The 48,199-nt window shown below is 68.2% G+C and carries 34 protein-coding genes and 1 pseudogene; 16 read left to right on the top strand and 19 right to left on the bottom strand.

The features are described 5' to 3' along the window. A partial coding sequence (locus tag Q3A80_RS29840) for a hypothetical protein (protein ID WP_446332381.1) occupies positions 1-368 on the top strand: 368 nt, incomplete at its 5' end. 167 nt (positions 369-535) lie between these two features. Here Q3A80_RS29840 and Q3A80_RS29835 read toward each other — a convergent pair. Then, positions 536-13,252 carry an autotransporter-associated beta strand repeat-containing protein gene (locus Q3A80_RS29835; RefSeq protein WP_446332380.1) on the bottom strand — a complete coding sequence of 4,239 codons (12,717 nt, stop codon included), beginning with the start codon at positions 13,250-13,252 and terminating at the stop codon, positions 536-538. A 727-nt stretch (positions 13,253-13,979) separates the two neighbouring features. On the opposite strand from Q3A80_RS29835, the gene Q3A80_RS29830 reads away from it, so the two are divergent. Further along, a complete protein-coding gene (locus Q3A80_RS29830; protein ID WP_446332379.1) occupies positions 13,980-14,438 on the top strand; it encodes a (2Fe-2S)-binding protein in 459 nt (152 codons plus the stop codon). Positions 14,439-14,458: 20 nt separating this feature from the next. Then, positions 14,459-16,954: a molybdopterin cofactor-binding domain-containing protein gene (locus Q3A80_RS29825; RefSeq protein WP_446332378.1), complete on the top strand. Its 2,496-nt coding sequence runs from the start codon at positions 14,459-14,461 to the stop codon at positions 16,952-16,954. 139 nt (positions 16,955-17,093) lie between these two features. On the opposite strand, the pseudogene Q3A80_RS29820 reads toward Q3A80_RS29825, so the two are convergent. Further along, positions 17,094-17,246: pseudogene (locus tag Q3A80_RS29820) on the bottom strand (porin); the annotation flags it as partial. A gap of 104 nt (positions 17,247-17,350) precedes the next feature. On the opposite strand from Q3A80_RS29820, the gene frmR reads away from it, so the two are divergent. Next, entirely contained in the window at positions 17,351-17,626 is a 276-nt protein-coding gene (gene frmR, locus Q3A80_RS29815; RefSeq protein ID WP_175922739.1) for a formaldehyde-responsive transcriptional repressor FrmR, read from the top strand. A gap of 56 nt (positions 17,627-17,682) precedes the next feature. Further along, positions 17,683-18,792 carry an S-(hydroxymethyl)glutathione dehydrogenase/class III alcohol dehydrogenase gene (locus Q3A80_RS29810; protein ID WP_446332377.1) on the top strand — a complete coding sequence of 370 codons (1,110 nt, stop codon included), beginning with the start codon at positions 17,683-17,685 and terminating at the stop codon, positions 18,790-18,792. Between the two features lie 207 nt (positions 18,793-18,999). Here Q3A80_RS29810 and Q3A80_RS29805 read toward each other — a convergent pair whose 3' ends face one another. Together Q3A80_RS29805 and Q3A80_RS29800 are read right to left on the bottom strand one after the other, a co-directional pair. Continuing rightward, positions 19,000-20,193, bottom strand: a complete 1,194-nt coding sequence (locus tag Q3A80_RS29805) for an NnrS family protein (protein WP_446332376.1) — start codon at positions 20,191-20,193, stop codon at positions 19,000-19,002. 151 nt (positions 20,194-20,344) lie between these two features. Next, the gene (locus Q3A80_RS29800; RefSeq protein WP_446332375.1) at positions 20,345-21,370 is read right to left on the bottom strand and encodes an AraC family transcriptional regulator; all 1,026 of its coding nucleotides are present in this window, start codon (positions 21,368-21,370) and stop codon (positions 20,345-20,347) included. Positions 21,371-21,724: 354 nt separating this feature from the next. Here Q3A80_RS29800 and Q3A80_RS29795 point away from each other — a divergent pair, with 354 nt between their 5' ends. From Q3A80_RS29795 to Q3A80_RS29770, 6 genes are all read left to right on the top strand, one after another. After that, positions 21,725-22,954 carry a dienelactone hydrolase family protein gene (locus Q3A80_RS29795; RefSeq protein ID WP_446332374.1) on the top strand — a complete coding sequence of 410 codons (1,230 nt, stop codon included), beginning with the start codon at positions 21,725-21,727 and terminating at the stop codon, positions 22,952-22,954. A gap of 67 nt (positions 22,955-23,021) precedes the next feature. Further along, the gene (locus Q3A80_RS29790; RefSeq protein WP_446332373.1) at positions 23,022-23,810 is read left to right on the top strand and encodes an SDR family oxidoreductase; all 789 of its coding nucleotides are present in this window, start codon (positions 23,022-23,024) and stop codon (positions 23,808-23,810) included. A 64-nt stretch (positions 23,811-23,874) separates the two neighbouring features. Next, the gene (locus Q3A80_RS29785) at positions 23,875-25,113 is read left to right on the top strand and encodes a styrene monooxygenase/indole monooxygenase family protein (protein ID WP_446332372.1); all 1,239 of its coding nucleotides are present in this window, start codon (positions 23,875-23,877) and stop codon (positions 25,111-25,113) included. Between the two features lie 5 nt (positions 25,114-25,118). Continuing rightward, complete coding sequence (locus Q3A80_RS29780; protein ID WP_446332371.1) at positions 25,119-25,637, top strand: flavin reductase family protein; 519 nt, start codon at positions 25,119-25,121, stop codon at positions 25,635-25,637. 42 nt (positions 25,638-25,679) lie between these two features. After that, positions 25,680-26,639, top strand: a complete 960-nt coding sequence (locus tag Q3A80_RS29775; protein WP_446332370.1) for a SphA family protein — start codon at positions 25,680-25,682, stop codon at positions 26,637-26,639. Between the two features lie 133 nt (positions 26,640-26,772). Then, positions 26,773-28,035 (top strand): serine hydrolase domain-containing protein, encoded by a 1,263-nt coding sequence (locus tag Q3A80_RS29770; protein WP_446332369.1) that lies wholly within the window; start codon positions 26,773-26,775, stop codon positions 28,033-28,035. Between the two features lie 389 nt (positions 28,036-28,424). On the opposite strand, the gene Q3A80_RS29765 is transcribed toward Q3A80_RS29770, so the two are convergent. From Q3A80_RS29765 to Q3A80_RS29695, 15 genes are all read right to left on the bottom strand, one after another. After that, a complete protein-coding gene (locus Q3A80_RS29765; protein WP_446332368.1) occupies positions 28,425-29,396 on the bottom strand; it encodes a type II secretion system F family protein in 972 nt (323 codons plus the stop codon). 40 nt (positions 29,397-29,436) lie between these two features. Continuing rightward, positions 29,437-30,414 carry a type II secretion system F family protein gene (locus Q3A80_RS29760; protein WP_446332367.1) on the bottom strand — a complete coding sequence of 326 codons (978 nt, stop codon included), beginning with the start codon at positions 30,412-30,414 and terminating at the stop codon, positions 29,437-29,439. 33 nt (positions 30,415-30,447) lie between these two features. Then, complete coding sequence (locus Q3A80_RS29755; protein WP_446332366.1) at positions 30,448-31,815, bottom strand: CpaF family protein; 1,368 nt, start codon at positions 31,813-31,815, stop codon at positions 30,448-30,450. An 18-nt stretch (positions 31,816-31,833) separates the two neighbouring features. Then, positions 31,834-33,042 carry an AAA family ATPase gene (locus tag Q3A80_RS29750; protein WP_446332365.1) on the bottom strand — a complete coding sequence of 403 codons (1,209 nt, stop codon included), beginning with the start codon at positions 33,040-33,042 and terminating at the stop codon, positions 31,834-31,836. 21 nt (positions 33,043-33,063) lie between these two features. Beyond that, positions 33,064-33,507 carry a TadE/TadG family type IV pilus assembly protein gene (locus Q3A80_RS29745; RefSeq protein WP_446332364.1) on the bottom strand — a complete coding sequence of 148 codons (444 nt, stop codon included), beginning with the start codon at positions 33,505-33,507 and terminating at the stop codon, positions 33,064-33,066. Beyond that, on the bottom strand, positions 33,504-34,037 hold the full coding sequence (locus Q3A80_RS29740) for a TadE/TadG family type IV pilus assembly protein (protein ID WP_446332363.1): 534 nt from the start codon (positions 34,035-34,037) through the stop codon (positions 33,504-33,506). The genes Q3A80_RS29745 and Q3A80_RS29740 overlap by 4 nt, the downstream gene beginning before the upstream one ends. Positions 34,038-34,050: 13 nt before the next feature. Beyond that, a complete protein-coding gene (locus tag Q3A80_RS29735; RefSeq protein WP_446332362.1) occupies positions 34,051-35,322 on the bottom strand; it encodes a pilus assembly protein TadG-related protein in 1,272 nt (423 codons plus the stop codon). Positions 35,323-35,347: 25 nt separating this feature from the next. After that, positions 35,348-35,644: a hypothetical protein gene (locus tag Q3A80_RS29730; protein ID WP_446332361.1), complete on the bottom strand. Its 297-nt coding sequence runs from the start codon at positions 35,642-35,644 to the stop codon at positions 35,348-35,350. A gap of 20 nt (positions 35,645-35,664) precedes the next feature. Then, positions 35,665-37,647 carry a type II and III secretion system protein family protein gene (locus Q3A80_RS29725; RefSeq protein ID WP_446332360.1) on the bottom strand — a complete coding sequence of 661 codons (1,983 nt, stop codon included), beginning with the start codon at positions 37,645-37,647 and terminating at the stop codon, positions 35,665-35,667. A 113-nt stretch (positions 37,648-37,760) separates the two neighbouring features. Beyond that, positions 37,761-38,600 (bottom strand): Flp pilus assembly protein CpaB, encoded by an 840-nt coding sequence (gene cpaB / locus Q3A80_RS29720; RefSeq protein WP_446332359.1) that lies wholly within the window; start codon positions 38,598-38,600, stop codon positions 37,761-37,763. A gap of 35 nt (positions 38,601-38,635) precedes the next feature. Then, on the bottom strand, positions 38,636-40,033 hold the full coding sequence (locus Q3A80_RS29715) for an ATP-binding protein (RefSeq protein WP_446332358.1): 1,398 nt from the start codon (positions 40,031-40,033) through the stop codon (positions 38,636-38,638). Between the two features lie 27 nt (positions 40,034-40,060). After that, positions 40,061-40,600: an A24 family peptidase gene (locus Q3A80_RS29710; RefSeq protein WP_446332357.1), complete on the bottom strand. Its 540-nt coding sequence runs from the start codon at positions 40,598-40,600 to the stop codon at positions 40,061-40,063. Between the two features lie 28 nt (positions 40,601-40,628). After that, a complete protein-coding gene (locus Q3A80_RS29705) occupies positions 40,629-40,922 on the bottom strand; it encodes a Flp family type IVb pilin (RefSeq protein ID WP_446332356.1) in 294 nt (97 codons plus the stop codon). 5 nt (positions 40,923-40,927) lie between these two features. Then, a complete protein-coding gene (locus Q3A80_RS29700) occupies positions 40,928-41,110 on the bottom strand; it encodes a Flp family type IVb pilin (protein WP_446332355.1) in 183 nt (60 codons plus the stop codon). 138 nt (positions 41,111-41,248) lie between these two features. Continuing rightward, complete coding sequence (locus tag Q3A80_RS29695) at positions 41,249-41,440, bottom strand: Flp family type IVb pilin (RefSeq protein WP_446332354.1); 192 nt, start codon at positions 41,438-41,440, stop codon at positions 41,249-41,251. Between the two features lie 1,054 nt (positions 41,441-42,494). On the opposite strand from Q3A80_RS29695, the gene Q3A80_RS29690 reads away from it, so the two are divergent. The 5 genes from Q3A80_RS29690 to Q3A80_RS29670 all read left to right on the top strand — a co-directional run bounded on the left by Q3A80_RS29690 (position 42,495) and on the right by Q3A80_RS29670 (position 47,821). Beyond that, the gene (locus tag Q3A80_RS29690) at positions 42,495-43,733 is read left to right on the top strand and encodes a glycosyltransferase family 87 protein (RefSeq protein WP_446332353.1); all 1,239 of its coding nucleotides are present in this window, start codon (positions 42,495-42,497) and stop codon (positions 43,731-43,733) included. Continuing rightward, positions 43,730-45,109, top strand: coding sequence for a glycosyltransferase 87 family protein (locus tag Q3A80_RS29685; RefSeq protein ID WP_446332352.1), 1,380 nt, complete (start codon positions 43,730-43,732; stop codon positions 45,107-45,109). Before Q3A80_RS29690 ends, Q3A80_RS29685 begins: the two co-directional genes overlap by 4 nt. A gap of 25 nt (positions 45,110-45,134) precedes the next feature. Continuing rightward, entirely contained in the window at positions 45,135-46,178 is a 1,044-nt protein-coding gene (locus Q3A80_RS29680) for a glycosyltransferase family 2 protein (RefSeq protein ID WP_446332351.1), read from the top strand. A 15-nt stretch (positions 46,179-46,193) separates the two neighbouring features. Then, a complete protein-coding gene (locus Q3A80_RS29675) occupies positions 46,194-46,577 on the top strand; it encodes a GtrA family protein (RefSeq protein ID WP_446332350.1) in 384 nt (127 codons plus the stop codon). A 119-nt stretch (positions 46,578-46,696) separates the two neighbouring features. Continuing rightward, a complete protein-coding gene (locus tag Q3A80_RS29670) occupies positions 46,697-47,821 on the top strand; it encodes a glycosyltransferase family 87 protein (protein ID WP_446332349.1) in 1,125 nt (374 codons plus the stop codon). The last annotated feature ends 378 nt before the right edge of the window (positions 47,822-48,199 follow it).

The following is a 48,199-nucleotide window of genomic DNA, read 5'->3' as shown; positions in this document are numbered from 1 at the left end:
TCGAGATCCCGCCTGCATTCGGGCTGCCGACCGTCACCACCCCGTTCCCCCATCCCGTCACGGTGCCGACGAGTTCCCCGGGTGCCGGAGATCCACCTCCGACGATGAGGCCGTCGGATTTGCTGACACTTCCCTGCGGGGAAGCCAGTACCCCCGCCTGGGACGCAGTGGCGGCCAAGCTGAACAAAGCCGCGACCGACAAGGCGATGCCTGTCAATTTCACGTTCGTTTTCGTTTTCATGAATAACCTCATTTCGGTTGGACAACCGCGGAACAGCTCGAGCGATGACGCGTGGACCCTGTCGCCTGAAGGCGGCGCGAATCGTTCGCGGATTGCCCGATATGGCAAAGCGTTGAAACAGGTTTAAACAAGCCGAAGCAACGGGATACCAAACACCGCGTGACGCACTTCATGAAAATCGATTTGCATCACGAAACTTCTGCAACACGAATCAAAAAACCAACCATCGCCGAACCATCGACAAACGATCGGCCGCTCGCGACGACTACATCGCGAGCGGCCGCCGCCCTCCCTTCAGAACTTCCACAACAGGTTGCCGTACAGCGCGTGATCGCTGATGTGGCCGCCGACCTGGCCGCTATACGACAGCCCGACCGACAGGTTCTTCGTGACGGCCGCATCGACGCCGACCTCGAGCACCGCGGCATCCCGCGCGACCGGCACGCCGACCACGCTGAACGGCGATCCGCCGCTCGCGAACGACAGCGTCGAACCCGGCTGCGTATTGCCGAACGCATGCCGCCAGCCGACCGTGCCGTACGCGGTGACCTTGCCCTTCGTCGTGACCGCTACATCGGTAGAAGCCCGCACGCCGAGCGTCGAGAAGCCGAGCCCGCTCGTGCTCGATTCGCCCTGCAGCGCGGCCGCGCCGCCGTTCTCCCTGAAACCGCCGGTATGCACGCTCGCGTAGGCGAGGCCGACGAACGGCTCGAGCGCAACGTTGCGGATCGCCGTCGAGTAGCCGATCTCGGTGAACACCTGCGTCGCGTTCGCGTCGTAGCTGGCGGTGTCGTGATCGGAGAAGCCGCCGAACGACAGATTGCGCTCGCTGTGCACGCGGTACCACGACTGCGCCAGACCGCCGCGCACGTTCCACGCGTCGTATCGGCCGCTCGCGTACAGTGCGATCGTCTCGCCGTTCACCTTCGCCGATTCGTTCTGGTCGGTATTGAGCAGGCTGCGCGACGCGCCGCCCGCGATACCGACGCGCCAGTGGCTGCTGACTTCCGCATCCGTACCGACGACGAAGCCATACAGGTTGCGATCGATCGAAGCGACGCCGTCGCCGTCGAACCGGCTATGCGAGCCGTACAGCCGGCCCCACACCGCGGGCTTGAACGACTTGGCCGGCGTGCAGCCGTTCTCCGACGCAAGCCGCCGGTCGAGCGACGCCGCATGATCGTCCGCCGACACGGGCGCCTCGCAGCCGCACAACGCACCGCCGGGCTGCGAGCCGAGACGCGCGCGATCGAGCACCGCGTCACGCACGTAGCGGCTGTCGGACAGCAGCACGCTGCGCGTGCTCGGATACAGGTCGCCGGCCAGTTGCGTGAACGCGCGATTCGCGGTCGGCGCATCGGCGGTCAGCACCGTATCGAACAGCGGATTGCCCGCGCCGAGCGTACCGACCGCGCCCGCCACCGATTGCCCGTCAAGCGTCGTGGCGACCGATGCGAACGGCGTGCCGTTCGGCGCGAGCGACAACAGCACCTGCGACGGGTCGTACTGGAGCGTCGGCGTGAGGAACGCATACGTCGAGTTCACCGCGCTGAATTGCCCCTGCACGCCCGCGCCGGCATTCACGATCGTGTAGAGCTTGCCAGGCTGGTATTGGCCGCTCGCCGCGACGACCTGCACCGTCCCGCCGTTGAGCGCAGCCGAGCCGGTCACGTCGAGGCCGCCGCTTTGTTGCGGCGTGGCGCCGACCTGCAGCGTCGAACCGGGCTGGAAGGTCGCGTTGCCGGCGACCTTCAGCGGCTGTCCGAGCTGCAGCAGCGATGCGGTGCCGCCGCCCGACACGACGAGGCCGCCGATCGTGCCGGTTCCGGTGACGGTCGCGCCGCTGCCCACCGTTACCGGCGAACTGGCCAGCGAACCGGTGACGGCGAGCGTGCCGCCGGTCACGTTCGTCGGCCCGGACAGCGTGTTCGTGCCGCTCAGCACCTGTGCGCCCGTGCCGGCCAGCGTCAGCGGACCGGTGCCCGACAGCGTGCCAGCGAACGTGCTGGTGCCCACGCTATTGACCGTCAGCGGCGTCGCGCCGAGGTTCACGTTCGACCCGGTCGTGCCGGACAGCGCGCCGATCGACTGCGGCGCGGCGGAGCCTGCTAGGTTCAGCGTCGCGCCGCTGCCCGCGAGGACCATCGGGCTCGTCGGCGCGAGGCTGCCTGCGCCGGACAGCGCGAGCGTGCTGCCGCTGCCGATCGTCGTGCCGCCGGTGTACGTGTTCGCGCCGGTGAGCGTCTGCGTGCCGCCGCCCTGCACCGCGAAGCCGCCGGTGCCCGCGATCGTGCCGCCGAACGAACCGCCCGTCGGGCCGGCCACGGTCAGCGTGTTGCCGCCGAGGTTCACGGTCGAGCCCGCCGCGCCGGACAGCGCGCTGGCCGTCTGCGGCGTCGTCGTGCCGCTGACGTCGAGCGTCGCGCCGTTGCCGGCCAGCGTCAGTGCGCTGCCGGCCGACAGGCCGCCGCTGCCGCCGACCGCCAGCGTGCTGCCGCTGCCGATCGTCGTGCCGCCCGTGTACGTGTTCGCGCCGCTGAGGGTCGTCGTCGACGGGCCGCTCACCGCCAGGTTGCCGCCACCCGAGATCGGGCCGCTCAGGCCGAGGTTGTTCGCGCCGCCGACCGTCAGCGTCGAGCCCGAGCCAAGCGTCACCGCGTTGCCGAGCGTCGTGCCGCCGACGCTGGTCCCGAGCGTGCCGCCGCTGCCGCCGACGCTCAGCGTGCCGCTGCCGAGTGCCGTCGGCGTGCCGGCCACCAGCGTGCCGCCGCCCGTGACGCTGGTGCCGCCGGTGTAGGTGTTGGCACCGGAAAGCGTCGTCGTCGCCGGGCCGCTGAACGCGAGCGTGCCGCTGCCCGCGATCGGGCCGCTCAGGCCGAGATCGTTCGACCCGCCGACCGTCAGCGTCGAGCCGCTGCCGAGATTCACCGCGTTGGTCAGCGTCGTGCCAGGCGTGCTCGCGGCGAGCGTGCCGCCTGCGCCGCTCGTGTTCAGCGCGCCGGTGCCGAGCGCCGTGTTGCCGCCGGCAACCAGCGTGCCGCCGCCGGTCAGGTTCGTGCCGCCCGTATAGGTGTTCGCACCGGTCAGCGTCTCGGTGCCCGTGCCCGACAGCGTCAGACTGCCGCCCGTGCCCGCGATCGTGCCGCCGTACGTGCCGCTGCCCGAACCGCCCAGCGTCAGGTTGTTGCCGCCGAGGTTCACCGTCGAACCCGATACGCCCGACAGCGAGCTCGTCGTTTGCGGCGTGGTCGCGCCGCTCACGTCGAAGGTCGCACCCGCACCGGCGAGATTCACCGGGCTGCTGCCGGACAGGCTGCCGCCTGCGCCGATCGCCAGCGTGCCGCTGTTGATCGTCGTCGCGCCGGTGTACGTATTGCTGCCCGACAGCGTCTGCGTACCCGTGCCCGACAACGTCAACCCGCCGGTGCCGCCGATCGTGCCCGCGTAGCTGCCGTTGCCGGTGCCGGCCAGCGTCAGCGTGTTGCCGCCGAGGTTCACCGTCGAACCCGATACGCCGGACAGCGCGCCCGTCGTCTGCGATGTCGTCGCCGCGCTCACGTCCAGCGTCGCGCCCGTGCCGGCCAGATCAAGCGCGCTGCCCGACGACAGGCTGCCGCCCGCGCCGACCGCCAGCGTGCTGCCGGTGCCGATCGTCGTGTTGCCGGTGTACGAACCGGCGCCGGTAAGCGTCGTCGTCGATGGGCCGCTCACTGCGAGGTTGCCGCCGCCCGAGATCGCTCCGCCCAGGCCCAGGTTATTCGCGCCGCCGACCGTCAGCGTCGAGCCCGAACCCAGGTTGATCGCGTTGGTCAGCGTCGTGCCGGCCGTGCTCGTGCCGAGCGTGCCGCCTGCGCCGCTCGTGTTCAGCGCGCCGGTGCCGAGTGCCGAGCCGTTGCCGGCGAGCAGCGTGCCGCCGCCGGTCAGGTTCGTGCCGCCCGTGTACGTGTTCGTGCCGTTCAGCGTTTCGGTACCCGTGCCGCCCAGCGTCAGGCTGCCGCCCGTGCCGGCGATCGTGCCGCCGTACGTGCCGCTGCCCGAACCGCCGAGCGTCAGCGCATTGCCGCCGAGGTTCACCGTCGAACCCGACACGCCCGACAACGCGCCCGTCGACTGCGGCGTCGTGGCGGCGCTCAGATCGAGCGTCGCCCCTGCACCGGCCAGATCGACCGCGCTGCCGCCCGACAGGCTGCCGCCCGCACCGACCGCCAGCGTGCTGCCATTGCCGATCGTCGTGTTGCCGGTGTACGAGCTCGCACCCGTGAGCGTCGTCGTCGACGGGCCGCTCACCGCCAGATTGCCGCTGCCCGAGATCGGGCCGCCGAGACCGAGGTTGTTCGCACCGCCGACCGTCAGCGTCGAGCCCGAACCCAGGTTGATCGCGTTGGTCAGCGTCGTGCCGGCCGTGCTCGTGCCGAGCGTGCCGCCTGCGCCGCTCGTGTTCAGCGCGCCGGTTCCGAGCGCCGAACCATTGCCGGCGATCAACGTGCCGCCGCCGGTCAGGTTCGTGCCGCCGGTGTACGTGTTCGTCCCGTTCAGCGTTTCGGTACCCGTACCGGCCAGCGTCAGGCTGCCGCCCGTGCCCGCGATCGTGCCGTCGTACGTGCCGCTACCCGTGCCGCCGAGCGTCAGGTTGTTGCCGCCGAGATTTACCGTCGAACCCGCGACACCCGACAGCGTGCCGGTCGTCTGCGGCGTGGTCGCGCCGCTCAGGTCGAAGGTTGCGCCCGCACCCGTCAGGCTCACCGGCGTCGTCCCCGACAGGCTGCCGCCCGCGCCGATCGCCAGCGTGCCGCTGTTGATCGTCGTCGCCCCCGTGTAGGAGTTCGCGCCCGTCAGCGTTTCGGTACCCGTACCGTTCATCGTCACGCCACCCGTGCCGGCGATGTTGCCCGCATAGGTGCCGCTGCCCGAACCGCCGAGCGTCAGGTTGTTGTTGCCGAGGTTCACCGTCGAGCCGGCCACCCCCGAGATCGTGCCGGTCGATTGCGGCGACGACGCACCGCTCAGGTCGAGCGTCGCGCCGGACGCCGTCAGGCTGACCGGGCTGCTCGACGACAGGCTGCCGTTGCCGCTGATCGCCAGCGTGCCGCTGTTGATCGTCGTCGCGCCGGTGTACGTGTTGGTGCCCGTCAGCGTTTCGGTGCCGGTGCCCGACAGCGTCAGCCCGCCCGTGCCGCCGATCACGCCGCCGTACGTGCCGCTGCCTGCGCCGCCGAGCGTGAGCGTATTGCCGCCGAGGTTGACGTTCGTGCCCGCGCCGCCGGACAGCGCGCCCGTCGTCTGTGCGGACGTGGCTCCGCTCAGGTCGAGCGTAGCGCCGGTGCCGGCGAGGTCGATCGCGCTGCCGCCCGACAGGCTGCCGCCCGCGCCGACCGCCAGCGTGCTGCCGCCGCCGATCGTCGTGCTGCCGGTGTACGAGCTGGTGCCCGTGAGCGTCGTCGTCGACGGGCCGTTCACCGCGAGATTGCCGCTGCCGGAGATCCCGCCGCCGAGACCCAGGTCGTTCGCACCGCCAACCGTCAGCGTCGAACCCGCGCCGAGATTCACCGCGTTGCCGAGCGTCGTGCCGGGCGTGCTCGCGGCCAGCGTGCCGCCTGCGCCGCTCGTGTTCAACGTACCCGTGCCGAGCGCCGAGCCGCTGCCCGCGATCAACGTGCCGCCGCCGCTCAGGGTCGTGCCGCCCGTGTACGTGTTGTTGCCCGTCAGCGTTTCGGTGCCCGTGCCCGACAACGTGAGGCTGCCGCCCGTGCCGGCGATCGTGCCGCCGTACGTGCCGTTGCCCGTGCCGCCCAGCGTCAGGTTGTTGCCGCCGAGATTCACCGTCGAACCGGCCACGCCCGACAGCGTGCCGGTCGTTTGCGGCGTGGTCGCGCCGCTGACGTCGAAGGTTGCGCCCGCACCGGCGAGATTCACCGGGCTGCTGCCGGACAGGCTGCCGCCCGCGCCGATCGCCAGCGTGCCGCTGTTGATCGTCGTCGCGCCGGTGTACGTGTTCGCGCCCGTCAGCGTTTCGGTACCCGTGCCCGACAGCGTCAGGCCGCCCGTGCCGCCGACCGTACCGCCGAAGGTGCCGCTACCCGACCCGCCGAGCGTCAGCGTGTTGCCGCCGAGGTTCACCGCCGAACCGGCCGCGCCCGACAGCGTGCCGGTCGTCTGCGGCGTCGTGGCGGCGCTCAGATCGAGCGTCGCCCCTGCACCGGCCAGATCGACCGCGCTGCCGCCCGACAGGCTGCCGCCCGCACCGACCGCCAGCGTGCTGCCATTGCCGATCGTCGTGTTGCCGGTGTACGAGCTCGCACCCGTGAGCGTCGTCGTCGACGGGCCGCTCACCGCCAGATTGCCGCTGCCCGAGATCGGGCCGCCGAGACCGAGGTTGTTCGCACCGCCGACCGTCAGCGTCGAGCCCGAACCCAGGTTGATCGCGTTGGTCAGCGTCGTGCCGGCCGTGCTCGTGCCGAGCGTGCCGCCTGCGCCGCTCGTGTTCAGCGCGCCGGTGCCGAGCGCCGAACCATTGCCGGCGATCAACGTGCCGCCGCCGGTCAGGTTCGTGCCGCCGGTGTACGTGTTCGTGCCGTTCAGCGTTTCGGTACCCGTACCGGCCAGCGTCAGGCTGCCGCCGGTGCCGGCGATCGTGCCGTCATACGTGCCGCTACCCGTGCCGCCGAGCGTCAGGTTGTTGCCGCCGAGATTTACCATCGAACCCGCGACACCCGACAGCGTGCCCGTCGTTTGCGGCGTGGTCGCGCCGCTGACGTCGAAGGTGGCGCCCGAGCCGGCCAGGTTCACCGGGCTGCTCGCCGACAGGCTGCCGCCCGCGCCGATCGCGAGCGTGCCGCTGTTGATCGTCGTCGCGCCGGTGTATGTGTTGGTGCCGGTCAGCGTTTCGGTGCCCGTGCCCGACATCGTCAGCCCGCCGGTGCCGCCGATCGTGCCCGCGTAGCTGCCGTTGCCGGTGCCCGCCAGCGTCAGCGTGTTGCCGCCGAGGTTCACGTTGGTGCCCGACACGCCGGACAGCATGCCGCTCGTCTGCGGCGTGGTCGCCGCGCTGATGTCGAGCGTCGCGCCGGTGCCGGTCAGGTCGAGCGCACTGCCCGACGACAGGCTGCCGCCCGCGCCGACCGCCAACGTGCTGCCGCCGCCGATCGTCGTGTTGCCGGTGTAGGTGTTCACGCCCGTGAGCGTGGTCGTCGACGGGCCGCTCACCGACAGGCCGCCGCTGCCCGAGATCGCGCCAGCCAGGCCGAGATTGTTCGCACCGCCAACCGTCAGCGTCGAGCCCGCGCCGAGATTCACCGCATTGCCGAGCGTCGTGCCGGCCGTGTTCGTGCCGAGCGAGCCGCCCGCGCCGGTGACGTTCAGTGCGCCCGTGCCGAGTGCGCTGCCGTTGCCGGCAATCAGGCCGCCGCCGCTCAGCGTCGTGCCGCCCGTATACGTATTCGTGCCGGTGAGCGTCGTCGTGCCGGCGCCGGTCTGCGCGAGCGCGCCGCCGCCGGAAATCGTGCCGCCCAGGCCGAGGTCGTTCGCGCCGTTCAGCCCGAGCGTCGCGCCGGCGCCGAGCGTGACCGCGTTGCCGAGCGTCGTGCCGCTCACGCTGGCGTTCAGCGTGCCGTTGCCGGTCACGTTCAGCGCGCCGGTACCGAGTGCGGTGTTGCTGCCGACGCTCAGTCCGCCGCTGTTCAGCGTCGTCCCGCCGCTGTAGGTGTTTGCGCCGCCGAGCGTGGTCGTACCCGAGCCGGACTGCACCACGCCACCCGCCCCGGAAATGATGCCGTTCAGGCCGAAGTCGAACGCACCGCCGAGATTCAGTGACGAACCCGCGCCCAGATCGACCGCGTTCGCGAGCAGCAGGTTGGCCGTGCTCGCGTTGAGCGTGCCGCCGCTGCCGGCCACGTTCAGCGTGCCCGTGCCGAGCGCCGTGTTGCTGCCGACGGACAGCCCGCCGGCGCTCAGCGTCGTGCCGCCCGTGTACGTGTTCGCGCCGGACAGCGTCGTCGTGCCGGTGCCGGTTTGCGCGAGCGCGCCGCCGCCCGACACGATTCCCGCCAGGCCGAGGTCGTTCGTGCCGCCGAGCGCCAGCGTCGAACCCGTGCCGAGGTTCACCGCGTTGGTCAGCGTCGTGCCGGTGACGCTCGCGGCCAGCGTGCCGCCCGCGCCGCTCGTGTTCAACGCGCCGGTGCCGAGCGCCGAGCCGTTGCCCGCGATCAGCGTGCCGCCGCCGGTCAGGCTCGTGCCGCCCGTGTACGTGTTCGCGCCGTTCAACGTTTCGGTGCCGGCGCCGCCCAGCGTCAGGCTGCCGCCCAGGCCGGCGATCGTGCCGTCATACGTGCCGCTGCCCGTGCCGCCGAGCGTCAGGTTGTTGCCGCCGAGATTTACCGTCGAACCCGCGACACCGGACAGCGTGCCGGTCGTCTGCGGCGTGGTCGCGCCGCTGAGATCGAACGTGGCGCCCGCGCCGGCCAGGTTCACCGGGCTGCTCGCCGACAGGCTGCCGCCCGCGCCGATCGCCAGCGTGCCGCTGTTGATCGTCGTGCCGCCGGTGTACGTGTTCGCGCCGGTCAGCGTCTCCGTTCCGGTGCCCGCCAGCGTCAGGCTGCCGGCGCCGCCGATCGTGCCGCCGAACGTGCCGCTGCCCGAACCGCCGAGCGCGAGCGTGTTGCCGCCGAGGTTCACCGCCGAACCCGCGACGCCGGACAGCATGCCCGTCGTCTGCGGCGACGTGGCGGCGCTCAGGTCGAGCGTCGCGCCCGCGCCGGCCAGATCGAACAGGCTGCCGCCCGACAGGCTGCCGCCCGCGCCGACCGCCAGCGTGCTGCCGGTGCCGATCGTCGTGTTGCCGGTGTACGAGCTCGCGCCGGTCAGCGTCGTCGTCGACGGGCCGCTCACCGACAGATTGCCGCCACCCGAGATCGCGCCGCCCAGGCCGAGATTGTTCGCACCGCCAACCGTCAACGTCGCGCCCGTGCCGAGATTGACCGCATTGCCGAGCACCGTGCCGCCGACGCTCGTGCCGAGCGAGCCGCCCGCGCCGGTAACGTTCAGCGCGCCGGTGCCGAGTGCGCTGCCGTTGCCCGCGATGAGCCCGCCGGCGCTCAGCGTCGTGCCGCCCGTGAACGTATTCGCGCCGAGCAGCGTCGTCGTGCCGGTGCCGGTTTGCGCAAGACTGCCGTCGCCCGACAGCACGCCGCCGAGGCTCAGGTCGGCCGAACCGTTCAGCCCCAGCGTCGCGCCGGCGCCGAGGTTCACCATGTTGCCGAGCACGGTGCCGCCGACGTTCGTGGCAAGCGTGCCGCCCGTGCCCGTCACGTTCAGCGCGCCGGTGCCGAGTGCGCTGCCGTTGCCGGCGATCAGCCCGCCGCCGCTCAGTGTGGTGCCGCCCGTGTACGTGTTCGTGCCGGTGAGCGTCGTCGTGCCGGTGCCGGTTTGCGCGAGGCTGCCGCTCCCGGCGATCGTGCCGCTCAGGCCGAGATCGGTCGAGCCGTTCAGCCCCAGCGTGGCGCCGGTCCCGAGATTGACCGCGTTGCCGAGCGTCACGCCCGGCACGCTCGCGCCGAGCGACGCCGAGCCGTTGACGTCGAGCGCGCCGGTGCCGAGCGCCGCGTTGCTGCCGACGAGCAGGCTGCCGCCCGTCAGCGCCGTGCCGCCTGCGTACGTGTTGCTACCGGTCAGCGCCTCCGTGCCGGTTCCCGCGAGCGTCAGTCCGCCCGCGCCGCCGATGTTGCCGGCAAAGACGCCGCTGCCGCTGCCGGCCAGCGTCAGGTTGTTCGCGCCGAGATCGATCGTCGAACCCGCGACGCCCGACAGCGTGCCGATCGACTGCGGCGTGGTCGCGCCGGCGATGCTGAACTGCGCGCTCGTGCCCGTCAGGTTGACCGGGCTCGACGCGGCGAGACTGCCGCCCGCGCCGATCGCGAGCGTGCCGCTGCCGATCGTGGTGCCGCCGGTAAATGTTTCGGCCGCGGTCAGCGTCGTCGTGCCGGGGCCGGTCACCGACAAACCGCCGGCACCGGAGATGATTCCGCTCAACCCGAGATCGTTCGTACCGCCAACCGTCAGGGCCGCGCCCGTGCCGAGCTGAATCGCATTGCCGAGCACCGTGCCGCCGACGGTCGTGCCGAGCGAGCCGCCTGCGCCCGTCACGTTCAGCGCGCCTGTGCCGAGTGCGCTGCCGTTGCCGGCGAGGAGCCCGCCGCCGCTCAACGTCGTGCCGCCGGTATACGTGTTCGCGCCGAGCAGCGTCGTGATGCCCGACCCCGTCTGGGCGAGCCCGCCGGCGCCGGCGATCACGCCGCTCAGGCCGAGATCGTTTGCGCCGGTGAGCGACAGCGTCGCGCCCGCGCCCAGGTTCACCGCGTTGCTCAATGCCGTGCCGCCGACCGTCGCGCCGAGTGCGCCGCCTGCGCCCGCGACGTTCAGCGCACCGGTGCCGAGTGCCGTATTGCTGCCGGCGAGCAGCGTGCCCGCACCCAGCGTCGTGCCGCCGCCGAAGGTGTTCGCGCCGGACAGCGTCGTCGTGCCCGTGCCGCTCAGCACGAGGCCGCCGGTGCCGCCGATCGTGCCGCTCAGGCCGAGATCGTTCGCGCCGTTCAGCGTCAGCGATGCGCCGTTCAGGTCGATCGCGTTCGCGAGAGACGCGCCGGCGGCCAGATCCGCGCTCAGCGAACCGCCGAGGCCGCTCACGTTCAATGCGCCGCCGACCCCGAGCGCGCTGCCGCCTTCGACGATCAGGCTGCCGCCGCCCGTCAGGCTCGCACCGCCGGTAAACGTGTTCGCGCCGGACAGCGTCGTGGCGCCGGTGCCGCCGAGCGCCAGCGCGCCCGCGCCGGCAATCGTGCCGCTCAGCCCGAGATCGGCCGAGCCGTTCAGCCCGAGGGTCGCGCCCGCACCGAGGTTCACCGCGTTGCCGAGTACCGTGCCGCTCGCGTTCGTCGCGAGCGAACCGCCGGTGCCGGTCACGTTCAGCGTCCCCGTGCCCAATGCCGCATCATTGCCGGCGATCAATCCGCCGCCGCTCAGTGCGGTGCCGCCCGTGAACGTGTTCGCGCCGAGCAGCGTCGTCGTGCCGGTGCCGGTCTGCGCGAGGCTGCCGCCGCCGCCGATCACGCCGCCGAGGCTCAGGTCCGCCGCACCGTTCAGGCCGAGCGTGGCCCCTGCGCCCAGATTCACCGCATTGCCCAGCACGGTGCCGCCGACGTTCGTCGCGAGCGTGCCGCCCGCGCCGGATACGTTCAACGCCCCCGTGCCGAGCGCCGCGCCATTGCCGGCGATCAACCCGCCGCCGCTCAGTGCGGTGCCGCCCGTGAACGTGTTCACGCCGAGCAGCGACGTCGTGCCCGTGCCGGTTTGCGCCAGACTGCCATTGCCGCCGATCGCGCCGCCCAGGCTGAGATCGGCTGCCCCGTTCAAACCGAGCGTGGCCCCGGCGTCGAGGTTCACCGCGTTGCCGAGCAGCGTGCCGCCGACGTTCGTGGCCAGCGTGCCCCCCGCGCCGGACACGTGCAGAGCGCCCGTCCCGAGTGCCGCGCCCGTGCCGGCGACGAGCCCGCCGCCGCTCAGCGTCGTGCCGCCCGTGAACGTGTTCAGGCCGAGCAGCGTCGTCGTCCCCGTGCCGGTTTGCGCGAGACCGCCGCCGCCGCCGATCACGCCGCCCAGCCCGAGGTTGGCCGAACCGTTCAGGCCCAGCGTGACGCCGGTGTCGATATTGACCGCGTTGCCGAGCAACGTGCCGCCGACGCTCGTGCCGAGCGTGCCGCCCGCGCCCGTCACGTTCAGCGCGCCGCTGCCGAGCGCCGTGCCGGTCCCCGCGACGATTCCGCCGCCGCCCGTCAGATTCGTTCCGCCCGCGAACGAATTGGCACCGTTCAGCGCGAGCGTGCCGGTGCCGTTCACGTTCAGCGGGCCGCTGCCGCCGATCGCGCCCGACAACGCGAGCCCGTTCGCGCCGTCCACCGTCAGGCTGCCGTTCAGCGTCACGTTGTTGAGCAGGTTCACGTTGGCCGCGCCGGCCTCGAGCGTGCCGCCGCCCGCGACGATCGTGCCGGTGCCCAGCGCACCGGTGCCGTGGACGATCGCGGTGCCGCCGGTCAGCGACGCGTTCCCCGCGGTCGATGCGCCGGTGATGTCCCACGTGCCGCCCTGCACCGCGAGGTTGTTGAAATTGCCGAACGTATCGATCGCGATGGCGCCGTTCGTCGCGCCGCCGGCGGTCGGGTTCAATTGCAGGTTGAGCGTGTTGTTGCCGCCCAGGCCCGCATCGACGCCGAGCCCGACCGACGATCCGGTCAGCGCATTGAACGTGTTCGACGTGCCGACGCCCGCGCCCAGCGACACGTTGCCCGTGATCGTTCCGGCATTGGTGAACGTATTGCCGGTGCCCGCGAGCCCGCTCGGCGCCAGCGCCACGGAGCCGCTGATCGTGCCGCCGGTCGCGTTCGTGAAGTTGACCTGCGCACCGCCCGAGGTGGTGACCACCTGCGCGGTCGGGCCGGCACCGAAGCCGAGAATGCCGGTCGTGCCGATCGCGCCAGCATTCGTGATGTTCGTCGTCCCGCCGATCCCGTTATATACGGTCAATGCGGGGCCGTTGAGCAGCGAACTGGTCGAGCCCATCATCACGCCGGTGCTCGTGTTCGTGACGTTGACGGTGCTCGCGGACGCGACGTTGCCGACGACCGTGCCGTTCGACACGACGCTCAGCCCGCTCAGCGACGGGTCGATCGTGCCGGCGTTCGTCAGCGTGACGCCGCTACCGGTAAGCGACATCGCGGTACCACCGAACAACGGCACCACGGAAACGGTCGCGCCGGGCGCAACCGTTACGTTGAGGCCGTTGGTGCCGTTCGCATAGCTGGTGGTCGCCCCGGTACAGGTGACGGTGGGTGTCCCGGTGCACGCCGCCAGCGCGTCGGCCGGAATGACGCCGGCGCCGACCAGCGCGACCAGCATGCCGGTCGGGACCAGCATTTTCGGACGTGCTTCCGCGCGCTTTTTATTCGATCCCATGCGCATACGCATAATTACACCTTCCCTTAAAGAGAATCGACGACACCGAGCCATTCCTTTGCACAATCAAATGCGAAGGAAAATACCGGAACACGTTATTCGATATTTATAGATAAATACCTTCCCGCCACCAATCCGGAACGGATGGCTGGATTGACAACTGGCGAGAATTAATCAACGAGTATTATTTAATCCGCATCTTTTGTTTTTACGCCCTCTGCCCGGTAATTTTTTCATTAATCCGCACCTGCGGTGTCACGTTAATCAGAACAGCCGTCTTGCGCCCGCGCTCATGGCGCGTGTTTTATGTCCCTCAAACGGCATCCGATCCCGAACTGCCCGTCCGACAGGGCGATCCGCCCATAAACGAACGCTGAGTTCACAGGTGGAACAAACCGGATTTCGATTGTCCCGCATGTCGATTCATCAATAACCGCCATTTGATCCGTGCGTCTCCCGCAAGGATGGCGAGTCAAATATAGGCCCGACTCGCAAACGTTTTCCACGGGCCGGCTAAGTTTTTGTCAAAACTCAACAATCTTTCATTAATATTCGGCGATTCGTATGCGAGATGTAAATTTTATATTTTAACTAATCACGCAGAATCGTTAAAAAACGCAAAACATTCCGGTTTTAATATGCTGGGCTTTTCTTGAATCTGCTTTAATTGATTCACATCCGCCGCATTGCGGTTGCGTCGGTGCCGGCGATAACGAGGTGTCCAAGGGAGAACTTCACGATGGTGACGTTGAACATCAACAACCGGCCGGCGGAGGTCGACGCCGATCCGTCGACGCCGGTGCTCTGGGTGCTGCGCGACAACCTCGGGCTGACCGGCACCAAGTTCGGCTGCGGCACCGGAGATTGCGGCGCGTGCACCGTGCACGTCGACGGCCGGCCGGTGCGCAGCTGCACGCTCGCGCTGTCGTCGGTGGGGAACTCCCGCATCACGACGTCCGAACACCTCGCCGACGATGCGGTCGGCAAGGCCGTGCTCGACGCATGGGTCCGGCACGATGTCGCGCAATGCGGCTACTGCCAGAGCGGCCAGATGATGAGCGCGGCCGGACTGCTGCGCGGCAACAAGGCGCCTACCGATGCCGACATCGACAGTGCGATGGCCGGCAATCTGTGCCGTTGCGCCACCTACCAGCGCATCCGCGCCGCGATTCACGATGCGGCCAGGGCGCTTGCCTGAGGCTGCCGGAGACTCCGATCATGCGTATTCGCACTGCCGGGCGTCCGGCGAGCACCGACGCCCCCCACTCCGACGCTTCGCCCGCCACCGGAGCCGCTGCTCCGATGCCCGGCCGGCGCGGCTTCCTGAAGCTCACGGTCGCGGCGGGCGGCTGTCTCGCGCTCGGCATCCCGCCGCTGCGCGCCCGCGCCGAAGCCGGCACCGTGCTCCGGGCTTCGCCACCGCAAGCATTCCTGATCATTGCGCCGGACAACACCGTTACCGTCGCCGTCAACCGCACCGAGGCCGGCCAGGGCGTCAGCACCGCGCTGCCGATGGCGCTGGCCGACGAACTCGACGCCGACTGGCGCAACGTGCGCACCGTGCTCGCGCCGGCCGGCGAGCCGTACAAGGATCCGGTGACCGGTATCCAGATGACTGCCGGCTCGACGTCGATCAATCACTCGTTCACGCAATACCGTGAACTGGGTGCGTCCGCGCGCGCGATGCTCGTCGCGGCCGCCGCGCGGCGCTGGAACGTCGACCCGGCGACCTGCCGCACCGCGAACGGCGTCGTGACGTCGGGCAACCATCGTGCGACCTACGGCGACCTTGCGCCGGACGCGATGGCGATGCCGGTGCCGCAGCACGTGCCGCTGAAGTCGCCCGACCAGTTCCGCCTCATCGGCAAGCCGACTCCACGCGTGGATGCGCGCGCGATGCTCGACGGCACACTGAAGTACGGGATGGACTGGCGCCTGCCGGACATGATGGTGGCCGTGGTCGCGCGTCCGCCGCGGTTCGGCGGACAGGTCGCGAGCTACAACGCGGCGGCCGCGCGGGCCGTCAAGGGTGTCGTCGAGGTCGTCGAGATCCCGACCGATCGCGGCGGCACCGCCGTCGCCGTGATCGCGAACGGCTACTGGCCGGCCAGGCTCGGCCGCGATGCGCTGCAGGTCACGTGGAAGGACACCGGCTCGACCGTGTCGTCCGCCGAGCAGATGCAGGCGTACAAGCAGCTCGCCGGCACGCCCGGCACCGTCGTGCGCACGGCCGATGCCGGCAACGCGCCGCCGGCGGCCACGCGCATCCAGAAGGACTACGAATTTCCGTATCTTGCACATGCGCCGATGGAGCCGCTCAGCTGCACGGTCGACGTCGGGCCGCCGAGCTGCGCGTGCGGGATCAAGATCTGGGGCGGCTCGTCGATGCAGACGACCGATCGCGCCGCGGTCGCGAAGGCGCTCGGCGTCGCGCCGGAGAAGGTGCAGATCTTCACGATGACGTCGGGCGGCGACTACGGACGGCGCTCGACGCCGACGTCGGACTACGTGGTCGAAGCCGCTCGCGTGTCCGCCGCGTACCTTGCGGCCGGCCACTTGGGCCCGGTCAAGACGATCTGGACGCGCGAAGACGACTTGCGCGGCGGCTACTACCGCCCGATGGTGCTGCATCGCGTCGACATCGGCGTCGACGGCAGCGGCGCCGTGCGGGACTGGCAGCATGTCGTCGTCGGCCAGTCGGTGCTGAAGGGCTCGCCGCTCGAGCGCACGACGATGCTCAAGCACGGCACCGATCCGAGCCTGACCGAAGGCGTGGCGAACAGCCCGTACGGCTTCCCGATGCAGGTGTCGGTCCATCAGACCGACGCGGACGTGCCGGTCCAGTCGTGGCGTTCGGGCGGCCATACGCACACGGCGTTCGTGATGGAGACGCTGGTCGACGAACTCGCGCACTCGGCGCGGCAGGATCCGGTCGCGTACCGGATGGCGCGGCTGGCCGGCCCCGAGCATGCGCCGCATCGCCAGGCGCTCGCGCTGGCCGTCGACAAGTCCGGCTACGGCACGCGCACGCTGCCGGCCGGGCACGCGTGGGGCGTCGCAATGCACGAAACGGCCGGCTCGGTCGTCGCGTACGTGACGGAAGTGTCGATCGAAGCGCAGCAGCCGCGCGTGCATCGCGTGACGGCGGGCGTGTATGCGGGCCGCATCGTGAACCCGACCGGCGCGGAGGCGCAGATCCAGGGCGGTGCGCTGTTCGGCCTCGCGACGACCAAGCCGGGTTTCGCGATCGACGTCGAGCGTGGCGCGGTCCGCAACGCCGGTTTCGCCGACTACCCGCCCGTGCGGATGCAGGAGGCGCCGCCGGTGGACGTGTTCTTCGTGCCGTCGGATGCGCATCCGACCGGGCTGAGCGAAGCCGGCGTGCCGCCGATCGCGCCGGCGGTCGCGAACGGCGCGTTCGTGCTGACCGGCGAACGGATGCGTGCGTTGCCGTTCGCGCCGATGACGGTCGCGTCGATCGCGCCGGTCGCCGCGCCGCCTGCCGCGGCCGCCGCCGACGACGATCCGTACGCCGATCTGCCCGCCGGCGGCTGCCGGATTCCGCACAAGGCGAAGGCGGCCGCGTTCAAGCCGAAGGTCGAACACAGCCAGGCCGGCGTCGGGCAGCCGAGCGCGGTGCCGAAATTCCTGCGGCCGAAACGGCGCGCCGGGATTCCGTGCATCGATGCGTTGAAGAAGGGGACGGTGACGTAACGCGCGAGCGGCGACACGGACCTGCCGGTGCTTGCGCCCCGCGGGCGCGGCAGGTCCGTAGCGACATCCGCCCGTTTTGCGGCCAGGCGGGCCGGCGGCGCCCCGGCCGCCCTTCCCGCCTTCGCATCCTGCCCGGCCAGAACGTGTGCCGGATTCCCGCATGCCCCCTCAGTTGCTTCGACGTCGACGATCGATCGGCCGCGCCCGGAATGAGCGCTTGATCGAGCGACGAACCCGTCGCGTCGCCTGCGATCCGCTGGTACGCACCGATCAAGTAGACGTCGGTACGCTCAGGGCGCCGGCAATCACGACCTTCGATCATCCGGGCACGACCGGGTAGACCGCCCGCGCCGCAATGTTCTATACTGCCCCCCAGTATCCGGAACCGACGATCCCATGCCGCATTCCCCCGAAGAGAAGAAACGTGTCCTGACCCGCGTTCGCCGTGTCCGCGGGCAGCTGAACGCGCTCGAGCAGGCGCTCGAGGAGGGAGCCGACTGCGGTCCGGTGCTTCAGCAGCTGGCTGCGATCCGCGGCGCGATCAACGGCGTGATGGCCGGCGTGCTCGAAAGCCATTTGCGCGAGGAATTTACCCAGCTCGCGGATGCCCCGCGGCCTGCTTCCGAATCGATCGACGATATCGTGAACCTCGTCCGGTCCTACTTGCGCTGACCGACGCGCGATCGTCGACGTACCGCTCCATTCGATGATTTTTTAAAGGAATTCCCATGAAATCACGTGCCGCAGTTGCATTCGAAGCGGGTAAGCCGCTGCAGATCGTCGAAATCGACGTCGAACCGCCCCGCAAGGGCGAAGTGCTCGTCAAGATCACCCACACCGGCGTCTGTCACACCGACGCGTTCACGTTGTCGGGCGACGATCCCGAAGGCCTGTTCCCCGCCGTGCTGGGCCACGAAGGCGCCGGCATCGTGGTCGAAGTCGGCGAAGGCGTGACGAGCGTGAAACCCGGCGACCACGTGATTCCCCTCTACACCGCCGAATGCGGCGAGTGCCTGTTCTGCAAGAGCGGCAAGACCAACCTGTGCGTAGCGGTACGCGCGACCCAGGGCAAGGGCGTGATGCCCGACGGCACCACGCGCTTCAGCTACAACGGCCAGCCGATCTATCACTACATGGGCTGCTCGACGTTCAGCGAATACACGGTCGTCGCCGAAGTGTCGCTCGCGAAGATCAGCCCGGACGCGAACCCGGAACAGGTCTGCCTGCTCGGCTGCGGCGTCACGACGGGTCTCGGCGCGGTGAAGAACACGGCCAAGGTGCAGGAAGGCGACACGGTCGCCGTGTTCGGTCTCGGCGGCATCGGCCTCGCGGTGATCCAGGGCGCGAAGCTCGCGAAGGCCGGCCGCATCATCGCGATCGACACCAACCCGGGCAAGTTCGACCTCGCGCGCGTGTTCGGCGCCACCGATTGCGTGAACCCGAAGGATCACGAAAAGCCGATCCAGCAGGTGATCGTCGAAATGACCGGCTGGGGCGTCGACCACAGCTTCGAGTGCATCGGCAACGTCAACGTGATGCGCGCGGCGCTCGAATGCGCGCACCGCGGCTGGGGCCAGTCCGTCATCATCGGCGTCGCGGGCGCCGGCCAGGAAATCTCGACGCGTCCGTTCCAGCTCGTTACCGGCCGCCGCTGGCTCGGCACCGCGTTCGGCGGCGTCAAGGGCCGCTCCGAACTGCCGGGTATGGTCGAGGACGCCATGGCCGGCAAGATCCAGCTCGCCCCGTTCGTCACGCACACGAAGCCGCTCACCGGCATCAACGAAGCGTTCGACCTGATGCACGAAGGCAAGTCGATCCGCACCGTCGTGCATTACTGACACACGCACAACGGAGGCCGGTAGCGACAGCCGGCCTCCTGCATGATGCGGCCGGCAAGCCGAGCGGCTTGCCGGCCGCACACGTTCTTCGAATCGAATCTCCGCCATCCGACCGGCAACGGTCGCCCTCATGTCGTGCGGCCCACCCAGCCGCTCCCGCACGGCTCCATCTGCTCGCGGCAACCGTCCCGCACCGGCGCGCGGGCGTCAATCCCGACGACCATCCGCACGCGGCGACATCAGGATCGGCGCGTAGTGAACCGTGTACGCGACGAACGCGACGATCCAGCACGCGCCCGACGCATCGAGCCACACCGGATAAGGCACGCCGGGAATCAGCGGCCCGAACACGCGCAGGACTGCCGCGGCGATCACCAGCCAGTAACACAGCTGCTCCCACGGACCGGCGACGAGCATGCGGCCCGTGTGACCGAGCGCGGTGCGGGTGATCATCGCGATGATCGCGCCGCCGATTGCGCCGACGGTCAACGCATGCACGGCAAGCGAGTGTGCGACGACGCCCGCGAACGACAGCGCGAGCAGCACGAAGCCGACCGGAAGCCACAGACACGACACGTGCAGGATCCACACGATCGGCCGGTTGCCGACGCGCCACGAATGCCAGCCGGCGAGACGCCATGCATGCAGCACGGCCGTCGCAAGTGCGGCGACGATCAGCAGCGTATCGGGCGCGCCAAGCGCATCGGCGAACAGCGTCACCGCGACCGCGGGTGCCGCGAGCGCGTCCACGATCCTGAAGCGGCGGATCGTGAACCCCGGTATCGCGTTCGTCGTGAACATCGGCACGATGCGGCCGGTGATCACCGCGACGAAGAACACGACGAGCCCCGTCGCCGCATAGGCCGCACGCAACGCAACATCGGCCCGCCCCGTCATCACGGAGGCATGAAACAGCGCATTCAGCGCGCCGAACAGCAGCAACGCAACCGGCAGGAACACCTTGTGCCGGTTCTTCGCGGCGATCAGCACGCGCAGCAGCACGACCGCGGTCAGCGGCAGGAACAGCGCATCGACGATGGCGGCGAGCATCGCCGGCCCGGACCACACGAGCACGCGCCCCGCGAGCCAAAGCAGCCACAACGCGGCGAGCGCCGGGCCGCGCAGCGTTTCGCGTGCGGTCCATGCACGCGTGGCGGTGAGCAGGAAGCCGACGACGATCGCGGCGACGAAGCCGAAGATCATTTCGTGTACGTGCCACATGAGCCCGGTCATCGCACCGGCATGCCCGGCGACGGGTTCACCGTGCCAGGCCGCGAGCCACATCGCGACGGCAATGGCAGCAAACAGCGCGCCGGTCAGATAGAACGGCCGCAGTCCAAGCTGCAGCAACGGCAGCGTATCGGGCGCTGAAGGCGCCCGCATCGGTTCGCTGATTTTCATGCGCGCTCCGGTAATCGAGGATGACGTCATTCATCCTAGACCCGCGATGCGCGAGATGTGGGCGTGCCCCTACGCGGCGCAGTGGCATCGTCCGCGTTCATGACGCACGTCAAGCTCGCATGTCACGCATGTGCGAGACTGCGGACAGTAGTCAGCCCCGCACGCGTCGCATCCTGAGCGTCGCCGACGGCGATTCCCCGAACGCGCGCTTGTAGTCGATCGCGAATCGCCCGAGGTGCGCGAAGCCCCATTTCAGCGCGATGTCGGTCACCGACGCGAGCGCCGGCGTCGCGTCGTCGAGCAGCTCGTCGCGCACATGTTGCAGCCGCAACTGGCGCACGAACGCCATCGGCGTCACGCCGTGACGATTGCGGAACCCGGCGAACAGCGTGCTCGGGCTGACGCCCGCGAGGTCGGCGAGCCGTTCGATCGTCAGCGGCTCGTCGACGTGCGCACGGATGTATTCCTCGACGCGGCGTACATAGAACGGCGCCAGCGGCATCGGCGCGGGGCGCGTGCGATTGCGTGCGGTGTTCGGGTGGCCGTACAGCAGCAGATTGAGCAGCGTCGATTCGAGCTGCTCGAACGCGAGCGGATGACGCAGCGGATGCCCGTCGGTCGCGATCGCGTCGGCCAGCATCGGCAGCATCTGCGTGAGGCATGCGCCCTGCGGCGATGCCACGCTGAACGCGGGCTCGAACTCCACCGGCATGCGCCGGTCGTCGCCGAAATGCCGCTGCGCATGCCGCTCCATCACGTCACGCTCGATGCGCAGGACCGCTTGCGGACACGCTTCGCCCCACCGCATGCGCAGCGGCAGCGTCGGGGACAGCAGCGACGCGGTGTCGGGCGACGACACGAAGCGTGTCCCTCCGCATTCGATCTCGGCGTCGCCGCGCAGCGGAATCTGCAGCAGATAGAAATGCTCGAGCGGCCCCGGTTCGATCGACACTTCGCCGCCGTAGTCGAGCAGATTCAGCGACAGGTTGCCCCAGCGCGCATGATGCATGCAGCTGTGCAGCGCGTGCGAATCGCCGGTCAGCGCGAGTCGATGCGGCTTGAACACTTCGGCCACGCGCGCACGCACTTCGTCGAGATCGTTCGACTGCAGCAGCAGCGTGTCGCGATTGAAACAGGCGGCGTCGCCCAGCCAGCCGGTTCCGGAAAATTGCCCCATCGAAGTTCTCCCGTCGTGCTCGATCGCACTTGCGCGGTGCACGCGTTCCCGATCCCGGACACTCCGGTCGCACGATCCGGATAGCGTCCGGACGATCCGGACAATCCGCGTCGTTACACTACGCGAGCGCTGCGCACCTCATGCAAGAAGCGGACCGTTCGCGCATCGTAGAAAACTGCGCGGGCCTTCCGTATCCGCACATACCCGCAGTGCACCGCGTTCCGGGCCCGGCGCGGCCGGCCGGTCAGCAGGTTTCCGGAATTCGCGGATACCGGCCGAAGAAAGCGGATAGAAGCGCGCGTTTCGTCCGCCAATACTGGGCCCATGCAAGCCACGAACAAAATGGAGGGACACATGAAAGGACGACACATCGAGATCCCGTCGCCGGATGGCGGCGCGTTTCGCGCTTACCTGAGCACGCCGGCCGTTGGCACGGGGCCCGGCATCGTGCTGTGTCACGAGATCTTCGGCGCGAACGCGACGATGCGCGACGTGGCCGACTATTACGCGGAAGAAGGCTATACGGTGCTCGTGCCCGACCTGTTCTGGCGGCAGGCGCCCGGCATCGAGCTCGGCTACACCGCGGCCGACTTCGAACGCGCGATGGCGCTGTACCGCGAGTACGACGAAAACAAAGGCGTCGACGACATCGCCGCCGCGCTGGCCGTGCTGACGCAACGGCCGGAATGCACGGGCAAGGCAGGCGTGCTCGGCTTCTGCCTCGGCGGCAAGCTCGCGTATCTCGCCGCATGCCGGCTGCCGGACGTGGCCGCCGCCGTCAGCTATTACGGCGTCGGGATCGAGCATGCGCTCGACGAAGCCGCGCATCTGCATGGCCGCCTGGTGCTGCAGATCCCCGCGCAGGACCGCTTCTGCCCGCCCGACGCGCAGCAGCGCATTACCGCGGCGCTGGCGGCGCGCGAGGGCGTCGAAGTGTACGTATACCCGGGCGTCGACCACGCGTTCGCGCGCCTCGGCGGCGATCACTTCGACAAGGCAGCCGCGGTGATGGCGCACCAGCGCGCGATCGCCGCATTCCGCACGGCGCTCGGTCCGCACTACGATCTGTCCACGCTGTGGGAAGAACATCTGCGGCACGAATTCGACACGCGCAACGTCGACGCGACGATGGACACGATGGTCGCGCAGCCGTACGTGAACCATATTCCGACGCTGACGGGCGGTGTCGGCTACGACGAGCTCAAGCGTTTCTACACGCACCACTTCGTGCATGCGAACCCGCCGGACACGACGATCACGCCGATCTCGCGCACGGTCGGCGCGAGCCAGATCGTCGACGAGCTGCTGTTCTGCTTCACGCACACGACCGAGATCGACTGGATGCTGCCCGGCGTTGCGCCGACCGGCAAGCGCGTCGAGATCCCGCTCGTCGCGATCGTCAAGTTCCGCGGCGACAAGCTGTATCACGAACACATCTACTGGGACCAGGCGAGCGTGCTCGTGCAGATCGGGCTGCTCGACGCGGCCGGGCTGCCCGTCGCCGGCGTCGAGACGGCGCGCAAGCTGCTCGACGAAACCGTGCCGTCGAACACGCTGATGCAGCGCTGGCACGACAGCGCGTAATCGCCGGATACGGCGCGCGCGCGTCGAGCGCGCGCCGCCTTCATTCAACCACGTCAGGAGACACCCCATGACTTCCCTTGCTGGCAAAGTCGCGATCGTCACCGGCGGCGCCACGCTGATCGGCGCGGCCGTCGCGCAGGACCTGAACCGCGCCGGCGCAAGCGTCGCGATTGTCGATCTCGATGCGGAGAACGGCGCGCGCGTCGCCGACACGCTCGGCGAACGCGCGATGTTCATCGCGACCGACATCACCGACGATCGCGCGATCGAACGGGCGGTGTCGGCCGTCGACGAACGCTTCGGCGCGATCGACCTGCTGATCAATCTCGCCTGCAGCTACGTCGACAACGGCATCCAGGCCACCCGCAACGACTGGCTCGCGGCGATGGACGTGAACGTCGTGTCGGCCGCGATGCTGGTCAAGGCCGTCCGGCCGCACCTCGCACGGCGCGGCGGCGGCGCGATCGTGAACTTCAGTTCGATCTCCGCGCAATGCGCGCAAACGGGCCGCTGGCTCTACCCGACCTCAAAGGCCGCGATGCGCCAGCTCACGCGCAGCATGGCGATGGATCTCGCCGCCGACCGGATCCGCGTGAACTCGGTGTCGCCGGGATGGACGTGGTCGCGCGTGATGGACGAACTGACGCACGGCGATCGCGCGAAGACCGATCGCGTGGCCGCGCCGTTTCATCTGCTCGGCCGTGTCGGCGATCCGGCGGAGGTCGCGCAGGTCGTCACGTTCCTGTGCAGCGATGCGGCGAGCTTCGTGACGGGCGCCGACTACGCGGTCGACGGCGGCTATTCCGCGATGGGCCCCGAACAGGCAGTGCCCGCGATTCCGCGCCTGGCCGAGTAGCCGCACGTCGTTTCCGCCGGCACATCGCCCGACCCGATTCATTCGTTCTACCAAGGATTTCATCATGAAACGCATCGCCATCGTCGGCGCCGGCCAGTCCGGCCTGCAACTCGCCTTCACGCTGCTCGACCAGGGCTATCACGTCACGCTCGCGACCAATCGCGATGCGGAGCAGATCCGCACCGGCAAGGTCATGTCGAGCCAGTGCATGTTTCATACCGCGCTGCAGATCGAGCGCGATCTCGGCCTGAACGCGTGGGAAGAAGCGTGTCCGTCGGTCGAAGGCATCGGCATCGCGGTGCCGCATCCGGACGGCGGCGGCCAAAAGGCGATCGACTGGTCGTCGCGCCTGACCCGCTACGCGCAATCGGTCGATCAGCGCGTGAAGATGGCCGACTGGCTCGATGCGATCCGCCGTCGCGGCGCGGACGTGCGCATCTGCGATGTCGGCGTGCCCGAGCTCGAGGACCTCGCGCACAGCCACGATCTCGTGCTGCTCGCGGCCGGCAAGGGGGAAATCGTGAACCTGCTCGGCCGCGACGACGCGCGCAGCGCGTTCGAACGCCCGCAGCGCGCGCTCGCCCTCACGTACGTGAAAGGCATGACGCCGAGCCAGCCGTATTCGCGCGTGCGCTTCAACCTGCTGCCGGGCATCGGCGAATACTTCGTGTTTCCCGCGCTGACCACCACCGGCCCGTGCGAAATCATGGTGTTCGAAGGGATCCCCGGCGGCCCGCTCGACTGCTGGGCCGACGTGAAGACGCCCGAACAGCATCTCGACCGCAGCCTGTCCTTTTTGCAGCAGTACGTGCCGTGGGAATTCGAGCGCTGCCGCGACGTCGAGCTCACCGATCCGAACGGCACGCTGTCCGGCCGCTTCACGCCGACCGTGCGCAAGCCGTCGTTCCGCCTGCCGTCGGGCCGCACCGTGTTCGGCATGGCCGATGCGGTGGTCGTCAACGATCCGATCACCGGCCAGGGCTCGAACAATGCGGCGAAATGCGCGAAGGTGTACGGCGACGCGATCCTCGCGCGCGAAGCCGAGCCGTTCGACGAACGCTGGATGCACGACACGTTCGAACGCTACTGGGCCTATGCGCAGCACGTCGTGCGCTGGACCAACTCGCTGCTCACCCCGCCGCCGCCGCATATCCTCGAACTGCTCGGCGCCGCCGGCCAGTTGCCTTCGCTCGCGTCGACGATCGTCAACGGCTTCGACGATCCGCGCGAATTCTCGCCGTGGTGGTTCGATCCATCTGCCTGTGCGGCGCTGATCCGCGAACACGCCGCACGCTCGGAGTAAGCGCCATGGAACCCACCGCTGCCTGCCGCCCCGCGGTCGACCCGCTGCAATTGCGTGCCGCATTCGGACAGTTTCCGACCGGCGTCACCGTGATCACCACGCGCTCGCAGGACGGGCGCAAGGTCGGCCTCACCGCCAATTCGTTTTCGTCGCTGTCGCTCGACCCGCCGCTCGTGCTGTGGAGCCTGCGCAAGGTCGCGCCGAGCCGCCCCGATTTCGTCGCGGCCACGCACTTCGCGATCAATATCCTCGCGCACGACCAGATCGAGCTGTCGCGCCGCTTCGCGACGCCCGCCGCCGACAAGTTCGACGGCGTGCCGCACGTCGATGCCGACGCAGGCGGCGTGCCGTGCCTCGACGGATCCAGCGCACGCTTCGTGTGCCGCAACATCGGCCATTACGAAGGCGGCGACCATCTGCTGTTCATCGGCGAGATCGAGCAATTCGACACGTTCGGGCGCGCGCCGCTCGTGTTTCATGCCGGCCAGTATCGCGCGATCTCGGCTCACCCGGATCTTTGCTGAGCCGCTTGATTAGTCATACGAATAACGATTCAGGAGATGGTGATGATGAAATGCGGCTCTCGCCTGCTTGCGATCGCAGGCCTCGTGTTCGCCGGGCTGGCCGGCCACACGCCGGCCCGCGCAACCGACCTGCCGTCGGTCAACCTCGGGATGACCAGTTTCCTCGACGGGCTGCCGCCGGCCGGCTCCGGCTGGTACGGCACGCAGTATCTCGAGTACTACACGGCCGGCCGCGTCAACGACAATGCCGGCAACAAGGTCGGGTTGCCGAAGCAGGACATCGACCTGTTCGCCGGGCTGAGCCAGCTCGTCTATCAGTCGCCGCTGACGTTCGGCGGCATGCATCCGGGGCTCGACGTGATCCTGCCGTGGGTGGCGGCCGTGCATACGAACGATGGAATCGGCAACGTCGCGCTGAATTCGCGGCCCGGGTTCGGCGACCTGCTCGTCGGCCCGTTCATCCAGTTCGATCCGGTGATGGGCGCGCACGGGCCGCGCTTCGCGCAGCGGCTGGAATTCCAGTTCATCGCGCCGACCGGCGCGTACGATCCGGCGCGCGCGATCAACCCCGGCAGCCACTTCTGGTCGTTCGATCCGTACTGGGCTGCGACGTTCTGGGTCACGCCGAAGTGGACCGTGTCGTGGCGGCTGCACTATCTGTGGAATGCGACCAATCACGAGCCGGCCGCCGCGCTCGGACCCGACGTGACGTCGACGCAGGCCGGTCAGGCCGTCCATGCGAACTTCGCGACCGAGTACGAAGTGCGGCCCGGGCTGCGGCTGGGCCTGAACGGCTACTGGCTGCGGCAGACCACCGACATGAAGGTGAACGGCCAGCACGTATCCGGTACGCGCGAAGCCGTGCTCGCGATCGGCCCGGGCGCGATGTACAGCTTCTCGCCGCAGGATCATCTGATGTTCAACGCGTACTTCGAGGTCCATGCGCGCAACCGGCCGCAGGGCACGCGGATGGTGCTGCGCTACGTGCATCACTTTCAGTGATGCGCGAGCCGGCCGGCGTCACGGACGGTATCGTCTGGTGAATGCGATGTACGCCATCCGCGCGTGGACGCGTGTCCTATAGTTCTTGAGATGCAAGGCGGCCAACGCATCACGAACAGGAACGGAACACGCGATGACGACTTCTGCTCTTCCCCGGCTTTTCCCGCGCGCCGCGAAGCGGCTGATGCATCGCGTGGCGGCGGTTGCGCCGGCGCTGGCCGTCGGCATCGCGGTCTCGGCCTGCGGCGGCGACAGTTCGCTCGATTCCGGCGAACCGGCCTACGCGACGCAGGCGCGCCCGCAGATCGATGCGGTGCTGGCGGACACGATGGCGCCCGGCGCGGTCGTTTATGTGCAGTCGCCGCACGGCAACTGGCTCGCGTCGTTCGGCACGGCCGTGCGCGGCACCCACGCGCCGATCCCGACGAACGCGCATTTCCGCATCGGCAGCGTCACGAAGACGTGGACGGGCACGGTCATTCTGCAACTCGTGCAGGAAGGCCGGCTGAAGCTGACCGACCACGTGAGCCAGTACGTCGCGAACGTGCCCAACGGCGATTCGATCACGATCGAGCAGCTGCTGACGATGCGCAGCGGCCTCTACAACTACTCGACGAGTCTCGCGTTCAACCAGACGCTCGATGCGCAGCCGAACAAGCTGTGGACCATCGACGAACTGTTGGGCATCGCCGAGAGCCAGCCCGTCTATTTCGCGCCGGGCGCGGGCTTTCGCTACTCGAACACGAATACGGTGCTGCTCGGTCGGATCATCGAGCAGCTCACCGGCATGAGCGCCGCCGATGCGATCCGGACGCGCCTGTTCGCGCCGCTCGGCCTGACCGAGACCACGCTGCCGCCGCAGGACAACACGGCGCTGCCGGCGCCGGCGCCGCGCGGTTACCAGTGGGGCACCAATACCGAGACGATCGACAGCGACGAACTGTCGCCGGCACGACAGGCGGCCGCGCAGAACGGCACGCTGCAGCCGACCGACGTGACGACCGTCAATACGTCGTGGGCATGGACCGCCGGCTCGGGCATTTCGACCGTGACCGAGCTGGCCGCATACGTGCAGCGGATGGTCGGCGGCGGCTATCTGAACGCCGACCTGCAGGCACAGCGGCTCGCGAGCTGCACGCCGACCGATCCGTCGGATCCGGCATCGGCGAGCTACTGCATGGGGCTCGCGAAGTTCGGCACGTTCTATGGGCACACCGGCGAAATACCCGGTTTCAATACGTTCGCGGGCTACGACCCGGTGACGAAGACGACGATCGTCACATGGGCGAACACGGCCGCCGGGCCGAACGGACTCGCACCGGCCAACAAGATCGCGCGGATCATCATGGGCGAGCTCGGCAAGGCGGGCGATGTGCCGAGCGAGGGACGGCCATGACGGCCCGGCGCGGCCTCGCCCATTTCGCGGCCTGCACGGCCTGTGCCGCCGGTGCGAAACTGCACTTCGGATCGGTCTTCGGCGGCACGTCCGAGCGCCGGCAAGTGGGTAATCGACACCGGGAAACGATGCCGTTTGCACCGGTAGCGAACCGCCGCGACTGCGTTCGAAGTTAGCCGTAGGGGGCCACCCGCGCGGGCAGTGGACTACGGCTGCGTCCAGGGTCGACCATGGGTCCGGGTTGCATTGACGCCGCTATGATCGACCTGTCTCGCGACGCCGCCCGGGGGGGAGGAGGAGCCTCCCATGAAGACCTTGATCGTGCCGGCCACGGCGCTGCGGCCCGGCCGGCACGCGAATTCGTCGCACGCGACGTCCCGCTCTCGAGTTCACTGCCCGATACTGGTGAACGTCGGCAACAACACGCGATACACATGGATCATCGCCGGCCCGAGCAACACGCACATCAGTGCCGGGAAGATGCAGAAGATCAGCGGAAACAGCAGCTTCAGCGCGATCTTCGCGGCCCGTTCCTCGGCCCGCATCTGCCGCCGCGTGCGCAGCATGTCCGACAGCACGCGCAGCGATTCGGCGATGCTCGTGCCGAAACGATCTGCCTGGATCAGCATCGCGCAAAAGGACTCGATATCCTCGACGCCCGTCCGCAGCGCGAGATTGCGCAGCGCCGTTTCCTTGGTGAAGCCGGAACGCATCTCGAGCAGCAGCAGGTCGAACTCGCCCGCGACCACCTCGCTGCGAAAGCGCAATTCGTCGCTCACCTTCATCAATGCCGCGTCCAGTCCGAGCCCCGCTTCGACACACACCGTAAGCAGGTCGAGTGCGTCAGGAAAGTCCTCGAAGATCGTCCGCTGGCGCGCGGCGACACGCCGCGCCAGCACGAAGTTCGGCAGGTAGTAGCCGATCCCGGCCAGCGCGACGAGGATGGCCGACAACAGCATGCGCTGTTCCGCGACGCGCGTCGTGATCAGCATCAGTAGCGCGGCGCACGGCAGCGCGAGCGCGAGCAGCGTCTTCGCGGTGAAATACAGCGCGGCCGCGTTCGCATCGCGCCATCCGGCATTCATCAACCGCAGGCGCAGCGGCGAATTCTCCCAGCCCTCCTCCGGTAGCGACAGCCTGGAAATCGGCCTGGACAGCTCGACGAGCTTCTCGACCCAGTGCGGGCCCGCGTCCCCGCCGTCCGCGCCGATCCCGATACCGCCGCTCGCCCCGCTTGCCTGCTGCAGCCGGCGCTGCATGCTGCGCGGCGCGAACAGCAGCATCGCGACGAGCACGCCACCGGCCACGAAGATGAACAAGCCGGCCAGCATCACGGTGTGTACTACGCTCAGGTTTTGCATGACAACCTCGAAACGGTTCGTGAAGCCTGTGACACACGCGTCAGACGCGAATCCTGATGATGCGGCGCATCCAGACGAGACCGAAGGCCATCGACACCAGCATCGTGCCGATCATCTTGACTCCCGCAGGGTCCGTCCACAGCACGGACAGAAACTCGCGGTTCACGATGGCCATGAGCGACGCGGTAGCGAACGGCAGCAGGCCGAGGATCCACGCGGACAGCCGCCCTTCCGCCGACAGCACGCGAATCTTGTCGAACAGCTTGAAGCGCTCGCGAATCAGCGCGGCGATGTTGTCCAGCAGTTCCGCGAGATTGCCGCCGGTCTCGCGCTGGATCAGCACCGCGATCACGAAGTAGCGCAAGTCGTCTGCCGGCACGCGGGTCGCGAGGTTCACCAACGCGTCGTGCAGCGACACGCCGTAGTTGATCTCGTCGAAGGTGATCCGGAACTCGCCGCCCATCGGGTCGGGAAACTCCTCGCCGACCATCCCCAGCGCACTCGTGAACGAATGACCGGAACGCAACGCCCGCGCGATCATGTCGCAGATGTCCGGCAATTGCCGATGCAGCTTGGCCATTCGCCGGTTGCGATGGCGCAGCACGTACATCGTCGGCAAGCATCCGCTCAGCAGTGCAGCGATCAGCGCAACGATCATCGGCAACGGGGTGACGCACAGGATCAGCGCGATCGCCACCGGAAACGCGACGCTCAGCGTCACCAGCTTCGAGACGCTCCAGTCGAGCCCGGACTGCTGCAGCAGCAGGTCGATCGCCTGTACGCGCGGCACGCGCAGCAGCAGCCGGTCGAGCGGCTTCGACTCGTCGAGCATCCGCTTCTTGAGGATCGACAGCCGCTCCTGCTGCACGTTGCCGCCGGCCGACATCGCGCGCAGCCGCGACTCGATCCGGCGCGCGGCCGCGCCATGGCGCGCGTTCCACCATTGATAGGCGCCTTCGATCGCGAGCACGACCGCGACGAACGTGAGAATCACAAAACCGTAAAAGATCGAGTCCATGTCGCCTCCCCGGGATCGGACCGCGGCCGTCCGTCAGTTCGTCTCGTAGTGCCGGGACGGGTCGTACAGCGAATCCGGCAAGTCGATGCCGAAGGCCTGCAGCCGCTCGGCGAACTTCGGCCGCACGCCGGTCGCGCAGAAGTGCCCGCGCACCGTGCCGTCGCGGTCCACCCCCGTACGCTTGAACGTGAAGATCTCCTGCATGTTGATGATTTCGCCTTCCATCCCAGTCAGCTCCTGAATGCTGACGATCTTGCGCTTGCCGTCGGTGAGCCGCGTCGCCTGCACGACCACCGAGATCGCCGACGCGATCTGCTGGCGCATCGTCTTCGGCGGCAGCGTCAGGCCGCCGACGCTGATCATGTTTTCGAGCCGCGTCAGCGCATCGCGCGGCGTGTTCGCGTGGATCGTCGCGAGCGACCCTTCGTGGCCGGTGTTCATCGCATTGAGCATGTCGAGCGCTTCCGCGCCGCGCACTTCGCCGAGGATGATCCGATCGGGCCGCATCCGCAGCGCGTTGCGCACGAGCGTGCGCTGCGTGATCTCGCCCTTGCCCTCGATGTTCGGCGGCCGCGTCTCGAGGCGCAGCACGTGCGGCTGCTGCAGCTGCAGCTCGGCCGCGTCTTCGATCGTCACGATTCGCTCGAATCGCGGAATGAAACCCGACAGGATGTTGAGCAGCGTCGTCTTGCCGCTGCCGGTGCCGCCCGACACGAGCACGTTCACCTTCGCCTTGGCCAGCGCGTCGAGCAGTTCGGCCATCGGCGGCGTGAGGCTGTGGAAGCGCACCAGGTCCTCCATCTTCAGCGGGTTGACCGCGAAGCGCCGAATCGACATCAGCGGCCCGTCGATCGCGGACGGCGGAATGATCGCATTCACCCGCGAGCCGTCCGGCAGCCGCGCATCGACCATCGGGCTCGACTCGTCGATGCGGCGCCCGACCCGCGACACGATCTTCTCGATCACCTTCATCAGATGCGCGTCGTCGTAGAACGTCACGTCGGTCAGCTCCAGCTGGCCGCCGCGCTCGACGTACACCTGGCGGTACGTGTTCACGAGGATGTCGGAGATGCCGGGATCGCGCAGCAACGGTTCGAGCGGGCCGAAGCCGAACATTTCGTCGTAGATGTCGATCGCGAGCTGGCGCCGCTCGATGTCGTTCGCGGGCATGCGCTCCTCGTCGAGGATGCGCGAGATCAGCACGGTGATTTCCTGGCGGACCTGATCCTGCTGCAGGCGCGACAGGCGCTCGAGCTCGACGCGCTCGAGCACGGCCAGGTGGATTTCACGGCGCAGCTTCTGGTACGCATCGCGTACCGACGAATGCGTCGCCGCAGCCGGTTCGGTGGCAGCCGCCTGCGGCTGAGTCCGATACAACGACATCTGTTCGCGCAATGACATGATGGTTTCCCCGAGAGATCACATGGACTTGAGCTTCGGCGTGGCCTTGCGGCCAAACAGCCGGGACATCAACGGTTCGCTGCTGGCGGTCCCGTGCCTGGCCCGCACGTCTCCTTCGACGATCTGCTTCGCGCAAGCCTGCAACGCGCGCGCGACCGCAGCGCCGCGTGCGACGCGCGACACGGGATGGCCCTGATCGAGCGCTTCGCGCACCGTGTCGGCATCGTCCGGAATCGTGCAGCTGGCGCGCAGGCCGAGCACTTCCTCCAGCGCCGCGCGGGTCCGTTCGCTGGCACGCGTCATCCGGTTCACCACGAGCCGCACCTGGTCGGGCGAGTAGCCGAGCGACACGAGGATCTCCAGCAGACGGCGGCCCGCACGCACGTGCGGCATCGTGGGTTGCAGCACGAGCTGGATCTGGTCGCTGCGATCGAGCGCGACGATCGACAGCGGATTGACGCTGACGCCGATATCGAAGATCACGAAGTCGTAGCGCGGCGCGGCGACGCCGAGGATCCATTCGAGCGCGTCCTCGCGCATCTCCGCCGCCTTGATCGGATCGCCCGCGCCCGCGAGCATGTGGAACGTCGGCGTCACGTGCGCGACGCTCGCGTCGAGAAACGCACCGTCCAGCCGCTCGATTTGCGCGCACAGCTGCGGCAGCGTCGAAGGCGGCGTCTCGTCGCTGACGAGAAACGCGGCATCCGCGAACTGCTGGTTGAGATCGACCAGCAGCACGCGCCGCTTGTAGGCTTCCGCGATCTCGTATGCGACGTTGCTGGCGGCGAAGCTCGTGCCCGTGCCGCCCTTGCACGACATGAACGAAACGAACCGCGTGTCGTCGGCGTCGCGCCGCGTGCTTTGAGCAGCCGCGCGTTCGAGGCCGCGCGCCAGCGCGGCCGGATCGATCGGCCACTGCAGCACGTCGCGCACGCCGGCTCGCATCGCGTCCAGCAGCACGTGCGGCGACGCATCGGCGGCGACCAGAATGCCGGTCAGGCCCGGATGCAGGCGGCAGATCCGCTCGATTGCCGACAGCTCGACCGCGTCGGTCACCGTGCCGTCGATCAGCAGGATATCGAATGAATCGAGCCCGTCGGTTCGATGTTCGATCTGCGACGGTCGGCCATGCGCGCGCGTCACGCGATAGTGTCCGCTTTCGGTGACCAGCCGCGCGATCTGCGTGAGCCGGGTCGTATCGTCGGCAGCTACGAGGATATTGATCATGACAGTGCCTCGTCGGTTCGATTATTGACAGGCGGTGCCGCCCGTCGAGGAGTTCAGGCTTTCCCGCGGCAGCGTCGTGGTGAACGGCGGCATCGTGAGCGTGGCGTTCGCGATCGGAATCATCGTCTTGACAGTGACGTTGGTGACGCTGAGGGTGACGAACGAGCAGGAGCTCACGTCGCAACCCGACGGGGTGTAGGTCACCGACACGTTCGCGTTCGCCAGGATCGGCAGCAGCGACCGGACGCGCTTCACGACGCCGGCGGCGTTCACGTCGCAGACGATTGCCGTGCGCGCGCCGAGACGCAGCGCTTCGCTCGCGGTGTTCCAGTAGAACAGCACGCGCCCGAGTTCGAGGATGCCGATCAGCAGCATCACCAAGATCGACGCGACCAGCGCGAATTCGACGATCGTCGCGCCGCGCTGCGCGCGGTGACGCGACAGCGGAAACGGACGCGCGTTCATGACACTTGCCTCATCACGGTGACGATGTTGCCGAAGGTGATCGACGACAGCCCCGGGTAGGCCGGAATCGGCTGGTACTTGTAGCCCTTCACCTTCACCTCGACGACGTTGATGCTGCCGGTCGCCGTGCCGCTCGCCGCGTTGTTGGTCGAGTCGTAGGTCGGCAGGTTCGCGAATTGCGGTGGGTCGGACGCGTCCGCGCAATCGGTCGAATGCTGAGCATCGCAAACGATCACCATCGATGTCGTGAGCCCTGGCAGCAGCTCGGTGCCGGCCGCGCCGCAGGTCGTGTTGCCGTACACGACGAGGCACTGCGCCGCCGCGAGCGGATACGCGCTGTCGGTCGGCAGAAAGACCGACAGATAACGCGCCGCGTCGCGCGTCGACTTGGTCAGCGTTTCGTACTGGTAGATCGCGCGGCCGAACTCGGCCACGCCGGTCGCGAGCACGATCATCGGCATCAGCACGAGCGCGAACTCGACCGCGGCGACGCCGCGCATGCGCGAACGGCGGATCGGGAGCCTTTTCATGATCGCGTCTCCTCTATTGAACGAGCATCGGCACCTTGAGGCCGACCGAGCTGCCGCTGCCCGGCAAACCGTGCGTCGCGCAGGGCGTGCTGCCGGACGATGCCGAGCCGAGATATTCGAGATGCGCGACGACCCCGCCCGCGCCCGGGCTGAACGGCAGCGGATCGAGCATCAGCACGCAGTCCCACTGCGTGACGTGCACCTTGCCGCTTGCCCCCGACAGCGTCGAGCAGTCGCCCTCGGGCGCCAGCGCGACGCGGCGGTCGCCGCCGTACGTCTGGTAATTGCTGGCCGTCGCGGTCCCGTTGGTCGCGATGCCGCTGCCGCCCGGCGGTGCGCCATCGCCCTGGTACGGTTTGAACGCCGCGCGATCCTTCACGAACTGCGTGTATGCATCGCCGAGGATGCCGGCCGTTCCCGGCGGCCCGTAATTCGGGCCGACGTACGCGTAGCCGGTGAAGTCCGGCTGGCCGCTCGAACCGTTGGCACCGTTCGTATAGATGCCGAAGCGGGTGTTCCATGCGCGCAGCGCCGCTGACTTCAGGCCGGTCGAGCCGAGGTCGGGCGGGGACGTGATATTGCAGGTGTTGCCCGACAGTTCGCTCGCGATGGTCGTCTCGTTGGTCGAACCGTCGAGCGCCGCCCAGCCGAAGTTGCCGGGCCCGTACGTCGTCGACGAACCGGACGGCGACGAGATCCAGTCGCCGACCTTGTACGCCGCGCCGGACGCGGCGCTGCACACGAACACCGGGATCGCGCAGGTGGTCTGGCCGGCGCCGACCGTCGCGATCGCGCTCGCCGACACTTGCGCAGCGTTCGCGACCTGCACGCCGGGAATCGTATTGAGCACCTCGATGAACCAGTGCGCGATGTTGCTCAACTGCGCCGTGCACTTCACATATTTGATGTTCGCCGGCGTGGCGACTGCCGACTTGGTCAGGAACGGATTGGTCAGCGAATCGCTGAACGTGACGTTCGAATCCGTCTGCATCTGCACCGCATTTTGTTGAAAGAACGCGAAATTCGCGTGGCCGGCGGCGATGCCGTCCGCTTCCGCGACCTGCAGGCTGATGGCCGAAGTCAGGTCGCGCGCGGCGGACAGCGCGCATGCGTCCGCGCTGTTCTGCAGTTCGCTGCGCGTGACGTACAACTTGCCGAGGTCCAGCGCGAGACCGACGAACCCGATCATCACCGCCAGTGAGAGACCGACGATGATCGCGACGGCGCCTTGCTGACGACGGCGACTGCGACGCGTGAGTTTCGGATGACGAGCTGCGCTGGACATGGCGTTCTCCCTGAGCGTGCCTCTTTTATTGCGACGACTTGCCGATGCCGATCACGAACGCGTTGCCTTTCGGCTCCGGCTGCTTGAACGACTTGTCATAGTTGTCGAGTGCGGCCGCGGCGGCACTGCCGTCGACCCCCGGACGCGCGGCCGCGTGTTCGGCGGCATGCGGATCGATGATCTGGGCTTGCGTGACGGCGCGGACGGAATCGCCGAAGCGGGTGTCCCACACCGGGGTCGACGACATGCAGCCGGCGAGCGCGAACGCGAGCGGAACGGCGAGCGCCGCGCGGCGCACGAATACGAGGTAGGCGGATTTCATGAGCTTCCCCTTGGATGGCTTCAACGATCGGTGGACGCGGGTTCCGGAGTCGCCCGCGCGAGCTGCGCGTGGACGGCGGCCGGTTGCCGGTGTTTCTGACGCGACGACGGCCTGGCCGGCGTGTCGGCGCCGGCCGCCGCGAGACGCGCGGCAGCGGCTTCGATGCGCGCGATCCGCGCCGAGCTGGCCGCGTCCGCCTGTGGTTGCGACCGAGACGCCGGCTGCGATTCCGGCTGCCCCACATCCACGGGCGAAACGCTCACCGAGCCTGCCGCGTCGGCTGCGGCTGCTGCCTTCTCGGGCTGCGCCGGCACCGGTGCCGGCGCGTCGACGGGCTGCGGCGCGCGCGGCGCGGGCAGCGCGGCGGCCGGTGCGGCCGTCGCACCCGATTGCGGTGCCGGAGCCGGCGCCTGGGCAGGCGTCTGCGGTGCATCCGCCGCACCGTTCGCCGGTTGCGCCCCCGACCTGCGGACACCCTTGCGGCCTTCCATGTTGCCGGTCGCGAACACGTCGGCTTCGTTCGGCTTCGAGAAGCTGTCGGTCGGCAGCGGCACGTCGGCAGTCTGCAGCGGCCTCACCAGATGCGGCGTGATCAGGAAGATCAACTCGGTGCGGTCCTGCTGGAACGACGTGCTGCGGAACAGCGCACCGAGCACCGGCACCTCGCCGACGCCCGGGATCGCCTTCAGCGCACCGCTGGCGTTGTCCTTGATCAGTCCGCCGATCGCGAACGATTCGCCGTCGCTCATCTGGACCGTCGTCGACGCGCGCCGCGTGGTGATCAGCGGCAGGATCGACGTGCCGCCGACGTTGGTCGCGCTCAACGTGACGCCCGTCGGCGACAGTTCCGACACTTCCGGCGCCACCTTCAGGCTGATCCGTCCGTTCGCGAGCACCGTCGGCGTGAACTTCAGCGCGACACCGAACTCCTCTTCCTGCAGCGTGATCGACGACGTGCCGTTGCCGCTCGTCTGCGGGACCGGAATGAAGATCTTGCCGCCGGCGAGGAAGGTCGCTTCCTGGCCGCTGATCGTCACGAGGTTCGGCTCCGCGAGGATCTTGACCAGGTTGTCGGTGTTCTGCGCATCGGCCGCGATGCTGAACGGCTTGTTGTTCGCCTTGTTGAAGATGGCCCCGCTCGCGACACCGGCGAGCAGGTTGCTCACCAGCGCACCGCTCCACGAGCCGAAGCCGCCCTGGATGTTGAATGCGCTGCCCATCTGGTTGATCAGCGTCTTCGACACTTCGGCGACCTTCACCTCGAGCATCACCTGTTGCGGCGACGTGACGGCGAGCATGTTCAGCACGCCGCCGCCCTTGGCGGCCCCGTCGCCGCCGCCCGCGCTGTCGCCGTAGGCACGCGCGATCTGCATGGCCTGCTGCGCGGCCTGCGAGTTCGACACGGTGCCGGCCAGCACGATCGTGCCGGCGGCGGTCGATACGTGAATGTCGCGCTCGTTCGGCATCAACTGCATCAGCGAGGCCTGCAGGCCGCCGGCGTCCGCGCCGACCGCGACGTCGATCACGCGGCACGCGCCGCTACGGCCCTGCACGATCATGTTGGTCGTACCCACCGACAGCCCGAGGATGTACAGCGTCTGCGGCGACACCATCGTCGCCTGCGCGACGGCCGGGTTGCCGATGGTCCGGTTGCGGACCGGCTCCGGCATCGGCACGAGCAGCGACTTGCCGAGCGGCACGCTGACGCTGGTCGAGTCGCGCACCGCGCCCACGCAGTTCGGTCCGCGCAGCGGGCCCGCCGACGCGGCGGGTGCGGCGGCTGCTGCCGGCGCCATGCTGATCGTCATCTGCATCGGGCCCTTCGCGACGGCGGCCGGTGCGCTCGCACCGCCTTTCATCAGCGCGGCCGATTCGGCGCCTTCCTGGGCGAGCGCGCTGTACACGGTCAGCGTTCCCGCGCAAAGGATCGCGGCCATCATCGTGCCCCGTGCGATGCGCGTGCGCATCGGACCGGCACCTGAGTGTTGCGGATTGATCTTCATTTCGACTGATCCCCCGAGTGACCGGCGAACTGCCGGTTGTCGCCTTCCAAGGCCGCCGTGCGTTGACGGCGGCCGATCTGGTTAATCTGGTTATCTGGATGTGTTCTGCGATTTCAGAAGCATTCGACGCTGCCGCGCACGCCGGTCAGCACGCCGACGCAGTCGCGGTGGGCTTCGGGTGCCGCGTGCGATGCGACACGCACGCGCACGGTCTTCACGGGCGCAGGAGCGGGAGCCGCCGGTGCCGCGGGCGCCTTGCCGAGCAGCGTCAGCTTGGTCGCGCCGTCGGTCGTGAGCGTCTTCTGGTCGATCTGGTTGCGCAGCACGAGCGACAGCGTGCCGACGCTGCGCGCGAGGTCGAGGCGTTCGGCCTGTTCGGGCGTGACTTCGAGCGTCACCGCGTTGACGACCTTCGGTGCGGTGTCGTCGCGGCTGACCTGCTGCGCGACGGCCAGCACGAGGATGTGCTCGAGCACGATCTTCGAGATCGACTGGCCGTCGGTCTTGCCCTGTTGCTCCTGCGTGTTGACGATCACGTCGACGTAGTTGCCGGGCAGCGCGAAGCCCGCGACGCCGACCACGTCGTTCACGCGCACGGTGATCGCGCGGCTGCCGTCGGCGATCACCGCGGACAGCCCGCCCTTCGTGCCGACCGGCGCGAGCTTCGACTCGATCACCGGTTCGCCGCGCGCGAGGCTCGTGCGCACGACGCGGCCTTCGAGTTCCTTGGTATCGGTGAATGCACCGGTGGGTACGCTCCCCGACGGCCAGCTCACCATGTGGATCTGGTTCGGCCCGAGCGGCTCGCCCAGGTTGAGGTCCGTGGTCGCCACCGCGACCGACGTGACCGAGCTGGTGGACGTCTGCACCAGCCAGCGCGACGCGAAGACGACCGCGGCAAGCCCCGCGACCATTGCGACGACCAGCATCATGACCGCTCGACTGTTTTTCATGGCTATGCTCCTCGATGAATCGTGAAAGAAACGGCTCAACCGGTGACGAACGTACGACCCGCACGCTCGCCCGGCGGCGGATGGCTGCCGTCGCGCTCGGGCGCTGCGCCGAAGTAGCTCGCCCACGCGTCGTACAGCGCGTCGTGCGTCACCTCGGGCGGCTCGCCGCGATAACGCGCGCCGGCGGCCACGAGGCGCAGCAAGTCCGCCGGAAAGCATGCGAGAAAGGCCTTGCCGGTCGGGAAGTGCAGCCGATGCAGCAGGAATTCGAATGCGTCGTTCGCCGACACGAGGCCCAGCGATGCGCAGGCCGCGTCGTACACGGCACGGTAATCGTCGATCGACATCGGACCGATGTGGAGCTTCGAGCCGAGGCGGCGCAGGAATGCATCGTCGGCGAACTGCTCGGGCGCGAGGTTGCTCGAGAACACGGGCCACACGTCGAACGGCAGCACGAAGCGGTTGCCGGATTCGAGCGTCAGGAAATCGACGCCGCGATCGAGCGGGCGCAGCCAGCGGTTGAGCAGGTCGCGCGGCTCGACGCGCTGGCGGCCGAGGTCGTCGACGATGTACATGCCCATGTTCGCCTTCATGTGCGGCGGCGCCTGGTAGAAGCCGGCCGCTTCGTCGCGGCGCAGGTCCAGTTCGGCGAGTGTCAGCTCGCCGCCGGACATCACGACCGGCCGCTCGCACAGGCGCCAGCGACGATCGACCGATTGGCCGCTTTGCACCGCCACGTCGACATGCACGAGCGGGTCGTAGATCTGGATCACTTCGCCTGCGGCGCAGATCGCGTACGGCACCGGCACCCGCCCGCGCATCAGCGAACCCAACCGTTCGGCGAGGAAGGTCTTGCCGCTGCCGGCCGGGCCGTAGATCAGTAGCGGACGGCCCGCATTCAGTGCCGCGGCCGCCGAATCGAGCACGGCCGTGTCGATCACGACCCCTTCGAACGCTTCCCACACGTCGCGACAACCAATGTGCAGCTTGCGGACCGAATGCGTGCTCACGCACTCGAGATACGCTTCGAGCGTCACGGGCGCCGGTCCGCTGTAGCCGCTGCGCGCCTTTTCCTCGAGCGCGAGCACACGGCCCGCGTCGGTCAGCCGGAACGTCACGTCGAGATCGGTCGCGCCGCGATGGGTCAACTCGACGAGATGCTCGCGCACCAGGAATGCGAACACGTCGTCGAGCACCGCGAGCGGCAGGCAATGCCGCTCGACCAGGTCACCGTAAGACGGGCGGCCGAGGATCAGCGTCGACTTCAGCACGAGGCCGGCGACGAACGTCATGCTCAGCCCGGTGTCCTCGAGCGAGCGCGGCGCTGCCGGCAACTGGGCGCCGATCTTCGTGTGGACTTCCCGCGACGGCGCCGGATCGGGCAGGTGTGACACCTGCGCATCGCGTCTCGGTTCGGTGTGGTTCGTGTTCATGTTCGTCCTCGTTGCAGGTGCGTCGCGTTAAGCACACGACGCGAACAGCATCCCGAGCGTGCCGGCCGCGATCGCCACGCCGTACGGCAGCGTGCCGACCGATGCGCTTTCCGCGGGGCCGCCGGCTACCCCCGGGCCCGCCTTGTGCGCACCGCGTACGATCAATGCGCGAACGTTCGCCAGCATCTCGCGCATCCGGCCACGCACGAGCACGAATCCGATTGCGCCGATCCCGCCGGCCACGAAAGTGGCGAGCACGATGTAGAACGTCATTTCGGCTCCCACCCATGCCCCGATCGCGAGCATCAGCTTCACGTCGCCGGCCGCCATCCCGCGCAACAGGTAGAACGGCAGCAGCAAGCCGAAGCCGGTCGCCGCGCCGCCGAGCCAGCCGAGTATGCCCGCCACCAAGCCGTGCAGCAGGCACTGCGCGACCAGTGCACCGGCGAGCCCGACCGCGACGAGACGGTTCGGAATACGGCGGCTCGCGATGTCCGTGCTGGCCGCTGCGACGGCGAGCAGCGTCACGCACAGCGGAACCGGATAGGGCGGCGCAACGAGCAGCATGGCGAACCTCGCAGGTCGAATGGGGGCGTCAGGAAACCAGGGCAAGCGCTGTGGTCACGGCCGCCGTCACGGCCGCCGCGATCACCTGAAACGTGTCGTTCACCGAGCTTCTCAGCGTGACGACGCTGCCCAGCACCGCGACCGCGAACATCGCACCGAGCAATGCATACTCGATCGACGTCGCGCCTTGCTCGTCGCCGATTCGGGCGAGTGCGGCACGCATATTGGCCTTCATGACGATCTCCGGTTTCCGGTCGGTCGGGAGAGTGATGGCGGCTCGAGCACTGCACCGGCCGAGCCGCCCGCACACCTCGTCGTTCAACGACGTCAAACGGCCGAGTTCAGATCGTCGGCGATCGTGCTGAACACGGTCGCCAGATCCTTGCCGATGGTCGACAGCGCGGTGATGATGCCGACGGCGATCAGTGCGGCGATCAGGCCGTATTCGATGGCGGTCACGCCGTCTTCATCGCGAACGAAGCGGCTGGCTTGTTGAATGAGCTGGGACATGATGATCTCCTTGAGTTACGTTCAAGACCCTCGCGTGCCGGCCTGATCGAGCGATCGGCGTCGATACGTCGAGGAATGCTGACAATGCCGTATGGTGGCGATGAACGATCCGGATGAACCGCTCCCCCCTTCCGTCCATCAGAAGCCTGTTACTGCCGAATCCAGATCTGCGGCGATCGTGCTGAACACGGTCTGCAGATCGGTGCCGACCGTGGTCAGCGCGACGACGATGCCGATCACGATCAGCGCGGCGATCAGACCGTATTCGATGGCCGTCACGCCTTCCTCATCCTGGATGAACCACGGAATCTTCTCGATCAAGCTACGCATGTGCACACTCCTTTCGGACTGCTATTGATAATCCCTTCGTCTGTCACGACGTCGGGGATGGGCACCACCGGCACTACGCGAGAAATCGAAACGCGACGCTCAGCTGCGATGGCAGGGATGCACACGCCTGCCCGTGCGAACGGTTGTCAAAGAGGCGGAAGACAAGAGAACCGCGCGTGGCGCAGCCGGCCCGACGATCCAGGCATGCCGGCCGAATCGAACGGCGACGCTGCCGTTCGACGCGTGGAATCCAATTGAACGGGAGACGAACTCCCGGAGAAGCTGAAACCTGCTTCTGTCGCGGCTTGCCGACCGCGATGCGCTGTGGTCTTTCATTTTTTATTCCCCAAGTGCTGCCATGCCGATTTTCTTGTCGCCCAGAAGAAACCGGGTCTCGTCGGTCGATCGGCGAAGGTACGTGCGGTTCGGTGGCCCGGAGCTGCGTACCTTCCCCGACGCGCCCGGGCCTTTCGTTCCGCAGGTGATTCGGGGCCGGTTCGATTCGTCATTCGTCGCAACCGCCCGGTCGTCACCTCGTCGACTGCCGTGCCGAGGCTTACGCAAAGAGCAGGCCATATCGCGAGGAATCCATATGCATCAACGGTTTCGGCGATACCCGTGTTCCGCGGCGCCGGGCGCAACGTCGAAAATGTTTCAGATTTGATATGCGTGCGATCCGACGCAGCCGAGCCGGAATGCGCGCTACGGCTCTGCGCGCGCGGCAAAAAAAATTTCGTCGGTATTTTCCCGAACGCGAGACGCCGGTCGCCGGCCGCTTGTCCAGGGGGCTGCAGCAGCGCAGCAAAACGTGGAATGTTTCAACTCGGAAACACGAAACCTTTGCGCCGCGTTTTCTCATACCAGAAAACGCGGTGATTACGCGTATTGCGACTCTTTCCCGATCCCGGTGTTGAGTACGCGGTTTGCATCACGCGATTTTTTCTCCAACAATGGGTTCACCGGACAACGCCGTTTCAGAGCGATTCGATCCGCAGGCACGACGACAGCAAACGGCTGCGGCAGACCACGCAGCCTCCACTACAGACGGGGCATCATGTACACAGCCAATCGTGGAACGCGCGATCGCGCAATACGCTGTGCTCAATGGCTGACAGCCGACCGGATCGTTCCGTACAGCTGCATCATGCTGATGCTCTTCGTTGCATTGGCAATCGTCTGGGGCGTCGTGACCGACGGCTTCACGTCGAGCGCGACGAGCCGCCCCGGCACCGACTTCTCGGTCTTCTGGACTGCTTCCAATCTCGTGTTGCAAGGCCACGCGTCCTGGGCCTACGACACTTCGTCATTCCTGCAGGCTGAATCCCTGCACTTCGGTGCATATCTGCAGCATCAGCCGCTTCCCTGGCTCTATCCGCCGACGATGTTGCTGCTCGTCGCGCCGGTTGCCCTTGTGCCTTTCCTGCCCGCTTACTTCCTCTTTCTCGCGGGCAGTCTTTTATGCTACGCGTACGCCGTCACCCGGTTGTCGGGGCTGCGTACGCATCTTCCCGCGCCGCGCGCCGCAGGCCTCGTGATGGTCGGATACTCGGCGGTATGCCTGTCCGCGCTGTTCGGCCAGAACAGCATCCTGACCGCCGGCGTCGCCGCACTCGCATTGCAGCTGCTCGGCAAGCGTCCGGTTCTCGCCGGCGTGCTGATCGGACTGCTCGCGATCAAGCCGCAGCTGGCCGTGGTATTCCCGTTCGTGCTGATCGCCGCACGTGCATGGCGCACCTTCGCGGCCGCGGCGATCACCGCGACGCTGTTCGCGGCGGCCGGGATCGCACTGGCCGGCCCCGCCGCGCTGCATGGCCTGGCTCATGCGATGTCGACGGTCCGCGACCAGCATTTCATGCAGGCGTCGTACTGGCTCGCGTCGCCGACCCTGTTCGCCGCATTGCGGCTCGCCCATGTGTCGGTGACAGCCGCGCTGGCCGCGCAGGCAGCGGTTGCGCTGCTTGCCATCGCAGCAGCCGTCCACGTGTGGCGCCGGACGCATGACATGCGTCTGCGCGCGGCGGTACTGGCCGTCGCCACGCTGCTGACGACGCCGTACCTGTGGAGTTACGAACTGACGTGGCTCGGCATCGCGCTGTTCTGTCTGATCGCATGCGGCCTCGACGACGGCTGGTTGCCGGGCGAGCAATTCATCCTCGTGCTAGCGTGGCTGCTGCCGATCTTCGAGATGCTGAACCGGCTGATGAAGCTGCCGCAGATCGGGCCGTTCGTGCTGCTCGCGGTACTGTTCGTCGTCGTGCGCCGCGCGGCGCTCGCCGAGCGGAGCGAGCGATGAAAACGCCGCCGTTCGCCCGCCATGCGCAGTCGGCCTTCGATCTCCATCCGGAGCTCCCGGTCGCCGGCCCCCGCCGCTTTCCGCACTGGCTCAACCGCGATCGCGTACGCCTCTATGCAGTCGGCGCGCTACTGGCCGAATTGCTGTTCATCGGCATCTACCTGTTCCGCGTATCGCTTGCGCATCATGGCGGCCCCGAACCGCTGTCGCAGGATTTCTCGCCGATCTGGAGCGCCGCACGGCTCGCAGCACGCGGGCATGCAGTCGACGCATGGAATTTCCCGGCGTTGTTCGCGCTCGAGAAGCTCGCGGTCCCGACGATGACCGTCGCGGACGGCACGCTGCCGTGGCTCTACCCGCCTACCATGCTGCTGTTCGTGCTGCCGCTCGGCTGGCTGCCGTACACGCTCGCCGTCGTGCTGTGGCTCGGCGCGACCTGCCTGGCATTCGCCGCGATGATCCGGGCAATCGTGCAGCGCGACGCCGCTCTGCTCTGCGCGCTCGCGTTCCCCGGTGCGTTCCTGACGGTCATCGTGGGCCAGACGAGCCTCTTTACCGCGACGCTTGCCGGCATCGGACTGCTCGCGCTGAACCGCCGCCCGGTCGCCGCCGGCATCTGTTTCGGTTTGCTGACGATGAAGCCGCAACTCGCCGTGCTGTTCCCGCTTGCTCTGCTGTGCGCCGGGCAATGGCGCGCGTTGGCCGCATGGGCCGCGACGGTCGTCGGCGGCACCGCGCTCGCGACGCTCGTGTTCGGGATCGACACGTGGTTCGCGTTCGCGCACGGGATCCGCGACGCCCTCCTGATCGTCAGCAGCGGCCAGTCGAGGCTCGCACGGATGCCGACCCTGCTGGCGCTCGCGACGATGGCCGGCTGGCCCGCGTACGTCGCCCGCGCACTGCAGCTGCTGTCGGCAACGGTCGCCGCGATCGCCGTCGTCTACGCCTGGCGCGGCGCGTGCTCGTACGCGCTGCGTGCCGCGACCATCGCTTGCGCGTGCCTGCTAGTGAGCCCCTACCTGTACGACTACGACCTCACCTGGTACGGGCTCGTGATCGCGTGGTACGCGCGCTACGCATGGACGCACGGCTGGCGTCGCTTCGATCGCGAATGGCTGCTGCTGATGTGGGTGATGCCGCTGGCCGGCCTGTTGCTGGTGCCGCGCCTGTCGCTCCAGTTCATGCCGCTGGTCACGCTTGCGTCGCTCGCGCTGCTCGTCAGCCGGATTGCACAAGAGCGGCGCGATGTGCCGTCGTTGCCTGACGCACGCGACCGTTCGACCGAGACCGGCTTTACGCATCCGGTCCGACCGCACCACCGTCCGGCGCACGGACTGCGCCGCATCGGCCGCCCGACTTTCGGGCGCGGCCGCTGATCCGGCATTACTCAGGGGAACCATCATGCGCGATTCACTCTACACGCCGCTCGTGTCGCTCGTCGTGCCGTTCTACAACGAAGGCGAGGCCGTCGAACGCTTCTTCGACGTCGTGATTCCGCTGATGGCCGGTCTCGACACGATCCGCTTCGAGATCGTCTGCGTGAACGACGGCAGCCGCGACGACACGCTCGAGCGCCTCGTCCGCGTCAGCATGAGCGACCGCCGCGTGCGCGTGGTCGATCTCACGCGCAATTTCGGCAAGGAGGCTGCGCTGACCGCCGGTCTCGACGAAGCCGCCGGCGATGCCGTGATCCCGCTCGACGCCGATCTGCAGGATCCGCCGAGCCTGATTCCGGTGATGCTCGAACACTGGCGCGACGGCGCGGAAGTCGTCGCCGCGAAACGCAGCAGCCGTGCATGCGATTCGTTCGCGAAGCGCACCGCCGCCGCGATCTATTACCGCGTGCACAATCTGCTGTCCGACGTGAAACTGCCGGAGAACGTCGGCGACTTCCGGCTGATGGACCGCAAGGTCGTCAACGCGCTGCGCAGCCTGCCCGAGCGGCATCGCTTCATGAAAGGGCTGTTCGCGTGGGTCGGCTACCGGACCGTGATCGTCGAATATCAGCGCGACGCACGCAGCGCCGGACACTCGAAGTTCTCCGGATGGAAGCTGTGGAATTTCGCGCTCGAGGGCATCACGAGCTTCAGCACCGTGCCGCTGCGCAGCTGGACCTACATCGGCCTCGGCATTGCGGCGCTCGCGTTCCTGTACGGCTCGTTCATCGTCGGCCGCACGCTGCTGTTCGGCAATCCGGTGCTCGGCTACTCGTCGCTGCTGTCCGTCGTGCTGTTCATCGGCGGCATCGAGCTCGTCGGCATCGGTGTGGTCGGCGAGTACATCGGGCGCATCTACGACGAGTCCAAGCAACGTCCGGTCTATCTGATTCGCCGCCGCTATCAGGCGCAAGGCAAGGTAGTCGAACTGCCGGTCGCACGCGATGCGCGGCGCACGGCCGCGCGCCGCCGCGTCCAGCCGGCTCGCGTGCGGGTCGGCGCGCGCTGACCGGCGGAGGTCGCGATGTTCCAGCTGCTCTATGCGGAACGCGTGCGACTCGCGCGCTTCGGCCTGTCCGGGCTCTGCTCGACGGCGCTTCACGCACTGATCGCGTGCGCGATGTACGCGCTGTTCGATGCGACACAGGTGCTCGCGAACGCCGTCGCATTCGTGTGCGCGACGGTGTTCTCGTATCTTGCCAATACGCTGTGGAGCTTCTCGTCGACGGTGCATTCGCGCAACCTGTTGCGCTTCCTGGCCGTCGCGCTGGCCGGCTTCACCGAGACGATGCTGCTCGCGCGTACCGCCGAGTTGCTCGACGTGCCGCGCGGGTGGAGCATCGTTGCGATCGCGCTGCTGATTCCGCCGACGACGTTCCTGATGCACCGGCTGTGGACGTATCGATGAAGCGCCCGGATCCGCGCGCTCATGCGGTGCCGACGTGATCGGGACGGGCGATCGTGAGCACATGGGATAGCACCCGGCAGCGTGTGAGCCGCGCGTCGCTTTATGCCGGTGCCGCGCTCGTGACGCAAATCGCCGCGCTCGCGATCTGGGGCGTCAAATACTACATGCTGAACGACCGAACCGCTCCGATGGTCGGAATCGATTTCGGCGTGTTCTGGGCGGCGGCCCGTGTCGCCATCGAACACGGCGCGCCAGCGGTATTCTCGGCCGACTGGATGCAACCTATCGAGGCCGAAATCAGGCCGACGGGCGCGTATGCGCCATTTCCGTACCCGCCGACGTTCCTGCTGGCCGTGCTTCCATTCGGCGCGTTGAAATTCGCCGGTGCCGTCGCGTTGTTCACGGCACTCGGGCTGAGCGCTTACAGCGCCGTCATCGCCCGTCTGTGCCGCGGTACGGGCCGTTCGGCATTGTTGGTCGTTGCCGCATTTCCCGGCGCCGCCCTCGCCATTTATGCCGGTCAGAATTCGCTGCTCACCGCAGCGGCGGCCGGCGGCGCACTCGCCCTGATGGAAGTCGCGCCGTTGCGCGCGGGCGCCTGCATCGCCTTTCTCGCGATCAAGCCGCAGTTCGGCATTCTTTTCCCGCTCGCGCTGCTGTGCGGCCGCCACTGGAAGGTACTGTCCGCTTCGGCCATCCTCGTCGTCGCATTCGCGGCATGCACCACCGCGGTGCTCGGCATCGATGCATGGCGCGCGTACTTGTCGTATCTGCCGGACTTCACGCGGTCGCTCCTGCTGAACGGCGACGATCATTGGGCTGGCATGCCGACCGTGTTTGCCGCGGCCAGAATGGCCGGTCTTCCGGTTGCCGGCGCGTACGCGTGTCACATGCTCGTTGCCGTCCCGGCCGCAATTTCCGCGTCGTATTTATGGGCCGTCCGCGCACGTTTCGAGCTGCGGGCCGCCGCGTTGTCGACTGCCACGCTGCTCATGCAGCCGTACATGATGAGCTACGACCTGGCGTGGCTCGGCCTCCCGATTGCGCTGCTCGCGCACGACGCGACACACCGCGAACTGAGCCGCGTCGATCGTGCGATCATCGGCATCGCGTGGCTGATGCCCGTGCAAGCGTGCTGCGTGCACATTTTCCCGCTGCCGTTCCATCTGGCACCCGCCGCGATGGTTGCTCTACTGGCCGTCGCCATGCAACGGCATGTCGCATCGCGACGCCAATCGACGTAATTTGCTCGCCGCGGGATGCCTCCCGCCGCGATACGCCGCTTCGCGCACGCGGGCGATAACCGGTAGCATGATGCGTGGCGCGGCCGGATCGCGACGCTGCAACGAAACTGTCACATCGCCTGAATCCGGTCGGCCGCCCCTTCCGTGCCGGCGATGCGCGCCTGCTTCGGCGCAGGCGCATCCCCAAGCACGAATCCTGCTTCACCCGCATCCGACATCCACCCGACGGCGGCTCGAACGCATCCCGTTACACGAGCCGCCCGCACGAGATTCGTCCATGCCCAGGAAAAAATCGAGCCTCTGGCTACGGCCGTTCGAGTTGTTGTCCGCCGCGGCGAGCCCGCGGCCCAAAAGGAAGACGACCAAACCGGCCGCAGC

The sequence above is a fragment of the Burkholderia sp. SR8 genome (assembly GCF_052851275.1).
This window is presented reverse-complemented; position numbering and strand designations above follow the sequence as displayed.

Coding starts and splice junctions, on each gene's coding strand:
- Q3A80_RS29725 (WP_446332360.1), bottom strand. CDS start 37,647: ATGAAGATCAATCCGCAACACTCAGGTGCCGGTCCGATGCGCACGCGC.
- Q3A80_RS29680 (WP_446332351.1), top strand. CDS start 45,135: ATGCGCGATTCACTCTACACGCCGCTCGTGTCGCTCGTCGTGCCGTTC.
- Q3A80_RS29805 (WP_446332376.1), bottom strand. CDS start 20,193: ATGAAAATCAGCGAACCGATGCGGGCGCCTTCAGCGCCCGATACGCTG.
- Q3A80_RS29710 (WP_446332357.1), bottom strand. CDS start 40,600: ATGCTGCTCGTTGCGCCGCCCTATCCGGTTCCGCTGTGCGTGACGCTG.
- Q3A80_RS29755 (WP_446332366.1), bottom strand. CDS start 31,815: ATGTCATTGCGCGAACAGATGTCGTTGTATCGGACTCAGCCGCAGGCG.
- Q3A80_RS29685 (WP_446332352.1), top strand. CDS start 43,730: ATGAAAACGCCGCCGTTCGCCCGCCATGCGCAGTCGGCCTTCGATCTC.
- Q3A80_RS29695 (WP_446332354.1), bottom strand. CDS start 41,440: ATGCGTAGCTTGATCGAGAAGATTCCGTGGTTCATCCAGGATGAGGAA.
- Q3A80_RS29775 (WP_446332370.1), top strand. CDS start 25,680: ATGATGAAATGCGGCTCTCGCCTGCTTGCGATCGCAGGCCTCGTGTTC.
- Q3A80_RS29715 (WP_446332358.1), bottom strand. CDS start 40,033: ATGAACACGAACCACACCGAACCGAGACGCGATGCGCAGGTGTCACAC.
- frmR (WP_175922739.1), top strand. CDS start 17,351: ATGCCGCATTCCCCCGAAGAGAAGAAACGTGTCCTGACCCGCGTTCGC.
- Q3A80_RS29790 (WP_446332373.1), top strand. CDS start 23,022: ATGACTTCCCTTGCTGGCAAAGTCGCGATCGTCACCGGCGGCGCCACG.
- Q3A80_RS29765 (WP_446332368.1), bottom strand. CDS start 29,396: ATGCAAAACCTGAGCGTAGTACACACCGTGATGCTGGCCGGCTTGTTC.
- Q3A80_RS29760 (WP_446332367.1), bottom strand. CDS start 30,414: ATGGACTCGATCTTTTACGGTTTTGTGATTCTCACGTTCGTCGCGGTC.
- Q3A80_RS29825 (WP_446332378.1), top strand. CDS start 14,459: ATGCGTATTCGCACTGCCGGGCGTCCGGCGAGCACCGACGCCCCCCAC.
- Q3A80_RS29800 (WP_446332375.1), bottom strand. CDS start 21,370: ATGGGGCAATTTTCCGGAACCGGCTGGCTGGGCGACGCCGCCTGTTTC.
- Q3A80_RS29810 (WP_446332377.1), top strand. CDS start 17,683: ATGAAATCACGTGCCGCAGTTGCATTCGAAGCGGGTAAGCCGCTGCAG.
- Q3A80_RS29750 (WP_446332365.1), bottom strand. CDS start 33,042: ATGATCAATATCCTCGTAGCTGCCGACGATACGACCCGGCTCACGCAG.
- Q3A80_RS29795 (WP_446332374.1), top strand. CDS start 21,725: ATGAAAGGACGACACATCGAGATCCCGTCGCCGGATGGCGGCGCGTTT.
- Q3A80_RS29740 (WP_446332363.1), bottom strand. CDS start 34,037: ATGAAAAGGCTCCCGATCCGCCGTTCGCGCATGCGCGGCGTCGCCGCG.
- Q3A80_RS29675 (WP_446332350.1), top strand. CDS start 46,194: ATGTTCCAGCTGCTCTATGCGGAACGCGTGCGACTCGCGCGCTTCGGC.
- Q3A80_RS29700 (WP_446332355.1), bottom strand. CDS start 41,110: ATGTCCCAGCTCATTCAACAAGCCAGCCGCTTCGTTCGCGATGAAGAC.
- Q3A80_RS29770 (WP_446332369.1), top strand. CDS start 26,773: ATGACGACTTCTGCTCTTCCCCGGCTTTTCCCGCGCGCCGCGAAGCGG.
- cpaB (WP_446332359.1), bottom strand. CDS start 38,600: ATGAAAAACAGTCGAGCGGTCATGATGCTGGTCGTCGCAATGGTCGCG.
- Q3A80_RS29835 (WP_446332380.1), bottom strand. CDS start 13,252: ATGCGTATGCGCATGGGATCGAATAAAAAGCGCGCGGAAGCACGTCCG.
- Q3A80_RS29735 (WP_446332362.1), bottom strand. CDS start 35,322: ATGTCCAGCGCAGCTCGTCATCCGAAACTCACGCGTCGCAGTCGCCGT.
- Q3A80_RS29780 (WP_446332371.1), top strand. CDS start 25,119: ATGGAACCCACCGCTGCCTGCCGCCCCGCGGTCGACCCGCTGCAATTG.
- Q3A80_RS29830 (WP_446332379.1), top strand. CDS start 13,980: ATGGTGACGTTGAACATCAACAACCGGCCGGCGGAGGTCGACGCCGAT.
- Q3A80_RS29785 (WP_446332372.1), top strand. CDS start 23,875: ATGAAACGCATCGCCATCGTCGGCGCCGGCCAGTCCGGCCTGCAACTC.
- Q3A80_RS29745 (WP_446332364.1), bottom strand. CDS start 33,507: ATGAACGCGCGTCCGTTTCCGCTGTCGCGTCACCGCGCGCAGCGCGGC.
- Q3A80_RS29690 (WP_446332353.1), top strand. CDS start 42,495: ATGTACACAGCCAATCGTGGAACGCGCGATCGCGCAATACGCTGTGCT.
- Q3A80_RS29730 (WP_446332361.1), bottom strand. CDS start 35,644: ATGAAATCCGCCTACCTCGTATTCGTGCGCCGCGCGGCGCTCGCCGTT.